54 protein-coding genes and 1 riboswitch are annotated in these 54777 nt (G+C 66.0%); of the genes, 23 read left to right on the top strand and 31 right to left on the bottom strand.

Annotation, left to right across the window (positions count from 1 at the left end):
- The first annotated feature begins 90 nt into the window (after nucleotides 1-90).
- The 3 genes from ACN0SE_RS15645 (at nucleotide 91) to ACN0SE_RS15635 (ending at nucleotide 2427) form a co-directional block, all read left to right on the top strand.
- Nucleotides 91-648 (top strand): L,D-transpeptidase, encoded by a 558-nt coding sequence (locus ACN0SE_RS15645; protein WP_417525468.1) that lies wholly within the window; start codon nucleotides 91-93, stop codon nucleotides 646-648.
- Between the two features lie 109 nt (nucleotides 649-757).
- On the top strand, nucleotides 758-1906 hold the full coding sequence (locus tag ACN0SE_RS15640) for a geranylgeranyl reductase family protein (protein WP_417525467.1): 1149 nt from the start codon (nucleotides 758-760) through the stop codon (nucleotides 1904-1906).
- Nucleotides 1907-2220: 314 nt separating this feature from the next.
- Entirely contained in the window at nucleotides 2221-2427 is a 207-nt protein-coding gene (locus tag ACN0SE_RS15635) for a cold-shock protein (RefSeq protein ID WP_048532637.1), read from the top strand.
- Between the two features lie 70 nt (nucleotides 2428-2497).
- On the opposite strand, the gene ACN0SE_RS15630 is transcribed toward ACN0SE_RS15635, so the two are convergent.
- Nucleotides 2498-3172 (bottom strand): arylesterase, encoded by a 675-nt coding sequence (locus ACN0SE_RS15630; protein WP_417525466.1) that lies wholly within the window; start codon nucleotides 3170-3172, stop codon nucleotides 2498-2500.
- A gap of 19 nt (nucleotides 3173-3191) precedes the next feature.
- On the opposite strand from ACN0SE_RS15630, the gene ACN0SE_RS15625 reads away from it, so the two are divergent.
- Nucleotides 3192-3884 carry an ABC transporter ATP-binding protein gene (locus tag ACN0SE_RS15625; RefSeq protein WP_417525465.1) on the top strand — a complete coding sequence of 231 codons (693 nt, stop codon included), beginning with the start codon at nucleotides 3192-3194 and terminating at the stop codon, nucleotides 3882-3884.
- Nucleotides 3881-6397 carry an ABC transporter permease gene (locus ACN0SE_RS15620; RefSeq protein ID WP_417525464.1) on the top strand — a complete coding sequence of 839 codons (2517 nt, stop codon included), beginning with the start codon at nucleotides 3881-3883 and terminating at the stop codon, nucleotides 6395-6397. Before ACN0SE_RS15625 ends, ACN0SE_RS15620 begins: the two co-directional genes overlap by 4 nt.
- Here ACN0SE_RS15620 and ACN0SE_RS15615 read toward each other — a convergent pair whose 3' ends face one another.
- Nucleotides 6398-6883, bottom strand: a complete 486-nt coding sequence (locus tag ACN0SE_RS15615) for a VOC family protein (RefSeq protein WP_417525463.1) — start codon at nucleotides 6881-6883, stop codon at nucleotides 6398-6400. It lies immediately after the preceding gene.
- A gap of 124 nt (nucleotides 6884-7007) precedes the next feature.
- Here ACN0SE_RS15615 and ACN0SE_RS15610 point away from each other — a divergent pair, with 124 nt between their 5' ends.
- A complete protein-coding gene (locus ACN0SE_RS15610; RefSeq protein ID WP_417525462.1) occupies nucleotides 7008-7901 on the top strand; it encodes an inositol monophosphatase family protein in 894 nt (297 codons plus the stop codon).
- Nucleotides 7902-8275: 374 nt separating this feature from the next.
- On the opposite strand, the gene gcvP is transcribed toward ACN0SE_RS15610, so the two are convergent.
- The 4 genes from gcvP to ACN0SE_RS15590 all read right to left on the bottom strand — a co-directional run bounded on the left by gcvP (nucleotide 8276) and on the right by ACN0SE_RS15590 (nucleotide 13470).
- Nucleotides 8276-11125 carry an aminomethyl-transferring glycine dehydrogenase gene (gene gcvP, locus ACN0SE_RS15605; RefSeq protein WP_417525461.1) on the bottom strand — a complete coding sequence of 950 codons (2850 nt, stop codon included), beginning with the start codon at nucleotides 11123-11125 and terminating at the stop codon, nucleotides 8276-8278.
- 83 nt (nucleotides 11126-11208) lie between these two features.
- On the bottom strand, nucleotides 11209-11571 hold the full coding sequence (gene gcvH, locus ACN0SE_RS15600) for a glycine cleavage system protein GcvH (RefSeq protein WP_417525460.1): 363 nt from the start codon (nucleotides 11569-11571) through the stop codon (nucleotides 11209-11211).
- Between the two features lie 18 nt (nucleotides 11572-11589).
- The gene (gene gcvT, locus ACN0SE_RS15595; protein ID WP_417525459.1) at nucleotides 11590-12726 is read right to left on the bottom strand and encodes a glycine cleavage system aminomethyltransferase GcvT; all 1137 of its coding nucleotides are present in this window, start codon (nucleotides 12724-12726) and stop codon (nucleotides 11590-11592) included.
- A gap of 163 nt (nucleotides 12727-12889) precedes the next feature.
- Nucleotides 12890-12976: riboswitch (glycine riboswitch) on the bottom strand.
- Between the two features lie 44 nt (nucleotides 12977-13020).
- Nucleotides 13021-13470, bottom strand: coding sequence for an RrF2 family transcriptional regulator (locus ACN0SE_RS15590; RefSeq protein ID WP_417525458.1), 450 nt, complete (start codon nucleotides 13468-13470; stop codon nucleotides 13021-13023).
- Nucleotides 13471-13562: 92 nt separating this feature from the next.
- Here ACN0SE_RS15590 and ACN0SE_RS15585 point away from each other — a divergent pair, with 92 nt between their 5' ends.
- The gene (locus ACN0SE_RS15585; RefSeq protein ID WP_417525457.1) at nucleotides 13563-14135 is read left to right on the top strand and encodes a gamma-glutamylcyclotransferase; all 573 of its coding nucleotides are present in this window, start codon (nucleotides 13563-13565) and stop codon (nucleotides 14133-14135) included.
- The gene (locus ACN0SE_RS15580; protein WP_417525456.1) at nucleotides 14132-15322 is read left to right on the top strand and encodes a DUF2254 domain-containing protein; all 1191 of its coding nucleotides are present in this window, start codon (nucleotides 14132-14134) and stop codon (nucleotides 15320-15322) included. Before ACN0SE_RS15585 ends, ACN0SE_RS15580 begins: the two co-directional genes overlap by 4 nt.
- A 6-nt stretch (nucleotides 15323-15328) precedes the next feature.
- Here ACN0SE_RS15580 and ACN0SE_RS15575 read toward each other — a convergent pair whose 3' ends face one another.
- The gene (locus ACN0SE_RS15575) at nucleotides 15329-15910 is read right to left on the bottom strand and encodes a thymidine kinase (RefSeq protein WP_417525455.1); all 582 of its coding nucleotides are present in this window, start codon (nucleotides 15908-15910) and stop codon (nucleotides 15329-15331) included.
- 261 nt (nucleotides 15911-16171) lie between these two features.
- On the opposite strand from ACN0SE_RS15575, the gene ACN0SE_RS15570 reads away from it, so the two are divergent.
- The gene (locus ACN0SE_RS15570; protein ID WP_417525454.1) at nucleotides 16172-16630 is read left to right on the top strand and encodes a hypothetical protein; all 459 of its coding nucleotides are present in this window, start codon (nucleotides 16172-16174) and stop codon (nucleotides 16628-16630) included.
- Here ACN0SE_RS15570 and rimO read toward each other — a convergent pair.
- The 7 genes from rimO to ACN0SE_RS15535 all read right to left on the bottom strand — a co-directional run bounded on the left by rimO (nucleotide 16627) and on the right by ACN0SE_RS15535 (nucleotide 24288).
- Complete coding sequence (gene rimO, locus ACN0SE_RS15565) at nucleotides 16627-18000, bottom strand: 30S ribosomal protein S12 methylthiotransferase RimO (RefSeq protein ID WP_417525453.1); 1374 nt, start codon at nucleotides 17998-18000, stop codon at nucleotides 16627-16629. The genes ACN0SE_RS15570 and rimO overlap by 4 nt on opposite strands.
- A gap of 41 nt (nucleotides 18001-18041) precedes the next feature.
- Nucleotides 18042-19568, bottom strand: a complete 1527-nt coding sequence (locus tag ACN0SE_RS15560) for an ATP-dependent DNA helicase (protein ID WP_417525452.1) — start codon at nucleotides 19566-19568, stop codon at nucleotides 18042-18044.
- 121 nt (nucleotides 19569-19689) lie between these two features.
- Complete coding sequence (locus ACN0SE_RS15555) at nucleotides 19690-20331, bottom strand: acyl-homoserine-lactone synthase (protein WP_417525451.1); 642 nt, start codon at nucleotides 20329-20331, stop codon at nucleotides 19690-19692.
- Between the two features lie 84 nt (nucleotides 20332-20415).
- Complete coding sequence (locus ACN0SE_RS15550) at nucleotides 20416-21096, bottom strand: helix-turn-helix transcriptional regulator (protein WP_417525517.1); 681 nt, start codon at nucleotides 21094-21096, stop codon at nucleotides 20416-20418.
- Nucleotides 21074-21289, bottom strand: a complete 216-nt coding sequence (locus ACN0SE_RS15545) for a hypothetical protein (protein WP_417525450.1) — start codon at nucleotides 21287-21289, stop codon at nucleotides 21074-21076. Before ACN0SE_RS15545 ends, ACN0SE_RS15550 begins: the two co-directional genes overlap by 23 nt.
- A 233-nt stretch (nucleotides 21290-21522) precedes the next feature.
- On the bottom strand, nucleotides 21523-22815 hold the full coding sequence (gene ccrA, locus ACN0SE_RS15540) for a crotonyl-CoA carboxylase/reductase (protein ID WP_417525449.1): 1293 nt from the start codon (nucleotides 22813-22815) through the stop codon (nucleotides 21523-21525).
- A 132-nt stretch (nucleotides 22816-22947) separates the two neighbouring features.
- Nucleotides 22948-24288 (bottom strand): 1-acyl-sn-glycerol-3-phosphate acyltransferase, encoded by a 1341-nt coding sequence (locus tag ACN0SE_RS15535; protein WP_417525448.1) that lies wholly within the window; start codon nucleotides 24286-24288, stop codon nucleotides 22948-22950.
- A 138-nt stretch (nucleotides 24289-24426) separates the two neighbouring features.
- Here ACN0SE_RS15535 and ACN0SE_RS15530 point away from each other — a divergent pair, with 138 nt between their 5' ends.
- Nucleotides 24427-26394 (top strand): methylmalonyl-CoA mutase family protein, encoded by a 1968-nt coding sequence (locus tag ACN0SE_RS15530; protein ID WP_417525447.1) that lies wholly within the window; start codon nucleotides 24427-24429, stop codon nucleotides 26392-26394.
- A gap of 12 nt (nucleotides 26395-26406) precedes the next feature.
- Here the strand turns inward: ACN0SE_RS15530 and ACN0SE_RS15525 are convergent, their stop codons facing one another.
- Nucleotides 26407-27861: a putative bifunctional diguanylate cyclase/phosphodiesterase gene (locus ACN0SE_RS15525; protein WP_417525446.1), complete on the bottom strand. Its 1455-nt coding sequence runs from the start codon at nucleotides 27859-27861 to the stop codon at nucleotides 26407-26409.
- Between the two features lie 149 nt (nucleotides 27862-28010).
- Between ACN0SE_RS15525 and deoD the strand changes: the two genes are divergently transcribed.
- Nucleotides 28011-28718: a purine-nucleoside phosphorylase gene (gene deoD / locus ACN0SE_RS15520; protein ID WP_417525445.1), complete on the top strand. Its 708-nt coding sequence runs from the start codon at nucleotides 28011-28013 to the stop codon at nucleotides 28716-28718.
- 477 nt (nucleotides 28719-29195) lie between these two features.
- Here the strand turns inward: deoD and ACN0SE_RS15515 are convergent, their stop codons facing one another.
- Entirely contained in the window at nucleotides 29196-29642 is a 447-nt protein-coding gene (locus ACN0SE_RS15515) for an SH3 domain-containing protein (protein ID WP_417525444.1), read from the bottom strand.
- Between the two features lie 182 nt (nucleotides 29643-29824).
- On the opposite strand from ACN0SE_RS15515, the gene ACN0SE_RS15510 reads away from it, so the two are divergent.
- The 4 genes from ACN0SE_RS15510 (at nucleotide 29825) to glyA (ending at nucleotide 33907) form a co-directional block, all read left to right on the top strand.
- Nucleotides 29825-30811: a 2-hydroxyacid dehydrogenase gene (locus tag ACN0SE_RS15510; RefSeq protein WP_417525443.1), complete on the top strand. Its 987-nt coding sequence runs from the start codon at nucleotides 29825-29827 to the stop codon at nucleotides 30809-30811.
- Nucleotides 30812-30919: 108 nt separating this feature from the next.
- Nucleotides 30920-31801 carry a DUF4339 domain-containing protein gene (locus ACN0SE_RS15505; RefSeq protein ID WP_417525442.1) on the top strand — a complete coding sequence of 294 codons (882 nt, stop codon included), beginning with the start codon at nucleotides 30920-30922 and terminating at the stop codon, nucleotides 31799-31801.
- A gap of 105 nt (nucleotides 31802-31906) precedes the next feature.
- Nucleotides 31907-32479, top strand: a complete 573-nt coding sequence (locus tag ACN0SE_RS15500; RefSeq protein WP_417525441.1) for a hypothetical protein — start codon at nucleotides 31907-31909, stop codon at nucleotides 32477-32479.
- A 90-nt stretch (nucleotides 32480-32569) separates the two neighbouring features.
- Nucleotides 32570-33907, top strand: a complete 1338-nt coding sequence (gene glyA, locus ACN0SE_RS15495; protein ID WP_417525440.1) for a serine hydroxymethyltransferase — start codon at nucleotides 32570-32572, stop codon at nucleotides 33905-33907.
- 98 nt (nucleotides 33908-34005) lie between these two features.
- On the opposite strand, the gene ACN0SE_RS15490 is transcribed toward glyA, so the two are convergent.
- The 14 genes from ACN0SE_RS15490 to ACN0SE_RS15425 all read right to left on the bottom strand — a co-directional run bounded on the left by ACN0SE_RS15490 (nucleotide 34006) and on the right by ACN0SE_RS15425 (nucleotide 44131).
- The gene (locus ACN0SE_RS15490) at nucleotides 34006-34854 is read right to left on the bottom strand and encodes an urea carboxylase-associated family protein (RefSeq protein WP_417525439.1); all 849 of its coding nucleotides are present in this window, start codon (nucleotides 34852-34854) and stop codon (nucleotides 34006-34008) included.
- Between the two features lie 98 nt (nucleotides 34855-34952).
- Nucleotides 34953-36152 carry a type III PLP-dependent enzyme gene (locus ACN0SE_RS15485; RefSeq protein ID WP_417525438.1) on the bottom strand — a complete coding sequence of 400 codons (1200 nt, stop codon included), beginning with the start codon at nucleotides 36150-36152 and terminating at the stop codon, nucleotides 34953-34955.
- 245 nt (nucleotides 36153-36397) lie between these two features.
- On the bottom strand, nucleotides 36398-36550 hold the full coding sequence (locus ACN0SE_RS15480) for a hypothetical protein (RefSeq protein ID WP_417525437.1): 153 nt from the start codon (nucleotides 36548-36550) through the stop codon (nucleotides 36398-36400).
- Between the two features lie 121 nt (nucleotides 36551-36671).
- Nucleotides 36672-36863, bottom strand: coding sequence for a hypothetical protein (locus ACN0SE_RS15475; protein WP_417525436.1), 192 nt, complete (start codon nucleotides 36861-36863; stop codon nucleotides 36672-36674).
- A 246-nt stretch (nucleotides 36864-37109) separates the two neighbouring features.
- Nucleotides 37110-37889: a succinate dehydrogenase iron-sulfur subunit gene (locus ACN0SE_RS15470; RefSeq protein ID WP_417525435.1), complete on the bottom strand. Its 780-nt coding sequence runs from the start codon at nucleotides 37887-37889 to the stop codon at nucleotides 37110-37112.
- A gap of 10 nt (nucleotides 37890-37899) precedes the next feature.
- Entirely contained in the window at nucleotides 37900-38220 is a 321-nt protein-coding gene (locus tag ACN0SE_RS15465) for a hypothetical protein (RefSeq protein WP_417525434.1), read from the bottom strand.
- Between the two features lie 13 nt (nucleotides 38221-38233).
- Nucleotides 38234-38542 carry a hypothetical protein gene (locus ACN0SE_RS15460; protein ID WP_417525433.1) on the bottom strand — a complete coding sequence of 103 codons (309 nt, stop codon included), beginning with the start codon at nucleotides 38540-38542 and terminating at the stop codon, nucleotides 38234-38236.
- Nucleotides 38542-40347 (bottom strand): succinate dehydrogenase flavoprotein subunit, encoded by a 1806-nt coding sequence (gene sdhA, locus ACN0SE_RS15455; RefSeq protein WP_417525432.1) that lies wholly within the window; start codon nucleotides 40345-40347, stop codon nucleotides 38542-38544. Before sdhA ends, ACN0SE_RS15460 begins: the two co-directional genes overlap by 1 nt.
- A 15-nt stretch (nucleotides 40348-40362) precedes the next feature.
- Complete coding sequence (gene sdhD, locus ACN0SE_RS15450; RefSeq protein WP_417525431.1) at nucleotides 40363-40734, bottom strand: succinate dehydrogenase, hydrophobic membrane anchor protein; 372 nt, start codon at nucleotides 40732-40734, stop codon at nucleotides 40363-40365.
- Nucleotides 40735-40747: 13 nt separating this feature from the next.
- On the bottom strand, nucleotides 40748-41137 hold the full coding sequence (gene sdhC, locus ACN0SE_RS15445) for a succinate dehydrogenase, cytochrome b556 subunit (RefSeq protein ID WP_417525430.1): 390 nt from the start codon (nucleotides 41135-41137) through the stop codon (nucleotides 40748-40750).
- Between the two features lie 337 nt (nucleotides 41138-41474).
- Nucleotides 41475-42512, bottom strand: coding sequence for a MaoC family dehydratase (locus ACN0SE_RS15440; protein ID WP_417525429.1), 1038 nt, complete (start codon nucleotides 42510-42512; stop codon nucleotides 41475-41477).
- Nucleotides 42512-42715, bottom strand: coding sequence for a DUF1737 domain-containing protein (locus ACN0SE_RS15435; protein WP_417525428.1), 204 nt, complete (start codon nucleotides 42713-42715; stop codon nucleotides 42512-42514). The genes ACN0SE_RS15440 and ACN0SE_RS15435 overlap by 1 nt, the downstream gene beginning before the upstream one ends.
- A 4-nt stretch (nucleotides 42716-42719) precedes the next feature.
- The gene (locus ACN0SE_RS15430) at nucleotides 42720-43268 is read right to left on the bottom strand and encodes an NnrU family protein (protein WP_417525427.1); all 549 of its coding nucleotides are present in this window, start codon (nucleotides 43266-43268) and stop codon (nucleotides 42720-42722) included.
- 5 nt (nucleotides 43269-43273) lie between these two features.
- Nucleotides 43274-44131, bottom strand: a complete 858-nt coding sequence (locus ACN0SE_RS15425; RefSeq protein ID WP_417525426.1) for an HpcH/HpaI aldolase/citrate lyase family protein — start codon at nucleotides 44129-44131, stop codon at nucleotides 43274-43276.
- 205 nt (nucleotides 44132-44336) lie between these two features.
- Between ACN0SE_RS15425 and ACN0SE_RS15420 the strand changes: the two genes are divergently transcribed.
- Nucleotides 44337-44657 carry a hypothetical protein gene (locus tag ACN0SE_RS15420; RefSeq protein ID WP_417525425.1) on the top strand — a complete coding sequence of 107 codons (321 nt, stop codon included), beginning with the start codon at nucleotides 44337-44339 and terminating at the stop codon, nucleotides 44655-44657.
- A 178-nt stretch (nucleotides 44658-44835) separates the two neighbouring features.
- On the opposite strand, the gene ACN0SE_RS15415 is transcribed toward ACN0SE_RS15420, so the two are convergent.
- Nucleotides 44836-45591, bottom strand: a complete 756-nt coding sequence (locus tag ACN0SE_RS15415) for a sulfite exporter TauE/SafE family protein (RefSeq protein ID WP_417525424.1) — start codon at nucleotides 45589-45591, stop codon at nucleotides 44836-44838.
- A 159-nt stretch (nucleotides 45592-45750) separates the two neighbouring features.
- On the opposite strand from ACN0SE_RS15415, the gene mdh reads away from it, so the two are divergent.
- From mdh to ACN0SE_RS15380, 7 genes are all read left to right on the top strand, one after another.
- Entirely contained in the window at nucleotides 45751-46713 is a 963-nt protein-coding gene (mdh, locus tag ACN0SE_RS15410; protein WP_417525423.1) for a malate dehydrogenase, read from the top strand.
- A gap of 338 nt (nucleotides 46714-47051) precedes the next feature.
- Nucleotides 47052-48245 carry an ADP-forming succinate--CoA ligase subunit beta gene (gene sucC / locus ACN0SE_RS15405; RefSeq protein ID WP_417525422.1) on the top strand — a complete coding sequence of 398 codons (1194 nt, stop codon included), beginning with the start codon at nucleotides 47052-47054 and terminating at the stop codon, nucleotides 48243-48245.
- Between the two features lie 85 nt (nucleotides 48246-48330).
- A complete protein-coding gene (gene sucD, locus ACN0SE_RS15400; RefSeq protein ID WP_417525421.1) occupies nucleotides 48331-49218 on the top strand; it encodes a succinate--CoA ligase subunit alpha in 888 nt (295 codons plus the stop codon).
- Between the two features lie 98 nt (nucleotides 49219-49316).
- Nucleotides 49317-52289 carry a 2-oxoglutarate dehydrogenase E1 component gene (locus tag ACN0SE_RS15395; protein WP_417525419.1) on the top strand — a complete coding sequence of 991 codons (2973 nt, stop codon included), beginning with the start codon at nucleotides 49317-49319 and terminating at the stop codon, nucleotides 52287-52289.
- 1 nt (nucleotide 52290) lies between these two features.
- Entirely contained in the window at nucleotides 52291-53835 is a 1545-nt protein-coding gene (gene odhB / locus ACN0SE_RS15390) for a 2-oxoglutarate dehydrogenase complex dihydrolipoyllysine-residue succinyltransferase (protein WP_417525418.1), read from the top strand.
- Between the two features lie 103 nt (nucleotides 53836-53938).
- Nucleotides 53939-54202 (top strand): hypothetical protein, encoded by a 264-nt coding sequence (locus ACN0SE_RS15385; protein WP_417525417.1) that lies wholly within the window; start codon nucleotides 53939-53941, stop codon nucleotides 54200-54202.
- Nucleotides 54203-54293: 91 nt separating this feature from the next.
- A complete protein-coding gene (locus ACN0SE_RS15380) occupies nucleotides 54294-54704 on the top strand; it encodes an MAPEG family protein (protein WP_417525416.1) in 411 nt (136 codons plus the stop codon).
- Nucleotides 54705-54777: the final 73 nt, after the last annotated feature.

The following is a 54777-nucleotide window of genomic DNA, read 5'->3' as shown; positions in this document are numbered from 1 at the left end:
GCCCACAACTTTCCGGGGTAACGGAAACCTGACTCCCGCTCACGGACCTCCTGCCATATGATTCCCCGGCTCATTGCTGGAGGGACCCCCATGATTTCGCGCCGTACGTTTGCAGGCTCTGTCGCCGCTGCCCTGGCCTTGCCGTCGCTGGCCCGGGCACAGTTTCAACTCGATCCGAAATTCGCCCCGCAATACGTCCGCGTGCGCGCCGACCTGGCCCCGGGCCAGATCATCGTGCTGCAGAAATCGCGTTTCCTCTACTTCATCGAAGAACCGGGCCGCGCCCTGCGCTACGGCATCAGCGTCGGTCGCACCGGGCTCGAGTTTTCCGGCACCGGGGTGATCCAGGCCAAGAAGGAATGGCCCACCTGGCGGCCCACCGACGCGATGATCGAGCGCGAGCCGCAGACCTATGGCCGCTTCAAGGGCAACGATTACGTCCAGCCGGGCGGTCCGGGCAATCCGCTGGGCGCGCGGGCGATGTATCTGTTCCAGAACGGCGTCAACACCTATGCGGCAATCCACGGCACCGACAACCTCGCCTCGATCGGCCAGGCGGCATCGAACGGCTGCTACCGGATGGCCAACGCCCATGTGATGGACCTCTATCCGCGGGTGCCGATCGGTACCACGGTCACCGTGATCTGAACCTTCCGCAAGGTCAATTTTGCCGGCGTGCATGGGGGCTTGGAGCCCCCCGCGCGCCGGTTTCCTTTTGCCTCTTGACCGCGCCGGGGCGAGCGGGGAAAGAGCCTGCATGTTGTTTGATCTGATTGTCATCGGCGCGGGCCCTGCCGGGGCGGCTGCTGCGCGCACCGCCGCGAAAGCCGGCCTTCGGACCGCTTTGGTCGACAAGGCCCGCTTTCCCAGAGACAAGCTTTGCGGCGCCGGGTTCACCGGCCGGGCGGCGCGCTACTACCGCGAGATCTTTGCCACCGAGCTGCCCGCCGAGTTCGACAGCAAGTCGGCGGTAACCCTTTATGGTTTCGGCGAAAAGCTGGGCGTGATCGAGGATATTCCGCCGGTCTACCTGACCATGAGGCTGTCGCTCGACGCCCATCTCTGCGCGCTGGCGCTCGACGCCGGGGCCGAGGATTTCACCGGCCAGCGCATCACCGAGCTGACCCCCGAGGCCGGCCGCGTGACCCTGGCCTCCGGCCTCACGCTTCAGGCGCCCATCGTCATCGGTGCCGATGGCGTCAACAGCGCCACCGCCCGGGCGCTCTTTGGCCGGCCTTTCGATCCCGCCCGCATCGGCTTCGCGCTCGAGGCCGAGGGCCCTCCCCTGCCGGCCGATGCGCCGCTGCGCATCGACATGGGGGCGGCGAACTGGGGTTACGGCTGGTCCTTCCCCAAATCCGGCACCCATACTGTGGGTGTCGGCGGCGTGCACAGCCGCAACCCCGATCTCAAGACGATCATGCGCGCCTACATGGCCGATCTCGGGGTGCCGCCGGGGACCCGGATCAAGGGCCAGTACCTGCCCTTCGGCCAGGCCCGCCGCCGCCCCGGGCGCGACAACGTGCTGCTGGCCGGCGATGCCGCCTGGCTGGTCGATCCGGTCACCGGCGAGGGCATTGCCTATGCGATGAAATCCGGCGAGATGGCGGCGCTGGCCGCGCGCGACGCGCTGGCGCGGCATGAACCCGACGCGGCGCTGCGGCTCTACCGCGCGCGGCTCCGCCCGATCCTGACGGCGATGCGCCATGCCAACCGGGTGCGGCTGCTGCTCTACTGGGGGCCGTTCAAGCAAGGCTTCGTCCGCGCGGTGCGCAAATCCGGCCACCTGCGGTATGACTACATGCGGCTTCTGGGCGGCGAGATCGAATATCCCGACCTGATGCGCGCGCTGGTGCGGCGGCTGCCGAGCTACCTGATCCGGGCCTTCGGTGGCTCCAAGGCGTGACACCCCTGCGCGCCCCGATTCTCGCGTGGGTCTCTCTCATTTGCCCTGTGGATCGGCGCACAGGTCGTCTGCGCTTCAAAGCGGGTGCGATAGCGCTAGCGTAACGCAAGGATAACGTGTCCCGCCTTTGCGCCGGCAACGCCTTGCCGAAAGCCCCGCAAATTCCCCTTGAAATGGCGTCGGCTTACCCGCATATCTTGCGTGCGAAGTTATCTATCGACCGCTGCTCCTTCTACGGCTCAGTCCTTCGATCTGCACTGACTAAGCCGACCTGCCGCAATCCCGCGGGCAGTAGTACTACTAGGAGTAAACACATGGCCACTGGCACTGTGAAATGGTTCAACACCACCAAAGGCTTTGGTTTCATCGCACCCGACGGCGGCAGCAAAGACGTGTTCGTGCACATCTCTGCTGTTGAGCGCTCCGGCCTGACCGGCCTCGCCGACAACCAGAAAGTCACCTTCGACATCAAGCCGGGCCGTGATGGCCGCGAAGCCGCCGAGAACATCGCGCTGGCGTAAGGCTTCTTGCCTCGAAGTGATTGAAAGGCCCCGCCATTCGGTGGGGCTTTTTGTATTTGCGGGGTGGCGTTTACGATGCGCCCTCAACCGCCGCGATCAACCGCTCCACATGCGGCCCGATCCCCTCGACGATCTGCGCCACGCCTTCCGCATTCGGGTGGATGCCGTCGCCCTGCATCAGGTCAGACACTTGCCCCGGATCGCCGCCCTCGGGCAGCAGGATGTCGAAGAAGGCCGGCGACTCAAGCGCACCATGCTCTGCCGCGAGTTCCGCATACATCCCGTCAAACGCCGCCTTGTAGTCCGGGCCGTAATTCCCCGGCGCGCGCATCGGCACCAGCAGCACCGGCAGGTCCTGCTCTGCCGCGACCTTGAGGATGCCGTCGAGGTTGGCCCGCGCCACGCCGGGATCGATGCCGCGCAGCACGTCGTTGCCGCCCAAAGCCACGATCATCGCGTCGACCTCGGGCGAGAGGCTCCAGGCCACCCGCGCGAGGCCACCCGCCGTGGTGTCGCCAGAGACGCCGCCGTTGATCAGGGTCACCGCGTGGCCCTGCTCTGTCAGCCACTCCTGCATCTGCGGCACGAAGCCCTCTTCGGCCATCAGCCCGTAGCCCTGGATCAGGCTGTCGCCCAGCGCCAGGATCTCCAACTCGTCCGCCGCCGCCGGCGCAGCCAGCGTCAAAACCGCCGCGACCGCCTTGCTCAGGCGGGCACAACCCCCATATGTCAAAAGCTGATACATTGCCCGAAAGGCCCTTTGCATGTCTGATCCCGTTCTCTTGCTTAAAGATGTGCACCTTGCGCTCGATGGCAATGCCGGCAGGGTCGAGATCCTGCATGGCATCTCGCTCGACGTGACGAAAGGCGAATCCATCGGGCTGATCGGGCCGTCGGGATCGGGCAAATCCTCGCTCCTGATGCTGATGGGCGGGCTCGAGCGGGCCACAGGCGGCAGCGTGACGGTGCTGGGACAGGATTTCGGCACGATGAACGAGGATGCGCTGGCGCGCTTTCGCCGCGATCACATGGGCGTGGTGTTCCAGAGCTTTCACCTGATCCCCACCATGACCGCGCTGGAAAATGTCGCCACACCGCTGGAGCTGGCCGGCCACCGCGATGCCTTTGACCGCGCCGCCGCCGAGCTCGAGGCGGTGGGGCTGGGCAGCCGCGCCGATCACTACCCGGCGCAGATGTCGGGGGGCGAGCAGCAGCGCGTGGCGCTGGCCCGCGCCTCGGCGCCCAGGCCGCATATCCTGCTGGCGGACGAGCCCACCGGCAATCTCGACGAAACCAACGGCGGCGCAATCATGGACCTGCTCTTCGACCTGCGCGACCGCCACGGCGCGACGCTGGTGCTGGTCACCCATGCCCCGGCGCTGGCCGCCCGCTGCGACCGCGTGGTGCGCCTGCGCGATGGCCGTCTCGACACCAGCCTGCGCGAGGCCGCGGAATGAGCCTTGCCACCGCGGCCCGACTGGCCCGACGCGAGCTGCGTGGCGGCCTGCGCGGCTTTCGCATCTTCCTTGCGTGCCTGGCACTGGGTGTCGCCGCGATTGCCGGCATCGGCATGGTGCGCACCTCGATCGAGCTCGGCCTGACCGAGAAAGGCGCCGAGCTGCTGGGCGGCGACGCCGAGGTCCGCCTGACCTACCGCTTTGCCGAGCCCGAGGAGCGCGCCTGGATGAGCGAGCGGGCGCTGGCAGTCTCGGAGATCACCGATTTCCGTTCGATGGTCGTGGTTACCCGCGACGGCGAGACCGAACGCGCGCTGACCCAGGTCAAATCCGTCGACGACGCCTATCCACTGGTGGGCCAGGTCACGCTCGACCCGGAGATGCCGCTCGACGAGGCACTTGCCGGCCAGGGCGCGGTGATGGCGCCGGTGCTGGCCGACCGGCTGGCCCTGACGCCCGGCGACACCTTCCAGCTGGGCACCGGCACCTTCACCCTGAGCGCCCTGCTCACGGTCGAGCCTGACGACGCCGGCGGCGGCTTTTCCCTCGGGCCGCGCACGCTGGTCCGCACCGAAGCACTTGCGACCTCGGGCCTGCTGCAGCCCGGCACGCTCTTCGAGACGCATTACCGCATGGCCCTGCCCACCGGCACCGATCTCGATGCCTTCAAGGCCGAGGCGCGCGAGCGCTTTACCGAGGTCGGCGGGCGATATCGCGATGCCCGCAATGGCGCGCCCGGCATCTCGCGCTTTGTCGACCGGCTGAGCAGCTTCCTGATCCTCGTGGGTCTCTCGGGGCTGGCGGTGGGCGGTGTCGGCGTCTCGGCGGCGGTGCGGGCCTACCTCGCCTCCAAGACCTCGGTGATCGCCACCCTGCGCACGCTGGGCGCCACGCGGCAGGTGATCTTCCTGACCTATTTCCTGCAGATCGGCGCGCTCAGCCTCTTGGGCATCGCCATCGGCCTCAGCCTCGGCGCTCTGGTGCCGCTGGCGCTGGGCCCGCTGTTGCAGAGCCTCTTGCCGGTGCCGGCGGTCTTTGCCGTGCACCCCGGGCCGCTGTTAGAAGCGGCGCTCTATGGCATCTTCACCGCGCTGATCTTTACCCTCTGGCCCTTGGCCCGCACCGAGGAAATCCGCCCCGCCACGCTCTTCCGCGACGCTCTGGGCGGCGCGCGGCTGCTGCCGCGCTGGCCGCATGTGGTGGTGACCCTGGCACTGCTGGCCGGGTTGATCGGTGCAGCGGCACTGTTTTCCGGCTCGTCGATGCTGACGCTCTGGACCGCCGGCGGCATCCTCGCGGCGCTGACCGTGCTGGCCTTGGCCGCCATGGCGATCCGCTGGGCCGCCCGCCGCAGCCAGCGCGCCGCGCGCCACCGCCCGGCGCTCCGCTGGGCGCTCTCGGCGATCTCGGGCGCGCAGGAAGGCGCGGCCTCGACCGTGCTGTCGCTGGGCCTCGGGCTGTCGGTGCTGGCGGCAGTGGGCCAGATCGAGGGCAACATGCGCGCCGCGATCCAGACCGACCTGCCCGACGTGGCGCCGTCGTTCTTCTTCGTCGACATCCAGAAAGACCAGATGCCCGGCTTCCGCGCCAGGCTCGACGAGGACCCGGCGGTGTCGAAGGTGCAGAGCGCGCCGATGCTGCGCGGCATCCTCACCCAGATCAACGGCCAGCCGGCGCGCGACGTCGCCGGCGATCATTGGGTGGTGCGCGGCGACCGGGGCATCACCTATTCCGCCGCCCTGCCCGAGGACACGACGCTGACCCAAGGCGAGTGGTGGCCCGAGGATTACACCGGCCCGCCGCTGATCAGCTTTGCCGCCGAGGAAGGCGCCGAGCTCGGGCTCAAGCTCGGTGACGAGCTGACCGTCAACATCCTCGCCCGTGACATCACCGCCACCATCGCCTCGTTCCGCGAGGTGGATTTCTCGACCGCCGGCATCGGCTTCGTCATGTCGATGAACGCCGCCGCGCTGGAAGGCGCGCCGCACAGCTTCATCTCGACCGTCTATGCCGAGGAAGAGGCCGAGGCGGCGATCCTGCGCGATCTGGCCTCGGCCTATCCCAACATCACCGCGATCCGGGTGCGCGACGCGGTCGACCGGGTGGCCGAGATCATGGGCGGCATCGCCTCGGCCACCGCCTGGGGCGCGGCAGCGACGCTCTTGACCGGCTTTCTGGTGCTGATCGGCGCGGCGGCGGCAGGCGAACAGGCGCGCACCTACGAGGCGGCGGTGCTCAAGACGCTGGGCGCCGCGCGGGCGCGCATCCTGCAGAGCTTTGCCCTGCGCTCGGCATTGCTGGGAGCGGCCGCCGGTCTGGTAGCGCTGGCGGCGGGGGTCATCGGCGGCTGGGCGGTGATGACCTACGTGATGGAGGTGGATTTCGCGGTGCAATGGCGCTCGGCCCTGCTGATCGTGCTGGGCGGCGTGCTGGCGACTCTGCTGGCGGGTCTGGGCTTTGCCTGGCGACCACTGGCGGCGCGCCCGGCGCGGGTGCTGCGTGCGCGGGAATAGTCAGCCGGCGTGATAGGCCGCCTCGAGCGCCGCGATGTCCAGCTTCACCATCGGCTGCATCGCCTGCATCAGCGCGCGGGTCTTTGCCCGGTCGCCCAGCGCCGTCAGTTCGGCAATCCGGCGCGGCGTGATCTGCCAGGTGATGCCCCAACGGTCCTTCAGCCAGCCGCACTGCACCCCCTGCCCGCCATCCGCGGTCAGGCTGTGCCACAGCCTGTCGGTCTCGGCCTGATCCTCCGTCGTGATCAGGATCGACACCATGTCGCTGTGGGATTGGTAGGGTCCGGCCTCGAGGATCACGAAAGGCGCCCCGGCAAGCGTGAAGGTGATCACCTTGACGCCGTCCGCCTCTCCGGTGGCCATGTGGTCGAAGGTCTGCGTGGTCAGGATCTCCGACCCGGGCAGAAGCGACGTATAGAACCGGGCGGCTTCCAACCCGTCCTTTTCGAACCAGAGGCAGGTCGCCACCTTGGCGGATGGGGTCATGGCCGTCGTCCTGTGCTGCCCCGGGAAACATACCCCGGATCGGGCGCTGCGCCAAAGCTTCTCTTGAACCCATGCCCCCTGACTGGCAAACCCCACAGAACTTCCGCCAGAATCGGAGACCACCATGTCAGACAACCTGCCGATGGCCGTGCATGCGCCGCTGACCCGCGCGCAGAAGACAGCGCTTCTCAATCTCGTCCGCCGCGCCGCCAAGGCCGAGATCCTGCCGCGGTTCCGCGCGCTCGACCCGTCGGAGATCTCCGAGAAGACATCCAAGCTCGACCTCGTCACCGCCGCCGACGAGGCTGCCGAGGCGATGATCACCCGCGGCTTGCAGATGGCCTTTCCCTCGGCGGTGATCGTCGGTGAAGAGGCGGCCTCGCGCGATCCGAAGATCCTCGATGCCCTGGGCGATGCCGAACTGGGCTTTCTGATCGATCCGGTCGACGGCACATGGAACTTTGCCCACGGGCTGTCGCTCTTTGGCACGATGGTCGCGGCGACGCGCTTCGGCAAGCCGGTCTACGGCATGATCTACGACCCGCTCAACGATGACGTGGTGGTGGCGGATGAAGACAGCCTGACCACCTGGACCGGCCCGCGCGGCCGGCGCCGCACGCTGACCACCGCCGAGCCGAAGACCCTGGCCGAGATGGTGGGCTACATTCACCTCAAGCTGATGCCCGCGGATGTGCAGCCGCAGGTCGCGGCGCTCTATCCGCGGATCGGCCGGCCGGATGCGCTGCGCTGCTCGGCGCATGAGTACCGGCTGCTGGCCGAGGGGCATTGCGATTTCGTGCTGTCGTGCAAGATGACGCCTTGGGATCACGCCGCCGGTGTGCTGCTGTGCCAGAAGGCCGGCGGTCACGTGGCGTTCCTCGACGGGCGGGAATATTCGGTGGCCGAGAAAGAAGGCTACCTGCTCTGCGCCGGCTCCGAGGCGGCCTGGAACACCGTGGCGGCAGAGCTTGGCTTCCTGCTGGGTCCGAAGCCCGAGAGCGAGAGCCTCGCGGAGTGAGCGGGTCTGCGGGAAATCCCGCCGGCGAAACCGCGTAGGGTGGGGTTCCACCCCACCGCCCCCCTTCGAATATCGTCCCGGCCCGGAACAAGGGCGAAGCCCGCCGGGCCAGCGGCTGCCCGCCCCATCGGGCTGCCGCTATGGCTGGGCTGGGCGCGTCGACCTGAACTTCTGCGGATTTGGCCGGGATAAAGCGCTGCCGAACTGCGGGGGCCGCGGCACCCCGCGGGCAGCCGCTGGCCCGGCACCGTATGGGCTATTGCAAGCTTTATGAAAAACGGCCGCCTGCTTCAGCGGGCGGCCGTTTTGTCTATCGAAGGCGCGTCGCCAGAGGCCACCGAAGCAGCGGTCCCCCGCTGCCCCGTCCCGATCACCTACTCGGCCGCCTCGGCATAGTCCTCCATCGGCGGGCAGGTGCAGACCAGGTGTCGGTCGCCGTAGACGTTGTCGACGCGGTTGACCGGCGGCCAGTACTTGTCCACCCGGAACGCCCCCGGAGGGAAGCAGCCCTGCTCGCGCGAATAGGGACGGTCCCACTCGCGCACCAGATCTTCCATCGTGTGCGGCGCGTTCTTCAGCGGGTTGTTCTCGCGGTCCATCCGGCCGTCCTCGATCTCTCGGATCTCCTCGCGGATCGCCAGCATGGCGTCGCAGAACCGGTCGAGCTCGGCCTTGGTCTCGCTTTCGGTCGGCTCGATCATCAGCGTGCCCGCCACCGGCCAGGACATGGTCGGCGCGTGGAAGCCGCAATCGGCCAGACGCTTGGCGATGTCATCCACCGTGACCCCGGCGCTCTCGGCAAAGGGGCGGGTGTCGACGATGCACTCATGCGCCACCCGGCCGCCCCGACCGCGGTAGAGGATGTCATAGGCCCCCTCCAGCCGCTTGGCGATGTAGTTGGCGTTGAGGATGGCGACCCGCGTCGCCTGAGTCAGACCTTCACCGCCCATCATCAGGATATAGGCCCAGGAGATCGGCAGGATCGACGGCGAGCCATAAGGCGCGGCAGAGACCGGCCCCTCTTCGCCCCCCACTTCCGGATGCCCCGGCAGATGCGGCACCAGGTGCGATTTCACACCGATCGGCCCCATGCCGGGACCGCCGCCGCCATGCGGAATGCAGAAGGTCTTGTGCAGGTTGAGGTGGCTGACGTCGCCGCCGAGGTCACCCGGCCGCGAGAGACCCACCATGGCGTTGAGGTTGGCGCCGTCGATATAGACCTGACCGCCATGCTCGTGGGTGATGGCGCAGACGTCCTTGACCGTCTCCTCGAAGACCCCGTGCGTCGACGGATAGGTGATCATGCAGCCGGCCAGCGCCTCGGCATGTTTCTCGGCCTTGGCGCGGAAATCCTCGAGGTCGATATCGCCGTTGGCGGCCGATTTCACCGGCACCACCTTCCAGCCGACCATCTGCGCCGAGGCCGGATTGGTGCCGTGCGCCGACATCGGGATCAGGCAGACATTGCGGTGCCCCTCGCCATTGGCACGGTGATAGGCGGCAATCGTCAGCAGACCGGCGTATTCCCCCTGCGCGCCGGAGTTCGGTTGCATCGAGAAATCGTCGTATCCGGTAATAGCGCAGAGCTTCTGACTCAGGTCGTCGACAAGATGCTTGTAGCCCTGCGCCTGATCGGCGGGCGCAAAGGGATGCAGCACCGAGAACTCGCGCCAGCTCACCGGCATCATCTCGGCCGCGGAGTTGAGCTTCATGGTGCAGGAGCCCAGCGGGATCATCGCCCGGTCAAGTGCCAGGTCACGGTCGGCCAGACGACGCATGTAGCGCATCATCTCGGTCTCGGCCCGGTTCATGTGAAAGATCGGGTGGGTCAGGTACTCGGAGGTGCGGACCATCTCCTCGGGCATCTTGTAGACCGGAGTATAATCGTCGTCCTTCCGGGTGATGCCGAAGGCGCGCCAGACCGCTTCGATGTTCGAGGGCCGGGTGCATTCGTCGAGCGTGATGCCGACGCGATACTCACCGACGCGGCGCAGGTTCACCCCTTCGTCGCGGGCCGATTTCAGCACGGCCGATTGCAGCGTACGCACGTCCACGGTGATCGTGTCGAAATAGGCCTGCGGATCGACGGTGAACCCTGCCTCCTCGAGCCCGCGTGCCAGGCGCACGGTCTTGCGGTGGATCCGCTGGGCGATGGCCTTGAGGCCCTCGGGCCCGTGGAACACCGCGTACATGCCGGCCATGACGGCCAGCAGCGCCTGGGCGGTGCAGACGTTCGAAGTGGCCTTCTCGCGGCGAATGTGCTGCTCGCGGGTCTGCAAAGACAGGCGATAGGCGCGGTTGCCGTGGCTGTCGACCGAGACGCCGACGATGCGGCCCGGCATGGCGCGCTTGTAGTCGTCGCGGCAGGCCATGTAGGCGGCATGCGGGCCGCCATAGCCCATCGGCACGCCAAAGCGCTGGGTGGACCCCACGGCAATGTCGGCACCCATTGCGCCCGGCTCCTTGAGCAGGGTCAGCGCCAGCGGGTCGGCGGCGACGATGCCGATCGCCTTGGCAGCATGCAGCGCTTCCATCTGCGGGGTGAAGTCCCGCACGTGGCCGTAAGTGCCGGGATACTGGAAGATCGCGCCGAACACCGCCTCGGGATCAAGCTTCTCGGGGTTGCCGACGATCACCTCGATGCCCAGCGGCGCGGCGCGGGTCTGCATCACGGCGATGTTCTGCGGATGGCAGTCGCGGTCGATGAAGAAGCCCTTGGCCTTCGACTTCGCCACGCGCTGCGCCATGGTCATCGCCTCGGCGCAGGCCGTGGCCTCGTCCAGAAGCGAGGCGTTGGCCACCTCCAGCCCGGTCAGGTCGCTGACCATGGTCTGGAAGTTCAGCAGTGCCTCGAGCCGGCCCTGGCTGATTTCCGGCTGATAGGGCGTATAGGCGGTGTACCAGGCCGGGTTTTCCAGGATGTTGCGCTGGATCGCCGGCGGCGTCACCGTGCCGTGATAGCCCTGGCCGATCATCGAGGTCAGGACCTTGTTCTTGGCGGCCACCTCGCGCATGTAACGCAGCAGCTCGCGCTCCGACTTGGGTTTGCCGAAATCCAGCGGCTCGGCCTGCCGGATCGCCTTGGGCACCGTCTCGTCGATCAGCGCCTCGAGGTCGGCAACGCCCAGAACCTCGCACATGTCGGCCATTTCGGACGGCGAAGGCCCGATGTGCCGCCGGTTGGCGAAGTCATAAGGCAGATAGTCGGTGGGTGTGAAAGTCATGCGCGCAGCTCCTGCGTCAACTGGCCAGGCAATCTTCCACCGGGGGCTGGCAGGCAAGACCCGCAGCCCCCGGCGGAAAGGGCTTATCCGATGAAGTCCTTGTAGGCGGCTTCATCCATGTAGTCGTCCATCTGGCTGAGGTCCTCGGCCTTGATCTTGAAGAACCAGGCGTCGCCTTCGGGATCGTCATTGACCTTGCCGGGCTCGCCGACGATGGCTTCGTTGACCTCGACGATCTCGCCGTCGATCGGGGCGAGGATGTCGCTGGCGGCCTTGACGCTCTCGATCACGACGATCTCGTCGTCCTTGTTCACCGAGGCGCCGACGTCGGGCAGTTCGACAAAGACCACGTCGCCCAGTTGCTCGGCGGCATGGGCGGTGATGCCCACGGTCACGACGCCCTCGTCATCGGCTTCCAGCCATTCATGTTCTTCGGTGTATTTCATGGTCGTCTCCTGTTGGACCTATCTCTTGAAACCTGGCGCGACGAAGGGCAGCTTGGCCACCCTGACCGGCAGCCGCTTGCCGCGTACCTCGCCATAAAGCAGCCTGCCCTCGGCTGCGAGGGCTGTCGAGACATAGCCCATCGCCACCGGGCCGCCGACCGTCGGGCCGAAACTGCCCGAGGTGACCCGGCCGACCGCCTCGCCACCGCTGTCCTCGGCAAATATCTCGACACCTTCGCGCATCGGCGCGCGGCCCTCGGGCTTCAGACCCACGCGTTTCTGCCCGCAGCCTTCGGCCAGGTCGCTGAAGATCTCGGCAGCACCGGGAAAGCCGCCTTCGCGGTCGCCACCGGGGCGGCGCACCTTCTGCATCGCCCAGGTCAGACCTGCGGAAACCGGCGTGGTGTCGCTGTCGATGTCGTGGCCATAGAGGCAAAGCCCGGCCTCGAGCCGCAGACTGTCGCGGGCGCCAAGCCCGATCGGCTCGACATCCTCATGCGCCAGCAGTGCGCGCGCCAGATCGACCGCCGCCGCCTCTGGCACCGAGATCTCGAAACCGTCCTCGCCGGTATAGCCCGAGCGCGACACCCAGCATTCGGCGCCGGCAATCGGCAGGGTCTCGACGTCCATGAATTTCATGTCTTTCACGCCCGGATGATGCTCGGCCAGCACCGCCTCGGAGGCCGGGCCCTGCAGCGCCAGAAGCGCGCGGCCGGTGATTTCCTTGACCGTGACCTCGGGCTCGAGCGCCGCGCGCATCCGCGCGATGTCGGCCTGCTTGCAGGCGGCATTGACCACGACAAACAGATGGTCGCCGCGGTTGGCGATCATCAGGTCGTCTTCTATGCCGCCGTGATCATTGGTGAAGAACCCGTAGCGCTGGCGCCCTTCGGCCAGACCCAACACATCGACCGGCACCAGACCTTCCAGAGCCGTCTTCGCCACCTCCGGGTCCTTGGCGCGCAGCACCACCTGGCCCATGTGGCTGACATCGAACAGCCCGGCCTTGGCGCGGGTGTGCTGGTGCTCCTTGAGCACCCCCAGCGGATATTGCACCGGCATCTCGTAGCCGGCAAAGGGCACCATCTTGGCGCCCAGGTCCACATGCAGATCGTATAGCGGCGTGCGCTTCAGCGCCTCGTCCTCGTCAGACACCTTCCATCTCCCGTTCCGGGCCGGAGTGTCCGTCTTTCGGATACAAACCGGCATCCCCAATCCCTGACCCGCAGGTCAGCTCGGCGATGCCCCATCTGTCCTTCTGCCTGAGATCGTTATCCCTTCGGCGCCCCGGACAAGGCCGGGATCTCTCCAGATTTTTGCGACTTCGACGGTCCTCGGGGCCTGAGAGTTTCCGGGGCGGTTGCTCCTTCGGCACCGGCATGGCCGGTTCTCCCGTCGAGTCGCGGCGACTTTATGCGATGGGCCAAGGCTTTGACAACGGCAAAACGTTCACGGATGCGCGCTGGCCTGCGGTGCAATCGCGTCCAGAAGCGCCGGATTGCCGCCGACCAGCATGTCGAGCGACAGCGCATCGAGCTGCGCATAAAACGCCTCGCAGGCCTCGGCCAGGGCATGGCGCAGACGGCAGGCCGCGATCAATGGGCAATTGCCATCACAATCATTCGTGCATTCGGTCGCCGGCACCGCGACTTCCACCGCGCGAAACACCTCGCCGATACAGATGTCATGCGGCACGCGGGCCAATTCCAATCCGCCATTCCGGCCGCGATGGGTTTTCAGAAATCCAAGCTGCCCTAATTGGTTAACTACCTGAGCCACATGGTTTTCCGACGCGCTGCAGCGGGTCGCAATTTCCGATTTGGTCACCAGTCGTCCGGAATTGTCGGCGCAATACATTAACACCCGTATGGCGATATTTGTACGCTTGGTGACACGCATAGATGAACCCCTGTCAATAACTATGTTAATACCATGCCACAGAAAGGAAATCGACTGTTTGACTTTCGTCACTGCTGACACAAAGTTACATCATGAATGATCCTTTTTTTTTCGGATACGGCTCGCTCGTCAACACCGCAACCCACGCTTTCGGTCAGGTGCGCCCTGCCCGCGCCCGTGGCTGGCGCCGGGCGTGGCGGCACAGCGATCTCAGGCCGGTCTCCTTCCTGACGGCAGTGCCGGATGATCTCTGCGTGATCGACGGGGTGATTGCCGCCGTGCCCGGCGGCGACTGGGCGGCGCTCGATGCCCGCGAACACGCCTATGATCGGCTCGCCGCCAGCGCCCAGATCGAGCATGACGCGCCGCAGGCGCTCGACATCGCGACCTATGCCATTCCCGCCGACCGGCACCGCGCGCCGAGCGCGGCCAACCCGATCCTGATGTCCTATCTCGAGTGCGTACTGCAGGGCTATCTGCATCGCTACGGCCCCGAGGGCGTCACCGGTTTCATCGCCACCACCGACGGCTGGGAGGCGCCGATCCTCGACGACCGGGCCGTGCCGCGCTATCCTCGTCATCAGGTCCTGACGCCCGACGAACGCGCGCTGTTCCGCGATCACCTTACCGATGCCGGAGCCCGTATTCTGATGAGTCTCTCATGATTTCCAAACTTCTGGTCATTGTTCAGCGGATCTGGCGCACGCTTCTGGTCAGGGTGGTGCTGATCTCGATCTTCTCGCTCCTGGCATTGGCGATCGCGCCGCTGCTGACCGGTTTCATCCCCGACAACATCAAGCTCAAGCTCGGCCGCGAGGCGATCCTGCCGGTGCTGACGATCCTGGCCTCGGGCATGCTGGCGGTGACGACCTTCTCGCTCAACGTCATGGTCTCGGCCTATCGCGCGGCCTCGTCGATGGCGACGCCGCGGGCCTACCGGCTGCTGCTGGACGACACGATCACCCAGTCGGTGCTGGCGACATTCGTGGGCGGGTTCGTCTATTCGCTGAGCGCGGTGATCCTGTTTCACGCCCGGGTCTATTCCGAGGATGCGGCGGTGGTGGTCTTCGGCTTCACCATGATTGTCTTTGCCCTGATCGTGCTGGCGATCCTGCGCTGGATCGAGCACCTGTCGCACCTGGGCTCGATGGACCACACCCTGCAGATCATCGAGGTCCGCGCCCGCGAGGCGATGCATGCCCGCGCCCGCAGGCCCTCGCTGGGCGCGCGGCGGATGCTGGAGGGCGATCTGGTGCCCGACGGCGCTGTCAGCATCCGGGCACAGAGCTCGGGCTACATCCGCTTCATCGACGTCGCCAAGCTCGACGAACTGGCCGAGGAGGCCGGCACCGATGTCCATGTCACTGCCGTGCCGGGCGAATTCGTGTTGCGCAACACCGTGATCGGCACCATCGGCAGCAGCGACGAGAGCCTCGCCGCGCCCGCCGCCCGCGCCTTCGACATCGGCGATGTCCGCACCTTCGAGCAGGACCCGACGCTGGGTCTGACCATCCTCGCCGAATCCGGCCAGCGGGCGCTGTCACCCGGGATCAACGATCCCGGCACCGCGATCGAGGTGCTGGGCCGGATCGAGCGTCTCTTGTGGGAGGAAACCCCCGACGAGCCGCAGCCCGAGGCCGAGTACACCCCGACCTTTCCGAGGGTCTCTTTGCCGGTGGTGCGGGCGCGGACGCTGCTCGATTGCGCGGTTTTGCCGATCTCGCGCGACGGTATCGACAATCCGGATGTCACGGCGCGGGTCTTCGACCTGCTGACCCGGCTGTCACGCCATCCCAACGCAGCCATGGCCCATGCCGCCAGCGACATGCACGACCAGCTGTCGCGGCACTAGCGGCGCTCAGGCCTCGCCGGTGGTGGCGCGCCAATGCTTGCGGCAGAGGCTGACATAGGTCTCGTTGCCGCCGATCTGCACCTGGGCGCCGGTGGTCATCACCTCGCCCTTCTCGTTCTGCCGCACCACCATGGTGGCCTTCTTGCCGCAATGGCAGATGGTGCGCACTTCGCGCATCTCGTCGGCCAGCGCCAGCAGCGTCGCCGATCCGGGGAACAGCAGCCCCTGGAAATCCACCCGCAGCCCGTAGCACATCACCGGCACCCGCAGGTCATCGACCACCCGCGCCAGCTGCCAGACCTGCCCGGGTTCGAGAAACTGCGCCTCGTCGATGAAGATGCAGGCCAGCGGCCCCTGCTCGAGCCGTGCCGCGAGATGGGCAAACAGGTCCTCGCCCGGCGCATAGGTCACCGCCTCGCTGCCGATCCCGATGCGCGAGCCGATGCGGCCGTTGCCGGCGCGGTCATCATGGCGCGCGGTCATCAGGTAGACCTCCATGCCGCGCTCGCGGTAATTGTGCGCAGCTTGCAGCAGCAGGGTCGATTTGCCTGCGTTCATCGTCGAGTAGTGAAAGTAGAGCTTGGCCATGGCGCGATCCTATGCCGCGCCGCGCGTGCGGAGGCAAGAGGCGGGCAGACGGGGCACGACGTGGCCAGCTGGCAATTCCGCCTCCCAAATCGGCGAACACGTCGCATCCCTGCACCCGAACCCGGCCTTGGGCCTCCGGATACTCGTGAAACCCCGTTTGGGGTGTTCCCTCAATGACAAAAGCTGCTAAACCTCTTAATGGGAAAAAAGCCGGGGATTTCCCCGACTTCGCGGTCGAAGGCGGCACAGCCAGGAGTGGGCATGAACAGCGTCGGAAGTTATCTCAAGAAGCACACCGAAGCGCTTGTAAAGGACGTGGGCATCGAGCCGGCCTGCGAGGTGACAGGCAAATCCAAGGCGACGCTGGGCCGCTATTACTCCGAGCACGAGGAACATTCCGACCGCTTCATGCCGATCGACGCGGTGGCCGCGCTCGAGGCGGCGGCCTCCTACCCGCATGTGACCGCCGCCCTGTCCGAGCTGCGCGGCATCACCCTGTCCTTCGACAGCCGCCGCAACAACGCCGAACGCTCGGGCAGCGTCAATGCCGACGTCGTGGCGCTGAGCCAGCGCTTTGCCATGTTGATGACGGAATACTCCCAGTCAATCGAAGACGGGGTGATCACCATCAACGAGGCCAAGCGCATGCTCAAGGAAACCCTGGCGCTGCAGCAGGTGCTGATCGACATGAAGCTGCACCTCGAGGACGGCTCGCACTAGGCGGTCAGCCGTCCCCAGAGATCGTATTCGCCGGCCTCGTCGACCTCGACCGTGACGATATCGCCGGGGCTCAGATCGCCCGCACCTTCATCGATGAAGAGATTGCCGTCGATCTCGGGCGCATCGGCCATGGTGCGGCAGGTGGCAATGCCGTCCTCGTCGATGTCATCGACGATCACCGGCAGGTGCTTGCCCACCTTGGCCGCCAAACGCGCCTCGGAGATCTCCTGCGCCTTTTCCATGAACCGGTCCCAGCGCTCCTGCTTGACCTCGGGGGCCACGTGATCCGGCAGATCGTTCGACCGCGCGCCGGCGACGTTTTCGTACTGAAAGCACCCCACCCGGTCGAGCTGCGCCTCGTCGAGCCAGTCGAGCAGATAGTCGAACTCCGCCTCGGTCTCGCCCGGATAGCCGACGATGAAGGTCGAGCGCAGGGTGATCTCGGGACAGGCCGCACGCCAGGCGGCAATCTCGTCCAGCGTCCTGGCCGAGGCCGCGGGCCGCGCCATGCGCTTGAGCACCTCGGGGTGGCCATGCTGGAACGGGATGTCGAGATACGGCAGGATGCCGTTCGACGGATCGGCCATCAGCGGGATCAGCTCGCGCACATGCGGATAGGGATAGACGTAGTGCATCCGCACCCAGGCGCCGAGGCTGCCCAGATCGCGCGCCAGCGGCAGGATCGGCGCCTTGACCTCGCGGTCCTTCCAGTCGGTGCCATAGGCCGAGGTGTCCTGGCTGATCACCAGCAGTTCCTTGACCCCGCTCTCGACCAGCTTCTCGGCCTCGCGCAGCACCGCTTTCGCCGGGCGCGACTGCAGCCGGCCGCGCATGTCGGGAATGATGCAGAACTTGCACTTGTGATTGCAGCCTTCCGAGATCTTCAGATAGCTGTAATGCCGCGGCGTCAGCGTCACGCCCGAGGCCGGCAGCAGATCGATGAAGGGATCGGGATCGGGCGGCACCGCGCCATGCACCGCATCGAGCACCTGCTCGTATTGATGCGGGCCGGTCACGGCCAGAACCTTGGGATGCACCCCGGTGATATACTCGGGCTCGGCCCCAAGACAGCCGGTGACGATCACCTTGCCGTTTTCCTGCAGCGCCTCGCCGATCGCCTCAAGGCTCTCGGCCTTGGCGCTGTCGAGAAAACCGCAGGTGTTGACGATCACCGCATCGGCCCCGGCATAATCTGGCGAGATGCCGTAACCCTCGGCGCGCAGCCGCGTCAGGATGCGCTCGCTGTCGACCAGCGCCTTGGGGCAGCCCAGCGAGACCATGCCGATGGTCGGCCCGCCACGGCGGGCCTCGGCCTCTGGCAGGGTCATATGGGCAAGGTCGGGGCGGAGGTTCGGGGGATTGGTTGTCATGCCCGCGCTATAAACGAGCGCGCGCGCCGTGGGAAGAGGCGCTACTCGTCCTGCATTTCCAGCGTCAACGCCTGCTGCGGCACCGGCAGATCGTCGATCCTCAGCGGATAAGTGGGCTTTGACAAGCGGTTGCGCACCACCCAGATCAGCCGCTCCTGCGCCCGGGTGATCGCCACATAGGCCAGACGTTTCCACAAGGGCTGCCCGGCCTCGACCCGCCCCATGCGCGCCGCGACATAAAGATCGGGGGCAAAGACCTGCACCGAATCCCACTGCGAGCCTTGCGCCTTGTGGATCGTCACCGCCGCGCCATGCAGGAACGTGGCGCCCATGCGGGCGGCGAAGGGAATGAAGGGCTCTTCCTCGTCGGGCATCTCGATCTTGACGATGGACGCTGCCGAGACCCTTGGGTCTTCCGCCCCCATCACATGCAGCCGGGAAAACCCGGGCCGCTTGCCCTCGCCCAGAAAGATCACCTGGGCGCCCTTGATCAGCCCGCGCGCCTCGAGATCGAGCCGCTTCTTGCGGTGCTTCAGCGGCAGCTCGATACCGTCGCAGATCAGCGGCTCGCCCTCGAGCAGCCGATCGTCAGGCGCGTCATGCACCTTGCGAAAGGCGTTGATCAGCCGGATGCGCGTGGCATTGCGCCAGACCAGCACCGGCGAGCGCGCCATCAGGTCAACCTCGACCCGCTGGCCCCAGACAACCCGTTCGTCACTCTTGGATTTCTCCTCGACCATGCGCTCGAAGTCGTGGAACTCGAGCGCCGGATCGGCCAGCGCATGGGCCAGGTCGAGGATCGGGTTGTCGGCCTCCTGCCGGTGGATGCGGCGCAGCGCCAGCACCTTTTCCTCTGGCAGCTTCTCGAACACCATGGCGCCCGACTGGTTAACCGGCGCCAGCTGCGCCGGATCGCCGAACATGCAGAGCGTCGGGAAAATCTCGCGCAGATCGTCGTACTGCCGGTCATCCAGCATCGAGGCCTCGTCGACAAACCCGATGTCCAGAGGCTCTTCCCGGCGTTTCCAGCCGGTGATGAAATCCGACCCGCGCAGCCCGGCGGCGGCCAGCGCGCCGGGAATGGAATTGTTCGACTGGTAGAACCCATGCGCCCGGTCGAGCGCGGCATCGGTCAGCCCCTCGATCTCGGGCCGCTCGCCCTGCCCGGCCAGCCATTCTGCAATCCGCTCGTATTCGGGGTCATAGACCGGGGTATAGAGAATGCGATGGATGGTCGTCGCCGGCACGCCGCGCATCCGCAACACGCTCGCCGCCTTGTTGGTGGGCGCCAGGATCGCCAGCGTGCGCCGGTCCTTCTTGCGCTTGCCCTCCCAGTCGCCGGAAACGATGTCGACCCCGGCCTCCTTCAACGCCTTGTAAAGCTCGGCCAGCAGCAGCGTCTTGCCCGACCCCGCCTTGCCGATCACCGCCAGCACGCCCGAGCGCCCCTCGCGCGGCGGCGCCACGTGGCCGGCTTCGAGGTCGACGCCAACTTCGCGCAGGGCGGCGCTGACGCGGTCAAAGGCTTCGGCCTGATCTTCGGAAAATGTCAGCGCTGGCAGTGTCATGCGCGGACACTACAAGCCCCGCCAAACAAGCACCAGAGCGATCCCCTGCTTCTTCTGTTCTCAAATACCCTCGGGGGGCGGCCGCAGGCCGGGGGGCAGAGCCCCCAGGCGCCGCCCGCCCTCAGGCGCTGGCCGCCAAAGGCTGGTCCGTCCCGCAGCCCCCGAAGCCCAGATCGAACCAGGCCGCCGACTGCGCCGCCGGAATGCCGGCGCTCTGTGCCACCTGCGCCCGCGCCGTCTCGGAAAAGCCCCAGAGCCCGACGCTGATCCTGGCGCGCCCCTCGCCCTCGCTGCCCAGCACCTCTGGCGAGGCACCGATCCGGCGGTAGATCCGCACCATGCGCGCATCGAAGACGCCGACGAAATGGCGCACCGCAAAGTTGAGCATGATCTCGCCCCCCGCCAGCATCAGCGCCGCCGCGACATGACCGCCAGCGCCGCGCGACAGGCAGAAACGGGTGCATTCCCAGATCAAAGGGCTCTCGATCCGGCCGCCGCCGGTCAGATGTCCGAAGTGATCGTTGACCATGGTCCGCCCTGTGGTCGGCAGAAACCGCATCGAGCCGCCATGGCTGCCGTCACGGTCCTGCCAGATCACGTAGAGCGGGTTTTCCCGGTCGTATTCGTCGCGCTCCTCGCCGCTGGCATCGACGGCCACGTCCCAGCCCAGCCGGTGGCGGAACTGGTCGGCGCGGTCGCGGAACATGGCGCGGGCCAGTTGCGGGTCCTGGGCCAGTTGGTCGGCATAAAGGTAACGGATCATCTCGGGCTCTCCTCTCGTGTCGAAGAGGAGGCTGCAGCCCGAGCCGTTAAGCCCGCCGGAGCAGACCGATGCCCGGGTTAACGATCAGACAACGATCAAACCGCGACTCAGCGCGCGCGCCACCGCGTGGGTGGTGTTCAGCGCCCCGAGCTTGAAGCGCGCGGATTCGATATAGACCCGCAGCGTATGTTCCGAGATCTCCAGCGCATTGGCCGCCTGTGCCCGGCTGTAGCCGATGGCGAGCATGGTCATCGCATCCACCTCGCGCGGGCTCAGCGCCTGGCCCTGTTCCGGCAGCCGCCCCGGCTCGAACTCCAGCGCTTTCTGGTTGAAGTAATGCGCCACCAGGATCAGATCGCGGCGCGAGACTTCGCAGAATTCCGCCCAGGCGGCGTCGTCGCAATTGTGGCTGACGGTGAACAGGGCGAACTGGCCGTTCGGACCACGGATCGGGATCGAATAGCCCTGGTTGCCGACGCCATGGTCTATTGCCTCCTTCTGGAAGGCCCGCGCCGCCTTGGACGACCAGTCGAGCTGTTTCCAGTCGACCGGGTGAAAGCGCTGGAAACAGCCCAGCACCACCGGATCGATCCGCAGATAGCCCTGTTCGAGATACCGCTCGACCCAGGCCGGGTCATAGGTACCGCAGCCATATTGTTCGCCATTGCTGCTGACCCAATGGTAAACCAGATGATCGACGCCGAATGCGTCGCGCAATTCCGTAATGAATGTCTGTAATTCCTCAAGCGCGTCGGATTGCTCCAATGTTGCGAGCACCGTCTCCAGCTTCGGTTGTACTGCCTCGAATCCCAATGCCACTCCCCTCCGTGGACGACGCCTGTTCGGCCATCGCAACGATCCGCGCATCGTCGAGCTGTTCGGCCAGGGCCGGCAGCCCGTTGGTCAGGGCAAAGGTTTTGAGGTCGGCAAGTACGTCGAGTATCCAGTCGTGTTGCATTGTTAACTCTCATTTCGATTGGTTAACGAAGGATTAACACAACTCTACCATGTGAGAGGTTTCCAATAAATTCACGCATTCCAACTCCCCAGAAATGGCGAGACTGAAAATCCGAAGCATTTGAAATGAAGTGTTTAGAAAGATGAACGGCGGGGCAGTCCCCGGACAGGCTGCGGCCCGCACCACCCCCTCACGGGGTGGCGCGGGCCGCAAATGTTCACGTTCTGGTTGGCTCAGCCCTTGCGGCCGGCTTCCAGCGCGTCCTCGAAGGTGCGCAGCCCGGTGCGGGGCGACTGCACCAGCACCGACATGTTGCCGGGCTTGTGCTCGTTGCGCATCATCTTCATGTGCGCTGCCGGCAGGTCGGCCCAGTCAAAGACCTCTGACATGCAGGGATCAAGCCGCCGCTCCAGCATCAGCTTGTTGGCCGCCGCCGCCTGTTTTAGGTGGGCAAAGTGCGAACCCTGCAGACGCTTCTGGTGCATCCACATGTAGCGCACGTCGAAGGTCAGGTTGAACCCGGTGGTGCCGGCGCAGATCACGACCATGCCGCCCTTTTTCACCACGAAGGTCGAGACCGGAAAGGTCGCCTCGCCCGGGTGTTCGAAGACCATGTCCACGTTCACGCCCTTGCCAGTGATGTCCCAGATCGCCTTGCCGAACTTGCGCGCCTCGGCGAACCACTCGGCATATTCCGGCGTATTCACCTTGGGCAGCTGGCCCCAGCAGTTGAAGTCCTTGCGGTTGAGCACGCCCTTGGCGCCAAGGCTCATGACAAAGTCGCGCTTGCTCTCGTCCGAGATCACGCCGATGGCGTTGGCGCCGGCGGTGTTGATCAGCTGGATCGCATAGGAGCCGAGGCCGCCCGACGCACCCCAGACCAGAACGTTCTGGCCGGGCTTCAGATCATGCGGCTCATGGCCGAAGAGCATCCGGTAGGCGGTGGCGAGCGTCAGCGTGTAACAGGCCGCCTCTTCCCAGGTCAGGTGCTTGGGCCGCGGCATCAGCTGCTGCGCCTGAACGTTGGTGAACTGCGCGAAAGAGCCGTCGGGCGTCTCGTAGCCCCAGATCCGCTGGCTCGGCGAATACATCGGATCGCCGCCGTTGCATTCCTCGTCGTCGCCATCATCCTGGTTGCAGTGGATCACCACCTCGTCGCCGACCTTCCAGCGCTTGACCTTGTCACCCACCGCCCAGACGATGCCCGAGGCATCGGATCCGGCAATGTGATACGGGGCCTTGTGGCCGTCGAACGGGCTGATCGGCTGGCCGAGCGACGCCCAGACGCCATTGTAGTTCACGCCCGCCGCCATCACGAGGACAAGCACCTCGTTGCTGTCGAGCACCGGCACGTCGACCACTTCCAGCTGCATCGCCGTATCCGGCTCGCCGTGGCGTTCCTTGCGGATCGCCCAGGCGTACATCTGCTTGGGCACGTAGCCCAGCGGGGGCATCTCGCCCAATTCATACAGGTCCTTTTCAGGCGCCTCATAGGCGGCGATGCCGCCGTGCGTGTCCAGTGCCATATGGGCCTCCTTAACAAAATCGTGCCGCAACGCAGAATCGCGGGCTGTTTGTATGAAATATCCACGCACGCGCAACATTGCAACACGGAATGTAGTCGTTTTGTAATTTTATAACCGAGCCGATGCAGAAAGTCACTGTGCGGCCGCAGCATGCTCCTGATCGAGATGGGCGATGGAATTGGCGTAGAAGGTCACCGCATCGGCCTGATCGGGCAGAATCTCGTAGCCGCCCGGAACCTCGCGGATCAGCCGGCGCGACAGCAACGCCTTGAGACCGAGGGGCACGAGGTCCTCTGCCGCGTCAGGCGCGATCTGCCGCGCGGCCCGGGTGATCTCGGCCTCGCTGCGCATGGCACCGTCGCGAAGCACCTGTGCCACCAGCGGCACCGCCAGCACCGGCATCACCTGGGCGATCCGGCCCATCAGCAGGGTGGCCAGCGCCTCGGGCTTGCGGCCGCGCTCGCGCACGAAGTCCCGCATGGTCACCGGCGGGCCAAAGCTCACCGCGGCGCAGCCGAAGCGGCGGAACCGCCCGGTGATCCGCAGCCAGACGTGGCGGCCGAGAAAGGCCAGCGCCTCGCCCAGACGGCCGCGGAACCGCCGCTCGCCGGATTTCCCGGCGGCGATCAGCACCCGGTCCTCGAGCACCCGGTCATAGTTCAGCGCCACCGGCACAAACACCACGTCGCGCCCTTCGGCGTCCCAGCCGTCGACGATGTACTTCAAAAGCCCCACCCGGGGCGTCGCCAATTCGCCGGTCAGGCTCAGACCGCCCTCGGGGAACATCGCCTGGTTGATGCCGCCGGCGGTGGCCATCGCGACATAGCGCGCCAGCACCCGGCGATAGAGGTCGTCGCGGGATTTGCGCCGGATGAAATAGGCCCCCATCGAGCGGATCAGCCCCGACAGCGGCCAGACCCGGGCCCATTCGCCCACCGCATAGGCCAGTGCCGAGCTTTCCGCCGCGAGGTAGGTGACCAGCACGTAATCCATGTTCGAGCGGTGGTTGATCACATAGACCACCGTCGCCTCGGGGTCGATCTCGGCGATGGCGCCGGCGTCCTTGCGGATCAGCTTCACCTCATACAGCGAACGTGACAGCCAGCGCGCGGCGCGGATAGCAAAGCCGAAATACGCGGTGGCGGAAAACGACGGCACGATCTCGCGGGCATAGTCGCGCGCCTTCTCGAAGGCCACATCCTCGCGCACGCCCTCGGTGCGGGCGTAATCGACGATCGCTTCGGTCACCTGCGGGTCATAGACCAGCCGCTGGATCATGTCGGTGCGCCGCGCCAGCTTGAACGGATGGATCGGCCGTTCAAGCCGCGCATTGATGCGCGCCACCACCCGTTCCATCCTGCGGCGCAGAAACCAGCGCACCGAGGGAAACAGGAAATGCGAGGCAAAGGTGATCGCTGCGAAGGCAAGGATCAACAAAAACAGCCATATCGGGATTTCAATACTGCCTGACATCCGCAGACATTTGCATTTTGCTGCATTTGCGTAAACATAAGTCGCACGCCGCAACGCAGCGAATTGACAGCGCCACTTTCTTTCGCTTATCTCACTCCCGACGAAACATTGTTGCGCAAACGAATCGAGAGGCCCGAGATGACCGAGACCAAGAAGGACAAGCCCTGGCTGATCCGCACCTATGCTGGCCATTCCACCGCAGCCGCTTCGAACGCGCTCTACCGCAACAACCTTGCCAAGGGGCAGACCGGCCTTTCGGTGGCCTTCGACCTGCCGACGCAGACCGGGTACGACAGCGACCACGTGCTGGCGCGCGGCGAGGTCGGCAAGGTCGGCGTGCCGGTCTGTCACCTGGGCGACATGCGCGCTCTCTTCGATCAGATCCCGCTTGAAGAGATGAACACCTCGATGACGATCAACGCGACGGCGCCCTGGCTGCTGGCGCTCTACATCGCGGTGGCCGAGGAACAAGGCGCCGATGTCTCGAAGCTGCAGGGCACGGTGCAGAACGACCTGATCAAGGAATACCTGTCGCGCGGCACCTATATCTGCCCGCCGAAGCCCAGCCTCAAGATGATCGCGGACGTGGCCGAGTATTGCTACACCAACATTCCCAAGTGGAACCCGATGAACGTCTGTTCCTACCACTTGCAAGAGGCCGGCGCGACGCCCGAGCAGGAGCTGGCCTTTGCGCTTGCCACGGCGACGGCGGTGCTGGACGAGCTGAAGCCGCGTATCCCCGAGGCGGATTTCCCGACGGTCGTGGGCCGCATCTCGTTCTTCGTCAACGCCGGCATCCGGTTTGTCACCGAGATGTGCAAGATGCGCGCCTTCGTCGACCTCTGGGACGAGATCTGCGCCGAGCGTTACGGCATCACCGACCCCAAGATGCGTCGTTTCCGCTATGGCGTTCAGGTGAACTCGCTGGGCCTGACCGAGCAGCAGCCCGAAAACAACGTCTACCGCATCCTGATCGAGATGCTGGCGGTGACGCTGTCGAAAAAGGCCCGGGCCCGCGCGGTGCAGCTGCCCGCCTGGAACGAGGCGCTGGGCCTGCCCCGCCCCTGGGACCAGCAATGGTCGATGCGGATGCAGCAGATCCTCGCCTACGAGACCGACCTGCTGGAATTCGACGATCTTTTTGACGGCAACCCGGCGGTCGATGCCAAGGTCGAGGCGCTCAAGGATGGTGCGCGCCACGAGCTGGCCAATCTCGACAGCATGGGCGGCGCGGTGTCTTCGATCGAATACATGAAATCCCGGCTGGTCGATGCCAATGCCGACCGGCTTGGCCGGATCGAGAGTAACGAGACCACGGTTGTCGGCGTCAACCGCTGGACCGAGACCGAGCCTTCGCCGCTGATGACCGCCGATGGCGGCATCATGGTGGTGGACCCGGCGGTGGAGCAGGAACAGATCGACCGGCTGACCGAATGGCGCAGCGCGCGGGATGCCGCGGCAGTCGAGGCAGCGCTCGCCGACCTGCGCGCCGCCGCGCGCGACGGGGCCAATATCGTGCCGCCGTCGATTGCCGCCGCCAAGGCCGGTGTCACCACCGGCGAATGGGCCGCCGAGATGCGCCAGGCCTATGGCGAATATCGCGGGCCGACCGGCGTCTCGCCGTCGCAGTCGAACCGGACCGAGAACCTCGACGATCTGCGCTCGGCTGTGGATGCGGTCAGTGACCGTCTGGGCCGTCGGCTCAAGTTCCTGGTTGGCAAGCCCGGTCTCGACGGCCACTCCAACGGCGCCGAACAGATCGCCTATCGCGCCCGCGATTGCGGCATGGACATCAAGTACGAAGGCATCCGCCTGACCCCCGAAGAGATCGTCACCGCCGCGCAGGAGGATCAGGCGCATGTGGTGGGCCTGTCGATCCTGTCGGGCAGTCACATCCCGCTGGTCGAGGACCTGATGGACCGGATGCGCGCCGCAGGCCTTGGCCATGTGCCGGTGATCGTCGGTGGCATCATCCCCGACGAGGATGCCCGCCGGCTGCTGACCATGGGTGTGGCGCGGGTCTATACGCCCAAGGATTTCGAGCTGAACACCATCATGGCCGATATCGTCACCCTCGCCGATCCGCAGTCGGTGGCGGCAGAATAAGCCGCCGCCCGCTCAGGCGGTCTTGCGCAGGCAGAGCCCCGGCGCCAGCGGCTGGTTGATCCGGGCCTGCCAGTAATCCACCGTCTCGGGGCGGCCCAGCAGGTAGCCCTGAGCGGTGTGAATGCCGATCTCCTGCAGCACCTGCAGTTCCTGCTCGGTCTCCACCCCCTCGGCGATCAGCGCAAAGCCCATGTCGCGCGACAGCGCGTGCAGCGCCCGCAGGATGCCGCGGTCGCCCTGCCCCATGCCGAGACCGCGCAGGAAGCGGCGGTCGATCTTGACGATGTCGACCTCGAAGTCCTGCAACCGCTCGAGGTTGGAGAAACCGGTGCCGAAATCGTCCAGCGCGATGCGGATGCCATGGGCGCGGAATTGCTGCAGCACCTCCCTGGCGCGCGCGGGATTGCGGATCGCCGCGCTCTCGACCAGTTCCAGCACCACCTGCGACGGGTTCAGCCCGCGGGTCAGCGCGCTGGCAAAGGCCATGTTGTCCTCGACCGGCCGCTCCAGCATCTGCGCCGAAATGTTGAAGGCGCAATAGAGCTGGTCGTTGACCGGGCAGAAGCTCTGCGCCACCTCGACAAGGGCGCTGTCTGGCGGTGACAGGTTGCGGTGCTGGCTGCGGGTCATCATGTCGATGAACTTGGCCGGCAGCACCACGTCGCCATCGCTGCGCACCCAGCGGATCAGTGCCTCGACGCCGACGGCACGGCCGGCGCGGGTGTCGTAGATCGGCTGGACGTAATAGGTGATCTCCTCGCGGCGCAGCGCCTCGGCCAGATCCTCGGCCCGCGGCCCGGTGCGCCGGGCGATCATCGACCGCAGCGTCTCGCCCTCGGTCACCCGCACGCAATTGCCGCCGGCCTGCTTGGCGGCGTATAGCGCCTCGTCGGCGTAATAGAGCGCACCCATCATGTCCTGCTTGGGGTCGATCCGCGCCACGCCGGCGCTGGCGGTGCGGCGCACAGTGACGCCGCTGACATCGACCGAGGTGTCGCGCACCACCTGCACGAAGGTCCGCGCCCGCTCGGCCGCAGCATCGAGCGGCACGCCCTGCAGGTAGATGCAGAACTCGTCGCCGCCGTGGCGGAACAGCGTCTCCTGCTCGCGGCATTCGTTGCGCAGCGCCTGGGCGATGCGCCGCAGGAAACCGTCGCCGGCGCGGTGGCCGAAGCCGTCATTGACGCTCTTGAACTCGTCGAGATCGACAAAAATCATCGCGTTGCTACCGTCCTGCCGGGTGCGGGCGAACAATTCGCGCAGGTAGCGCCGTGACCGCGCCGAGGTGAGATCGTCATACTCCACCATCCGCATCAGCCTGGCATTCTCGGCCACCAGATCCACCTGGCGCTGGCGCAGGCCGGCGATCTCCTCGGCGCGCCGCTGCCATTGTCGGAGCGCAACGCCGAGGCCCGTGAGGGCCGCTGTCCCGGCCAGAAGACCGATGATGATCGTCAGGGTCGACATGAGGCCATGCCTTCCTTTTTGCTCCCACATTCAACCTTAAGGATATGTCGCGCGCCTTCAATCGCTAATCGCGCCATTGCCGGCCACTTGTGATCCGAAAGCCCCGATGTCACTCTTGCGCCAAACGAAATCTGACGGCGGAGAGTGCCATGACCATCCACATCGGGGCCAAGCCCGGCGACATCGCTGAAACCGTGCTGATGCCGGGCGATCCCTACCGGGCGCGCTGGGCGGCCGAGACCTTTCTCGAGGATGCGGTCTGCATCAACGAGGTGCGCGGCATGCTGGGCTATACCGGCACCTGGAAGGGCCAGCGCGTCACCATCCAGGGCTCCGGCATGGGGATGGCCTCGCTGTCGATCTATGCCAACGAGCTGATCCGCGACTATGGCGCCAAGACGCTGATCCGCATCGGGTCGTGCGGGGCCATGCAGGAAGCCGTCAAGGTCCGCGACATCATCATCGCGATGACCTCGACCACCTTGTCGACGCCGTCGCGTGGGATCCTGCGCGAGCTGAACTTTGCGCCTTGTGCGGACTATGGCCTGTTGCGGGCGGCGGCCGAAGCGGCCGAGGCGCGGGGAACGCCGACCCATGTGGGCGGGATCTATTCGTCCGACGTGTTCTACGACGAGCGCCCCGACCTCAACGAGCAGATGACCCGCCACGGCATTCTCGGTGTCGAGATGGAGGCGGCCGAGCTCTATATCCTCGCGTTGCGGCACAAGGTGCGGGCCTTGGCGGTGCTGACGGTGTCGGACCACCTGCTGACCGGCGAGGCGCTGCCGTCCGAGCAGCGGGAGAAAAGTTTCGGCGACATGGTGGAGATTGCGCTGGAGGCGGCGTTCAAGGGGTGAACTGAGGTCTGGTCTCACGGCGTCATTGACGGGGGGCGGTGCGTCGATGCCGCGTCGGTCTGCGGCTTTAATCCCGCGCCTCGCCCCGTCAGACCCACCGCACAAGCCGTGTCATTGTCGGGCCGCGGCACGGCGATCCAACCTGAGGTCTGTGTGATTTATCCCGGCCACTGGCGCGCTTTGAAAGAGCGATGCGCTCAGGCCAACCAATCGCCGTGCCGGGGGGCGGCCCGGCGATGGCGCGGCGGCCTTCGGCCTTGATTCCGCGCCCCGTCTGTCAGACCCACCGTGCAGGCTGTGTCATCGTCGGGCCGCGGTGCGGCGATCCAACCTGAGGTCTGTTCGGTTTATCCCGGCCACTGGCGCGCTTTGAAAGAGCGGTGCGCGCACGTCAACCAATCGCCGTGCCGTGGGGGCGGACCGGCGATGGCGCGGCGGCCTTCAGCCTTGTTCCGCGCCAAGGGCTTCACCCCAAAGTCACTCCCGGATTTCATCGGGCGCCACGCCCCAGAGCGCGCGCTTCTCGGCCCAGCCCTTGTAGCCGCCGGAGCTTACCTCGCACCATTCCAGGTCGCAATCGCCCAGCCGCGCGATCACCCCGCGCTCGAGCCGCGCCTTGACCGGGGTGCGCCCGTCGGGGCGCACGTGCAACGCCAGCAGATCGCCGTCGACGATCACCGTGCGCGAGCCCGAGAGCAGCGCGTAATGCACCCAGCCGCCGGCGCCCTCGCGGTCGCGCACCCGGCGCCAGTGGCCGTATTCCGCCGTCACCTCGAGCGGCATGTCGCGCCGCTTGAACACCCAGTCGATGCGATGCGACAGCGACGGCCCGCGGCGCACGTTGCCCTCGCTCGCCTTGAGCGAGACGAACCGCGGCAAGGGCAGGTTCGTCACCGGACCGCGCGTCTCCTGCGCGGTGGCCATCCCCATCCAGATACTCAGAATTATTGCGCCAATAGCGCCTGTTCGCGTGACCCGCGACACCATGTCAGTCACCTTGCACTGCCTGCCAATCGTTTATTCGCCGCGGGGTTCTTGTGCCTCCGCGTGCTCTGCGGCAGTGTGCCCCCAAGACGACCCCGATGAAAAGAAGGAGCCGGGAACACATGCCATCAAAACGCCTGAGTGTTGTCGTTACGCGACGCTTGCCCGAGGTGGTAGAAACCCGGCTGACGGAACTCTTCGACGTGCGCCTGCGTGACGACGACACGCCGATGTCGCGCCAGGAACTGGCCGCCGCCATGCAGGAGGCCGACGTCCTCGTCCCGACCCTGTCGGACACCATCGACGCCGGGCTGATTTCGGGCGCCGGCGAGCGGCTCAAGCTGATCGCCAACTACGGCGCCGGGGTCGATCACATCGACGTCGCCACCGCCCGCAGCCGCGGGGTGCTGGTGTCGAACACCCCGGGCGTCTCGGCCGAGGACACCGCCGACATGGCGATGTCGCTGATCCTTGCCGTCACCCGCCGCCTGCCCGAGGGGCTGGCGATGATGCAGACCGGCGACTGGGCCGGTTGGTCGCCCTCGGCCATGCTGGGTGGCCGCGTCGGCGGGCGCCGGCTGGGCATCCTCGGCATGGGGCACATCGGACAGGCAGTGGCGCGGCGCGCCATGGCCTTTGGCATGCAGGTACACTACCACAACCGCCGCCGGCTGCGCCCCGAGGTCGAAGAGCGCTTCGAGGCCACCTATTGGGACAGTCTCGACCAGATGGTGGCGCGAATGGACGTGATCTCGGTCAACTGCCCGCACACGCCCTCGACCTTCCACCTGATGAACGCCCGGCGGCTCAAGCTGATGAAACCCACCGCGGTGATCGTCAACACCTCGCGCGGCGAGGTGATCGACGAGAATGCCATGACCCGGATGCTCCAGGCGGGCGAGATCGCCGGCGCAGGCCTCGACGTCTATGAACATGGCGCCACGGTCAATCCCGACCTGCGCAACATGCCCAACGTGGCGCTGCTGCCGCACATGGGCTCGGCCACGCTCGAAGGCCGGATCGAGATGGGCGAGAAGGTGCTGTTGAACATCAAGACCTTTGCCGACGGCCATCGCCCGCCCGACCAGGTGGTGCCCTCGATGCTCTGACCGGGCGCCTGCCTGCTCTCTGACAATCCCCGTGTACAAGCGCCGCGCTCTTTGGGCGGCGGGCTGCATCTGCTATGCTGCCGCCATTGTACCAAGGGAGATTTGACGATGCCTATTCCGATGCGCGGCCTCGCGGCCGCCCTGTTCCTGGCCTCTGCCACCCTGACAGCGCCGCCCCCGGCCGAGGCGCAGGTGGCCTTCAGCGCCCCCGGGCTCTTCGACAGGCTGGGCGCCGGCGCCAGCCCTGCCGAGGGCGAGGCCCCGACCCCGCCGATCACCGTCAGCCCCGCGCCGCCCGCCGGAGGCGACACGCCGGAACCGCCAGGAGGCGACACCCCCGGCGGCGTCACCCCGCCACCGCCACCGCCCGACAATGGCGGCGGGGCCACGCCACCGCCACCGCCGCCCCCCGATCCGGTGCTGGCGGTCTATATCGCGGTCAGCGGCGCCACCACCGGGCCCTTCGATGCCGCCCAGCTCAAGGAAAAGGTCGCCAGCGGCGCGCTGACCGGCGACACCTATGTCTGGATGGAGGGCATGGGCGAGTGGAAACGCGCCAGCGAGGTGCCGCAGCTGCGCGAGATCCTCGCCGCCGCTCCGGCAAAGCCCGAAACCCCGGACTTCGACATCATGGGCTACCTGCCCGGCACCTGGCGCTCTGACCCCGAGCAGATGCAGATCACCGGCGTCGACCGCGCCAGCATCACCGGCACCACCGAGTACCGCCGCGACAAGACCTACGAGGGCTTCGGCCAGGTCGAGATGATGGCGCAGGGCTACACCCAGCTTCTGAACTTCACACTTGAAGGCACATGGGAAGTGCAGAACGTCAGCGCCCAGGGCTTCGTGCTGGTTCTGAAAGGCCAGGCGACCTATTACCTCGACACCGGGCCCTTCGTCGAAAGCGTCAGCGGCGCCTTTCAGCTGCGCATCGCCGACCGCAACACCCTGGTCAATGACAAGGGCACGCGGATGGTGCGGCTGAACTAGCCGGGGCTTGTACGCAACAATCGGCCATCCGGCAGGTCCGGATGGCTCGACAGCAGCGCTCTGGGCGGTAGAACCTGCGGCAACACCGACAGACGCAGGACCTTCATGCCCGCCCTCACCCGCCGCTTTTTCCTCATGGCCCTGCCCGCCACCGGGCTGTCGGCCTGTGCCGTGCCCGGCACCTATGGCCCGACACTGGCCTCCCCCGACGACGAAGAGGCGCTGACCCAGGCGCTGCGCATCCTCGGGCCGCATGTCGACCCGGAAGAGGCCTACCGCGCCGCGCGGGTGGCCTATGCCGAGACCTGGCGGCTGGCGCAGCTATACGAGATCGAGGATCCGCCGCTGGTGCACAATTCCAAGGTCAACCTCGGGATCAAGTCGCGGGGACTGTGTTATCACTGGGCCGACGATCTGGAGCGGCGGCTGAAGCAGGAGCAGTTCCAGACCCTCCAGCTGCACCGCGCCGTGGCGAACTGGGACAACCTGCTGCTCGAACATTCCACTGTCATCATCTCGGCCGCCGGCCAGTCGCTTTATGACGGCATCGTGCTCGATCCCTGGCGCCGGGGCGGCACCCTGTTCTGGGCGCCCACCCGCGACGATTTCCGCTACACCTGGACGCCACGCAAAGAGGTGTTCCGCATCCGCCGCGAGCGCCGCGCCGCGCAGGGCTGACCCCGCTCGCGGCCCTTCGCAGCGACTATCGATTTGCACCCGCCCGCGCGACAGGGTTGAGTGGCCGGGCAATCATGCCATGAGGCCCAGATGTCAGACCCCAAAGCCAAGCTCGCGGCCCGCCCCTGGTTGCCCGAGCAGAGCGCCACGCTGATCGATCGGATCGCCGCCCGCACCGCCGGCGGCGAGAGCGCCCGCATCGCCAGCCGCATCTCCACCCTTGCGGCGATGAACCGACGCATCCACGAGCGCGAATGTTTCAACCTCAACCCCGCCACCAACGTGATGAACCCCGCCGCCGAGGCGCTGCTGTCCAGCGGCATCGGCACGCGGCCCTCGCTGGGCTATCCCGGTGACAAATACGAGATGGGGCTCGAGGCGATCGAGGAAATCGAGGTGATTGCCGCCGAACTGGCCTGCGAGATCTTCGACGCCAGCCATGCCGAGATCCGCGTGCCCTCTGGCGCCATGGCCAATCTCTTTGCCTTCATGGCGCTCTGCCAGCCTGGCGATTCCGTGATCGTGCCGCCGGCCGAGATCGGCGGGCATGTCACCCACCACGAGGACGGCGCCGCCGGGCTGTTCGGTCTGACGGTCTACGAAGCGCCGGTGAATGCCGAGGATTACACCGTCGATCTCGCCGGTCTGGCCGAGCTGGCGCAGGCGGTCGAGCCGGGGCTGATCACCATCGGCGGCAGCCTCAACCTGCTGCCCCACCCGGTCAAGGAGATCCGCGCCATCGCCGACCGCTGCGGCGCCAAGCTGCTGTTCGACGCCGCCCATCAATGCGGCATCATCGCCGGCGGTGCCTGGCCCAACCCGCTCGACGAGGGCGCGCATCTTATGACGATGAGCACCTACAAGTCGCTGGGCGGCCCGCCCGGCGGGCTCATCGTCACCCGCGAGGCCGAGATCGCCAGGCGGCTGGAACAGATCGCCTTTCCCGGCCTCACCGCCAACTTCGACGCCGCCAAATCCGCCGCGCTCGCCGTCTCTCTGCTCGACTGGCGCGACCATGGCGCGGCCTATGCCACGCAGATGATCGACATGGCCCGCGCGCTGGCCCGGGCGCTGGCCGCCGAGGGCCTGCCGGTGTTTCGCACCTCCGACGGGCCGACCCGCTCGCACCAGTTCGCGCTCCAGGCCGAGAGCTTCGGCGGCGGTCAGGCGGCCTCTCGCACCCTGCGCAAGGCCGGCTTCCTCGCCTGCGGCATCGGCCTGCCCGGCGAACCGGTCGAGGGTGACATGAACGGTCTGCGGATCGGCACGCCCGAGCTGGTGCGCTGGGGCATGACCGAGGAGCACGCGCCGGAGCTCGCCCGGCTGATTGCCAAGGCGCTCACCGCCGATGCGCCGGAGACCCTCGCCGCCGATGTCGCCGCCTGGCGGGCGACCTTCGACCGGCTGCACTTCATCCACGAAGGCTGACAGGGGGCGGATGCCCGCCCTCCCTCTCCGGCGCACCTGGACTCTTGACAACCCTGTCGCGCACCGCAGTCCCGGCCCCCGAGCCGGGACCTCACCGCTCACCCGACCCCATGCGTCCCGTCATAGCCATTGGCCTGCGCCGGCTGCCATCCCTCGAGCGCCGCGGCCTCGGGCGCAAGGACCTCGATCAGCAACGGATAACAGGCCGCCACATCCGAGGTGTGCTCTGCCGAACAATCCCCGCCGGGACAGGCGCTCAGCGCCCCCAGCAGGTCGATCTCGGCAAAAAGCTCGAAGTAGTCCCCCGGCCGCACCGGGCTGGCCTTCATGAAATACTGCCCGGTATCGCGGGTAAAGCCAGTGCACATGAAGACATTGAGCACGTCATGCACATGCAGCTCGGCCTCACTCAACGGCAGGCCCGTGGTCTCGGCCAGCGCCCGCGTCAGGTTGGAATGACAGCAATGATGATACTGCGCGCCTGACAACAGGTTGCCGGTGTAGGGATCGCAGCGCGTGCCGATCACGTCATGCACCGAGCCGCCATAGGCGTCGATCCCGTACCAGTCGAGCGTATCCCCGATCACCGTCGCCATCGCCCGCAGATGCGGCAGCGAAGACCAGAGCCTGTCGCCCGTCGTAACATGCGTGCCATGCAGCGCCCGGGTCTTGCCGGAAAAGAACCGCTCGCCCAGGTCCTGCGCGTTCCAGAGGTTGAGGTCACCGACCTGCGGCCCCTCGACACTGGTGATCCGCACCACCTGCCCGGCTTTGGCTTCGAAGCACCTGGCCTCTCGCGGCGGCACCAGCACTTCCGAGACCTTGCGTGCGTCGGCGGCAGCCGCCTGTTTCAGCCCCAGCTGCGCGTCAGGCAAGGTCTCTGGCGGATAGCAGATCACCGGGGCAATTGCGCGGCGGGCATCGGCGTCGGGTGGCGCTTGGGTCATGGTCAGTCTCCTTGCCGCAATCTGACCGGTCCGATGCGCAAATGACAAGGGGCGCGCCTCTCGGCACGCCCCTCAAGACTGACCTTGGGCCAATGCCCTCAGATCGCCACCACGTCCAGCGGCGGGAAGCCGTTGAAACCGATCGACGCATAGGTCGAGGTATAGGCGCCGCAGGCACGGATCATCACCTTGTCGCCGGCGCGCAGGCCCAGCGGCAGTTGAACCGGCTGCTTTTCGTACAGCACGTCGGCGCTATCGCAGGACGGACCGGCCAGGATGCAGGCACCGGTGGTTTCGTGGTCACGCTCGGTGACGAACTGGTAGCGGATCGCCTCGCCCTCGGTCTCGGCAAGACCCGAGAAGCGGCCGATGTCGAGATAGACCCAGCGGTGCAGGTCGTCCTCGGATTTGCGCGACACCAGCAGCACCTCGGCGGCAATCATGCCGGCCTCGGCCACCAGGCCCCGGCCCGGCTCTGCCATGATTTCCGGCACGTCGCCGAACCGCTCCTGCACGAGGCGCATGACCTCGGCGGCATAAAGCGCCGGCGCGTCGATCTCGCGGCCGTAGAAGGCCGGGAAGCCGCCGCCGATGTTCAGCAGGGTCAGCTCGTGGCCTTCGGCGCGGGCGGCATGCCAGACGGCGGCCACCTGGTCGAGGATCGGCGCCCACATGGCGGCGCGGCGGGTCTGCGATCCGACGTGGAACGACAGGCCGACCGGGTCCAGACCATAGTCCTTCGCCATGGCGATCAGCGACAGCGCCTTGTCACGGCCGGAACCGAACTTGCGGGTCAGCGGCCATTCGGCTTCGGTCGCATCGACGATGATGCGCAGGTAGACGCGGGCGCCGGGGGCGTTGGCGGCGATCTTCTCGATCTCTTCCTCGGCGTCGACGGCAAAGAGGTCGATCCCCTTCTCATGCGCCCAGGCAATGTCGGAGGCGCGTTTGATGGTGTTGCCGAAGGACAGCTGCGACGGCGCCGCACCGGCATCAAGGCACATCTGCAGTTCGACGCGGCTGGCAGCGTCGAAGTTCGAGCCCAGAGAGTGCAGCTTGCGCAGGATTTCCGGCGCCGGGTTGGCTTTGACGGCATAATGAATGCGCGCGCGGCCCAGGCCCTGTGCGAGGGCGGCAAACTGGCGGCCCACGGCCTCGGTGTCGATCACCAGGGTCGGACGGGCGAAATCGGTCGCGCGGATATAGGCCTCGACGCGCGAAACGGCGGGCTCATCGGTGTTTGCAGTGGTGACAAAGGAAGTGTCGCGAGCGGTGAGCCCGGTTACATATGCGTTCATGGTCATCTCCAGTCAGACCCGGCCATTCCGGGACAACCCGGCGCAGACCGCTCAGTTCCAAGGGAGACGTTACCGTCGCTACGTAACCGCGTGGGTGCTTGCCCACCTCGCCAGAGGCGCGTGCGTTGGCGTCTTGAAGCCGCATATGGAGCGGAAGTCGGATTCGATCAAGCCGAAATCGGCAGGCGTGAGCGATTTTTTTCGCGCCCCGTCAGCTGTTACCGACAGGGCACGATTTGACGGTCTCACGCCGCCAAGGGCGCGGTATAGGCCGGGGCATCCCGGGCCGGCAGCGGCTCATGGCTGTAATAGGCCCAGGCCTCGTCCAGAACGGCCAGCGCGGCTTCGGCTTCAGCCTCGGGTGTTTCGGGGATATCGTGATGCTCGGGGGTCTGCATGGGAGTGCCTTTCGTTACCTGCGAAACCTCCTCCCTGCCCGGTGACCTAGGCCGCCCGCCCCACGGTGACATCCCCCATCTGTGCAAAAGCGCCTTGCAGCTGACGCAAGGCTCCGCAACGTCACCCGGAATTGCGCAAACAGACCTTGGGCGGCACACCCGGCGCGCCGGTCACCTCGGCCCCGCAATAGGCGCAGCGCCACAGGCTCTCCTCTGTCCCGCGCCGTTCCCGCCAGCGGCAGTGTCGCAATGCCGGCTTCGAGAACACCAGCAGCAAGACAAAGGCCAGGATCAGCCCCAGAACCACGATCATTGCAAACCCGCCTCTCCCAGATCCATGCGGGAAAACCTGGCCCCGGACACCCCGCGATCCAGCCAGGGTCCCAAGGCACCCCATCTCCGCTTCTTCTCTTTGAAAATACCGCTGGGGGGTCCGGGGGGCAAAGCCCCCCGATATCCCGCCCCTCGACATGGCACGCCGGCCTCAGGCATCGCCAATAAAAAACGGGGGGCGAAGCCCCCCGCCTGTCGACGCGCGCAGGCGCGGCGAAATCCGAAATCAGACCGCGCGTTCGACCATCATCTTCTTGATCTGCGAGATCGCCAGCGCCGGGTTCAACCCCTTGGGGCAAGTCTTGGTGCAGTTCATGATGGTGTGGCAGCGATAGAGCTTGAAGGGATCCTCGAGATCGTCAAGCCGCTCGCCGGTGGCCTCGTCGCGGCTGTCGATGATCCAGCGATAGGCATGCAGCAGCGCCGCCGGCCCGAGGTAGCGGTCGCCGTTCCACCAATAGGACGGGCAGGAGGTCGAGCAGGACGCGCACATCACGCATTCATAGAGCCCGTCGAGCTTCTTGCGGTCCTCGATCGACTGGCGCCATTCCTTGGCCGGCCGGTTGGTCTTGGTCTCGAGCCAGGGCATGATCGAGGCATGCTGGGCGTAGAAATGCGTGAGATCCGGGATCAGGTCCTTGACCACCGGCATGTGCGGCAGCGGATAGATCCGGACATCGCCGGTGATCTCGTCGAGCCCGTAGATGCAGGCCAGGGTGTTGATGCCGTCGATGTTCATCGCGCAGGAGCCGCAGATCCCCTCCCGGCAGGACCGGCGGAAGGTCAGCGTCGGATCGATCTCGTTCTTGATCTTGATCAGCGCGTCCAGGACCATCGGCCCGCATTTGTCCATGTCGAGGAAATAGGTGTCGACCGTCGGATTGCCGCCCGCCTCGGGGCTCCAGCGATAGATCTGGAACTTGCGCACGTTGGTCGCGCCCTCGGGCTTGGGCCAGGTCTTGCCCGTCTTGATGCGGGAATTCTTCGGGAGGGTCAGTTGTACCATGTCGTTGCTCCTATCGCAGCAAGGCGCCGACGCCGTTGGTCAGCAGGCATTGGAGGGTCTCGGGTTTGCGCGCAATCCCGGTGATGATTTCCCAGGTCGAGGCGGTGGGGCCGGTCACGCTGTCAGTGGCCAGCACCAAGATCTGCTGGCTGCTGGCATTGTCGATGATGCAGTTGGTGAAGGGCTCGACCGGCACGCCGGGCAGACGCTCGGCGGCGGTGCGGGCGACCACCGATTTCGCCGCGCCGCGCGCCAGCTGGTCCTGTGAGGCCGGCGAACAGGCGCCGAACAGCAGCGCCAGGGCGGCGAGGGAGAGGAACTTGGGACCCATCTTGGCGCTCACCTCAGTGGCCCGGACAGATCAGCGTGCCGCGCTGCATCACGCCCATGCCCATGACACAGCCGGGCAGCACCACGGAGACCTGCCGCACCGCCACGCCCGAAACCCGCACCCGGGTGCGGGCGGCGGGTGCATAGCTGTCGGCAACCGGCACATAGCCCTTGCGGCCATAGTCCTCGGCGTGGCTCGTGCTGCCAAGCTCCTCGACATAGCCCTTGCCGCCCAGCACCTCGACATAGGCCTCCTGGGCCACGGCGGGCGCGGCCAGCAGGGCTGCGAGCAGGGCTGCGGAACATGCTTGGATCGGTTTCATCAGAACGTCCTTTCCTTTGGCGCGATCCGCTTGAGCGAAATGCCACCCTCGTCTTCCGAGGTAAGCGGATCCTTGACCACAGGACGGTAGCTCAGATCGACCTTGTTTCCATCCACCACGGCAATGGTGTGCACCCGCCAGTTGTCGTCGTCGCGCTTGGGGAAGTCCTCGTGCGCATGCGCGCCGCGGCTTTCCTTGCGCGCCTCGGCGCCGACGATGGTGGCCAGCGCGTTGGGCATCAGGTTGGTCAGCTCCAGCGTCTCCATCAGGTCCGAGTTCCAGACCAGCGAGCGGTCGGTGACCTGAAGGTCATCCAGCTTGGCCGCGATCTTGGTCATCTTCTCGACGCCCTGAGACAGGGTCTCGGCGGTGCGGAAGACCGCGGCATCGTCCTGCATGCATTTCTGCATCTCGAGGCGCAGCTCCGCGGTGGGCGTGCCGCCCTTGGCATTGCGCAGCCCGTCGAAGCGGTCGAGCGCCTTGTCGATCTCGGCCTTGGGCGCGGTGGGCACCGCGCTTTCGGGGTTCACCACCTTGCCGGCGCGGATCGCCGCGGCGCGGCCAAAGACCACGAGGTCGATGAGCGAGTTGGACCCCAGACGGTTGGCGCCATGCACCGAGGCGCAGCCGGCCTCGCCCACGGCCATCAGGCCGGGCACGATGCGGTTGGGGTCGTCCTCGGTCGGGTTCAGCACCTCGCCCCAATAGTTCGTGGGGATGCCGCCCATGTTGTAGTGCACCGTCGGCAGCACCGGGATCGGTTCCTTGGTGACGTCGACCCCGGCAAAGATCTTGGCCGACTCCGAGATGCCCGGCAGGCGTTCGGCCAGAGCCTCGGGCGGCAGGTGCGACAGGTTGAGGTGGATGTGATCCCCCTCGTCGCCGACACCGCGGCCTTCGCGGATTTCCATGGTCATCGAGCGGCTGACGTAGTCGCGCGGCGCGAGATCCTTGTACTGCGGTGCATAACGCTCCATGAAGCGCTCGCCCTCGGAGTTGGTGAGGTAACCGCCCTCGCCGCGCGCGCCCTCGGTGATCAGGCAGCCCGAGCCGTAGATGCCGGTGGGGTGGAACTGCACGAACTCCATGTCCTGCAGCGGCAGGCCCGCGCGCGCCACCATGCCGCCACCGTCGCCGGTGCAGGTATGGGCGGAGGTCGCCGAGAAATAGGCGCGGCCGTAACCGCCGGTCGCCAGCACCACGGTCTTGGCGTTGAAGACATGCATGGTGCCGTCGTCGAGCTTCCAGCAAAGCACGCCTTGGCAGGCGCCGTCTTCGCTCATCAGCAGGTCGATGGCGAAATATTCGACGTAGAACTCGGCCTTTTGCTTCAGCGACTGGCCGTAGAGCGTGTGGAGGATGGCGTGGCCGGTCCGGTCAGCGGCGGCGCAGGTGCGCTGCACGGCGGGACCTTCACCGAACTCGGTGGTGTGGCCGCCGAACGGGCGTTGGTAGATCTTGCCTTCTTCGGTGCGCGAGAACGGCACGCCGTAGTGCTCAAGCTCGTAGACCGCCTTGGGCGCTTCCCGCGCGAGGTATTCCATCGCGTCGGTGTCGCCCAGCCAGTCAGAGCCCTTCACCGTGTCGTACATGTGCCACTGCCAGTGGTCCGGGCCCATGTTCGACAGCGAAGCGGCGATGCCACCCTGCGCCGCCACGGTGTGCGAACGGGTCGGGAAGACCTTGGTCACGCAGGCGGTGCGCAACCCCTGTTCGGCCATGCCCAGCGTGGCGCGAAGCCCGGCGCCGCCGGCGCCGACAACCACGACGTCATAATCATGCGTCTCGTAGGAATATTCAGCCATCAGAAGCTCCGGTATTCAAAGGGCCAGCTTGGCGAGGGCGAAGACGCCGGTCGCCGCAGCGGCATAAGACAGAAGGATGACGCCGAGGATCAGCACCTTGCCGGTGAGACCGTGGACATAATCCTCGATCATGATCTGCGCGCCGTCCTTGAAGTGCATGAAGCCGACGACGATTGTCAGCGCGGCGATGATCGCGGGCCAGGGCCGGGCGTAATGGGCCACCACCTCTTCATAAGGCGCGCCGAGGATGGCGCCAAAGTTGAACACGAAGAGCGGGATCAGGATCAGCAGCGCGACGGAAGAGATCTTCATCCGCCAGTGATGCATCGTGCCGGACTTGGCAGAACCCCAGCCCACGGCGCGTTTGTAATCGGTCAGGAATGACATGTCGGCGCCTTTCTCAGATGAACAGGACGGTGATCAGGGTGAGCAGGACCGAGCCGCCGATCACGCCCCAGCCAAGCATGTCGGCGGTGCGGATATCCAGCGCCACCGCCTGGTCCCAGATGATGTGCCGCACGCCGGCCAGCGTGTGGTACCACAGCGCCCAGAGCGACAGGAACATGATCACATCGCCGATGAAGCTGGTGACGATCCAGTCGACCGTGGCGAAATACTCCGGCCCCGAGGCCGCGGCGAGCAGCCACCAGACCACCAGCAGCGCGCCCAGCAACAGGGCGTTGCCGGTGATCCGGGTGAGGATCGAGGTCACTGAGTTGAGCTGAAACCTGTAATACTTGCCCAGCATGAAGGGCGAAAGCGGTCGGTTGCCGCGATTTACATCGGCCATGGCGCGTCCTTTCGGTTCTCTTGGCTACCGTGATAAGGATTTTTCGCGCGCTGTCACCGGGCGCACCGGCATTAAACCGCGGTTTTTTGGCGCAATGCAGGGATTTTTCCGACTTTGTGATCACAGGGTCGGATGCAGTGATCACAAAAATGCCGCTTTGCAGAAACAGCCGCGATTCGCCACCGACCCCACCGTCGCAATCCCGCCAAGAACTGTCGGAAATTGTTAGCGATCACGCCCGCGGGGTTTTGTGATCACGAAACGGGATGGTCGCCGGAGGGTGTTCCGGCGCCTGTCCCGAGGGCCGAGAGAGCGCGGTCACGCGCCCTCCGACGCCTCACATCGGCATCAACGCCCAGTAGTCCAGATCAAGCAGCACATGTGGCAGATACCGGCCATCCTCGCCCTTCAGCGTAAAGGCTTCGCCGCCCGAGGTCGCCACCAGCCGCAGCCGGATCGCGCCGACGCCCGGCGCCGCGGTTTCGGCCTTGTCCAGCACCTCTGACCAGGCCTTGACCGTCAGCCCGGCATAGCAGGGGTTGGCATGCGCCCCGCCGTTCAGCCCGACGATCATCTGCGCATTGGCCAGCCCGTTGAAGCTGAGCGCGCGCGCCAACGAGATGACATGCCCGCCATAGATCAGCCGCTGCCCGTCGGGCCGGAAGGTGGCATCGAAATGCACCTTGGCGGTGTTCTGCCAAAGCCGGGTGGCCAGCATGTGCTCGGCCTCTTCGATGGTGACGCCGTCGACGTGGTCGATGGTCTCGCCGACCGCGTAATCCCCCCAGCGATGCGCCTCGCCTGCCAGATCGAAATCGTAGCGGGTGAAGTCGAGGCCCTCGGGGATCACCAGATCCTCGGCCGGGATCACCTTTTGCAGCTCGGGGATCACCGTCTCTGGCGCCGGCGCATCGAGGTCGTTCTTGCGCACCATGACCCAGCGCACGTAGTCCATCACCACGTCATCACGCTGGTTCAGCCCGCGGGTGCGGACATAGACCACCCCGGATTTGCCGTTGGAGTTCTGCTTGAGACCGATCACCTCGCTCTCGGACCGCAGGGTATCGCCGGGATAGACCGGCAGATGCCAGCGCCCCTCGGCATAGCCGAGGTTGGCCACGGCATTGAGCGAGATGTCCGGCACCGTCTTGCCGAAGACCACGTGAAAGGCCGCGAGGTCGTCGATCGGCGCCGCCGGCAGGCCGGAGGCCCTGGCAAATTCGTCAGAGGAATAAAGCGCATGCCGCGCCGGGTAGAGCGCGTGGTAAAGCGCCCGTTCACCGCCGGAAACGGTGCGCGGCACGGCGTGACGGATCATCTCGCCCAGCCGGTAATCCTCGAAGAAGCGGCCCGGGTTGGTCTTGGCTGCCCCCATCACTGCGCCCCCAGCTTCATGTCCGGCGAATATTGCCCCTCGACCTCCTTGGTCACGGCCTGTCCGCAGCGCATGACGCCATTGGCATGGTCGAAGGCATAGGTCGGATCGCCGTAGAGCGACCAACCCTTGTCGAGTGCGGCCGTGACCTTGTGGCAGAACTCCGACGTGTCGTCGGCGGAAAGAAAACGATAGAGTTTCATGCAGTTACCCCGCGAATGGTGACGGGCCGATCAGCCCGTGGATATAGCCGATCATGCCCAGAAGCACGATCGAGGCCACAAAGAACATGGCGTCCTTGCCGTAGGAGCCCGGCGCCGGCGCCACCCAGTTGGGTTCCGCCCGGTTGATCACCTTGATCTCGGCAAAGGCCCAGACCAGCAGACCGCCAAACAGCACGATCGAGGCGACATCGCCGTTGACCAGCAGATGCGCCAGCGCCCAGAGGCCGAAGCCCATCAGCATCGGGTGACGCATGCCCGAGAGCAGCCGGCCTTTTTTCGGCGCCGGCGACATCATGAAGATCGCCACCAGAACCATCAGGTTGTTGAGATGCCGCGCCCAGGCCGGCGGCGACCAGACGTCGACGTAGGGGGCGGCGCGGTAGCCCAGCACCATCAGCACCACCGAGAGCACCAGCACCAGCGCCACGACCCCCTTGCCCTTGTCGCCCATGGCGGCGCGGCGTTCCGGCGCCAGGCGCTTGAAGAAATGTGCCAATGCCCAGAGGGCGAGGCCGAGGATCAGGACGAACATGAGGGTTACTCCGATGCGAGGGCTGCGATTGCCTCTGCTTTTGCCAGTATCTCGCGCGCCGTGGCAACATGCAGGTTCTCGACGATGCGCCCGTCGACGACGGCGACCCCCTGCCCCTGGCGCTCGGCCTCCTCAAAAGCGGCAATCTGCCGGCGGGCCAGGTCGGTCTCTTCCTCCGAGGGGGCAAAGGCCGCGTTGGCGATCTCGACCTGCGCCGGGTGGATCAGCGTCTTGCCGTCCATGCCCATGTCGCGGCCCTGCCGGCATTCGGCGCGCAGCCCCTCGTCATCCTTGAAGGCATTGTAGACCCCGTCGACGATCACCACCCCATGCGCCTTGGCGGCCAGCAGGCAGAGCCCGAGCGAGGTCATCAGCGGCAGCCGGTCGGCACGGAAGCGGCATTGCAGGTCCTTGGCCAGGTCATTGGTGCCCATGACAAAGCCCGCGAGCCTTGGATGGGCGGCAATCGCCGCGGCATTGAGCATACCGAGCGGCGTCTCCATCATTGCCCAGATCGGCAGGTCGCCGGTGATCTCGGCCAGGGCATCCAGATCGGCGGGGCCGTTGACCTTGGGCAGCAGCACCGCGTCGGGCTGCATCGCCACCACCGCCTCGGCATCGGCGCGGCCCCAGTCGGTGTCGAGCCCGTTGATCCGCACGATCTTCATCCGCCGGCCATAGCCATCCTCGGCCAGCGCCGTGGCCAGGGTCTGGCGCGCATTGGCCTTTTCCTCGACCGAGACCGCATCCTCGAGATCGAAGATGATCGCATCGACCGCCATGCTCCGCGCCTTGTCGAGCGCCCGGGTCTTGGAACCGGGGATGTAGAGAACGGAACGGTAGGGGCGCGCGCGCATGTCCATCGAGAGGATCCTCCTTGCAACATTGTTGCGCGGATTACGGTCAGGCTTTTGCAAAAAGTTCAAGAGGGGAAGCGCCGCAGCGCAGCAAAAAAACGCGTCTCCGGGCACCGTTCGGTGGGTTTACCGCGGTCTTAACCAATTTTCGGCAGGCTGAGGTCAGGATCGGCAGGCCCCTCCGGCGCTGCCCCCAACCAGAGGGACCGACATGAAACATGCTTTCGAACTCAGCCTCGGCCTCGGCGCCTGTCTGCTGGCGCTGGCCGCCCAGGGCGCCGCGGCGCAGGGCAACCCCAATTGCGCGCCGCGCGCCGCGGTGATCGCCCGACTGGCCGAGACCTATGGCGAAAGCCGCCAGTCGATGGGTCTAGGCGGCAACAACGCGGTGATGGAGCTGTTCGCCTCGCAAGAGACTGGCAGCTGGACCATCACCGTGACCACCGCCAACGGCATCACCTGCCTGATGGCCGCCGGTCAGGCCTTCGAGACCCTTTCGGACCCCCTGCCCGCCAAGGGCAACGACGCCTGACCGAAGACGCCCGATCCCCCTGCTTCTTCTGTTCACAAATACCCTTGGGGGGAGGCCGCAGGCCCGGGGGGCAAAGCCCCCCCACCTAAAAAAACTGCGGGCAAGGCGCCGCCCCACTCATACTCCCCCGGCGGGCGCAGCCCGCCCCCCGTCGACGCGCGCAGGCGCGGCGAAACCCTCAGGTCAAAGCGTCGAAGATCAGCTTCGACCCGGTGCAGGTCAAAAGCACATAGGTCAGCGCAAAGAACGCCCGCTCGGGGATCATGTGATGCGCCTTCACCCCCAGCCACGCACCGAGCAGCGCGGCGGGCGCCAGCAGCAGGTCGGCCTGAAGGGTCTGCAGGCTGAAGATGCCGAGAAAGCTGTAGGGCACGAACTTGAACAGGTTGATCGCCCAGAAGACGATGACCGTGGTCGCCTGATAGCGCGTCTTGTCGAGCTTGCGGCCCAGAAGAAAGACCGCCGCCGGCGGCCCGCCGGCATGGCTGATGAAGCTGGTGAAACCGGCGGTCATCCCCGCCAGATAGCCGCCGCGCACCGGCAGCGGCCGGCCGCCCAGGGTGATCCAGCCGCGCGCCAGGCTGATCTGCCAGGCGACGAACCCCAGCGAAATCGCCCCGATCAACAGCCGGATCGCATCGTCTTCGGCCGCGCGATAGAGCAGCGCGCCCAGGGTCACGCCGGGCAGCGCGCCCAGCATCAACGCCCGTGCCTCGGGCCAGGACCAGCGGCGCCAATAGGGCTTCAGGCTGGCCACGTCGATCAGCATCAGAAGCGGCAGCATGATGCCCAGCGCCAGCCCCGGCGGCAGAACAAGTGCCAGAATCGAGGCACTTGCAAATGAGGCGCCAGAGCCGAAACCGGCCTTGGACACCCCGGCAAAGGCCACCGCCGGCAGGGCGACCGCGAAAAATCCGGGGGTGAATTCCAGCATGTCCGCCTCGCCTAACGTCCCTTGTTCGCGGGTCTTTAGCGCTATCGAGCCGCCACTTCCAGCCGATCCGCAAAACCGCGCCGCAGCGCAGCGCTCTTGCACAGCGCCGCATTCCGGCTTACGCAAACGGCCAAATTCAACACCGACCGGAGAAATTTCATGGCCAGACCCAAGATCGCTTTGATCGGCGCGGGACAGATCGGCGGCACCCTCGCCCATCTGGTCGCGCTCAAGGAACTGGGCGATGTCGTCCTGTTCGACATTGCCGAAGGTACGCCCGAAGGCAAGGCGCTCGACATCGCCGAGTCCGGCCCCTCCGAAGGCTTTGACGCCAAGCTCAAGGGCACCCAGGATTACGCCGACATCGCCGGCGCCGACGTCTGCATCGTCACCGCCGGTGTTCCGCGCAAGCCGGGCATGAGCCGCGACGACCTGCTGGGCATCAACCTCAAGGTGATGAAATCCGTCGGTGAAGGCATCCGCGACAACGCGCCCGACGCCTTCGTGATCTGCATCACAAACCCGCTCGACGCGATGGTCTGGGCGCTGCAGCAATTCTCCGGCCTGCCGGCCGAGAAGGTCTGCGGCATGGCCGGCGTGCTCGATTCGGCGCGCTTCCGCCACTTCCTCGCTTCGGAATTCGACGTCTCGATGAAGGACGTCACCGCCTTCGTTCTGGGCGGCCACGGCGACACCATGGTGCCCTCGGTGCGCTATTCCACCGTTGCCGGCATCCCGCTCCCCGATCTGGTGGAAATGGGCTGGACCACGCAGGAGAAACTGGACGCCATCGTTCAGCGCACCCGTGACGGCGGCGCCGAAATCGTCGGCCTGCTGAAGACCGGTTCGGCCTTCTACGCGCCGGCCACCTCGGCGATCGAGATGGCGGAAGCCTACCTCAAGGACCAGAAGCGCGTTCTGCCCTGCGCCGCCTATTGCGACGGCGAGTTCGGCCTGAACGGCATGTATGTGGGCGTGCCCACGGTGATCGGCGCCGGCGGCGTCGAGCGCATCGTCAACATCAAGCTCAACAAGCAGGAGCAGGAGATGTTCGACGCCTCGGTCAAGGCCGTCAAAGGCCTGGTCGAAGCCTGCAAGGGCATCGACAGCTCGCTGGCCTGATCCAGCGGCCCGCAAGACTTTCAGGGGCGTCCTTTCCGGGGCGCCCTTTTTGCTGTGTCACCGGGGCCGCGCGACCTGTTGCGCGCCAAAGCCGACACCTGCCGCTCGGTTTCCCCAAGGTCCGCAAGGGACAAGCAGGCAGACTCCCAGGTGATTCGCAGCCAGCTCATACCAGCATCAACGGCCACTGACGGTTTGTGATCACACGCTGAAATCGTGTGATCACAAATGTCGGATTTTCTGCGCTAACAGTGCCCATGCGACAGTTTTACGTTTAGAAACCTGTTTTCAATATGCAATGGCACAATGCAATTGCAGCAAGACGGGACAGTTGATCCATGAACATTCATGAGTATCAGGCGAAGGCACTGCTTCGCTCCTACGGTGCGCCGGTTTCGGACGGGCGTGTCGTACTCAAGGCGGAAGAGGCCAAGACCAAGGCTGGCGAGATGGACGGCCCGCTCTGGGTGGTCAAGGCCCAGATCCACGCCGGTGGCCGCGGCAAGGGCTCCTTCAAGGAAGCCTCCGCTGGCGAAAAAGGCGGCGTGCGGCTGGCCAAGTCGGTCGAGGAAGCCGCCGAGGAAGCCAAGAAGATGCTCGGCCGCACGCTGGTCACACACCAGACCGGCCCCGAGGGCAAGCAGGTCAACCGCATCTACATCGAAGACGGCTCCGGTATCGAGAAAGAGCTTTACCTCGCGCTGCTGGTCGACCGTCAGACTTCGCGCGTGTCCTTTGTCTGCTCGACCGAAGGCGGCATGGACATCGAGGAAGTGGCGGCAGAGACGCCCGAGAAAATCCTGTCGTTCTCGGTCGATCCCGCCACCGGTTATCAGCCGTTCCACGGCCGCCGCATCGCCTTCATGCTGGGCCTCGAAGGCAAGCAGGTGAAGCAATGCGTCCAGCTGATGGGCACGCTCTACCAGCTGTTCATCGACAAGGACATGGAGATGCTCGAGATAAACCCGCTGATCGTCTCGGACGGCGGTGATCTGAAATGCCTCGACGCCAAGATGGGCTTTGACGGCAACGCGATCTACCGCCATCCCGACATCGCCGAACTGCGCGACACCTCTGAAGAGGACAGCAAGGAACTCGAGGCGTCGAAGTACGACCTCAACTACATCGCGCTCGACGGCGAAATCGGCTGCATGGTCAACGGCGCGGGCCTTGCCATGGCGACGATGGACATCATCAAGCTCTACGGGGCCGAGCCTGCCAACTTTCTCGACGTCGGTGGCGGCGCCACCAAGGAGAAGGTGACCGAGGCGTTCAAGATCATCACCTCCGATCCCAACGTCAAAGGCATCCTGGTCAACATCTTCGGCGGCATCATGCGCTGCGACGTCATTGCCGAGGGCGTGATCGCCGCGGTGAAAGAGGTTGGCCTGAAGGTGCCGCTGGTGGTGCGTCTGGAAGGCACCAACGTCGAGAAGGGCAAGGAGATCATCAACAACAGCGATGTTGACGTGATTGCCGCCGACGACTTGAAGGATGGCGCCCAGAAGATCGTGAAAGCGGTCAAAGGGTAATCGTAGGGTGGGTTTGTAACCCACCTTCGCGGATCTCGGTGGGTCGCAGACCCACCCTACGACAACGACAAGGAGACTCCTTCAAATGGCAGTCCTCGTAGACGAAAACACCAAGGTGATCTGTCAGGGCCTCACCGGCTCGCAGGGCACCTTCCACACCGAACAGGCCATCGCATACGGCACCAAGATGGTCGGCGGCGTCACCCCCGGCAAGGGCGGTCAGACCCACCTCGACCTGCCGGTCTTCAACTCGGTGCACGAAGCCAAGGCCAAGACCGAAGCCAATGCCTCGGTCATCTACGTCCCGCCGCCCTTCGCCGCCGACTCGATCCTCGAGGCGATCGACGCCGAGATGGAGCTGATCGTCTGCATCACCGAAGGCATCCCTGTGCTCGACATGATGAAGGTCAAGCGCGCGCTGGAAACCTCGAAGTCGCGGCTGATCGGCCCGAACTGCCCCGGTGTCATCACGCCCGACGCCTGCAAGATCGGCATCATGCCCGGCCACATCCACCGTCGCGGCTCTGTCGGCGTGGTCTCGCGCTCGGGCACGCTGACCTACGAGGCGGTCAAGCAGACCTCCGACCTCGGTCTCGGCCAGTCCTCGGCCGTAGGCATCGGCGGCGACCCGATCAAGGGCACCGAGCACATCGACGTGCTGGAGATGTTCCTTGCCGATGACGAGACCCAGTCGATCATCATGATCGGCGAGATCGGCGGCTCTGCCGAAGAGGAAGCGGCACAATTCCTCGCAGACGAAAAGAAGAAGGGCCGCTGGAAGCCCACCGCCGGTTTCATCGCCGGTCGCACGGCGCCTCCGGGCCGTCGCATGGGCCACGCGGGCGCCATCGTCGCCGGTGGCAAGGGCGGTGCCGACGACAAGATCGAGGCAATGCGTTCGGCCGGAATCGTCGTGGCCGACAGCCCGGCAACCCTGGGCGAAGCGGTCAAGGAAGCCATCGACAAGGGCTGACCCCCTGTCAGAGGCCGAAAACAATCCTATGGTATGGCGGGGTCACCCCCGCCCTACCGATGAAAGACAACCGGTTCACGTCCGCCAAAGGTGCAAAGATGACCGACCAAAGCCCCAACGACATCTTCAAGGCCTCGAGCTTCATGCAAGGCCACAACGCGGCCTATCTGGAACAGATGTACGCGCGCTATGCCAGCGATCCGACCGCGGTCGACGAGTCCTGGCAGGAATTCTTCCGGCAGCTCGGCGACGATGACCTGGACGTCAAGAAAGAGGCGCAGGGCCCCTCCTGGGCGCGCGCCGACTGGCCGCCGCAGCCCGGTGACGACGTCACCGCCGCGCTGACCGGCGAATGGCCGATGACCCCGCCGGCCGAAGCCAAGGCCGCCGGCAAGAAAATCTCCGACAAGGCCCGTGCGCAGGGCGTCGAACTGACCGACGACCAGATCCAGCGCGCCGTGCTCGACAGCATCCGGGCGCTGATGCTGATCCGGGCCTACCGTATTCGCGGCCACCTGGCCGCCGATCTCGATCCGCTGGGCCTGCGCCAGGACAGCCCGCACCCCGAGCTCGACCCCAAGACCTACGGCTTCACCGCCGCCGACATGGACCGGCCGATCTTCATCGACAACGTTCTGGGGCTGCAGATCGCCTCGATGCGGCAGATCGTCGAGATCGTGAAGCGGACCTATTGCGGCACTTTCGCGCTGCAGTACATGCATATCTCCGACCCCGAGCAATCGGCCTGGCTCAAGGAACGGATCGAAGGCTATGGCAAGGAAGTGCGCTTCTCGCGCGAGGGTCGCAAGGCGATCCTCAACAAGATGGTCGAGGCCGAGGGCTTCGAGAAATTCCTGCACGTCAAGTACATGGGCACCAAGCGCTTCGGCCTTGATGGCGGCGAGAGCCTGATCCCGGCGATGGAGCAGATCATCAAGCGCGGTGGCGCGCTGGGTGTCGAGGAAATCGTCATCGGCATGCCCCACCGCGGCCGGCTGAGCGTTCTGGCGAACGTGATGAACAAACCCTACAAGGCGATCTTCAACGAATTTCAGGGCGGCAGCTTCAAGCCCGAGGACGTGGACGGATCGGGCGACGTGAAATACCACCTCGGTGCTTCGTCGGACCGCGAGTTCGACGGCAACAAGGTGCACCTGTCGCTGACCGCCAACCCCTCGCACCTCGAGGCGGTGAACCCGGTGGTTCTGGGCAAGGCCCGCGCCAAGCAGGACCAGCGCAACGACACCGAGCATTCCACCGTGATCCCGGTGCTGCTGCACGGCGACGCGGCCTTTGCCGGCCAGGGCGTGGTGGCGGAATGTTTCGCGCTCTCGGGCCTGCGCGGTCACAAGACCGGCGGCACCATCCACATCGTGGTGAACAACCAGATCGGCTTTACCACCGCGCCGCACTTCTCGCGTTCGTCGCCCTATCCCACCGACAACGCGCTGGTGGTCGAGGCGCCGATCTTCCACGTCAACGGTGACGACCCCGAGGCCGTGGTGCATGCCGCCAAGGTGGCGACCGAGTTCCGCCAGAAGTTCCACAAGGACGTGGTGATCGACATCTTCTGCTACCGCCGCTTCGGTCACAACGAAGGCGACGAGCCGATGTTCACCAACCCGATCATGTACAAGAAGATCAAGGGTCACAAGACGACCCTGTCGCTGTACACCGAGCGGCTGGTCAAGGACGGCTTGATCCCCGAGGGCGAGATCGAGGACATGAAGGCCGCCTTTCAGGCCAAGCTCAACGAAGAGTTCGAGGCCGGCAAGGACTACAAGCCCAACAAAGCCGACTGGCTCGACGGCAAGTGGTCGCATCTCGACCGGCAGTCGGAAGAGGACTACCAGCGCGGCGAAACCGCGATCAAGCCGGAGACCCTGCAGGAAGTGGGCACAGCGCTGACCCGCCTGCCCGACGGCTTCCCGGTGCACCGCACCGTCGGGCGGATCCTCGACGCCAAGAAAGAGATGTTCGACAGCGGCAAGGGCTTCGACTGGGCGACCGCCGAGGCGCTGGCCTTTGGCTCTCTCCTGACCGAAGGCTACCCGGTGCGTCTGTCGGGGCAGGATTCCACCCGCGGCACCTTCTCGCAGCGGCACTCCGGCATCATCAACCAGGACACCGAAGAGCGCTACTACCCGCTCAACCACATCCGCGAGGGCCAGGCCCGCTTTGACGTGATTGACAGCGCTCTGTCGGAATACGCGGTGAGCGGCTTCGAATACGGCTATTCGCTGGCCGAGCCCAACGCGCTCGTGGCCTGGGAAGCGCAGTTCGGCGACTTTGCCAATGGCGCGCAGATCATGTTCGACCAGTTCGTCAGCTCCGGCGAATCCAAGTGGCTGCGGATGTCGGGCCTCGTCTGCCTGCTGCCGCATGGCTACGAAGGTCAGGGCCCCGAGCACTCGTCTGCCCGGCTCGAACGCTTCCTGCAGATGTGTGGCCAGGACAACTGGATCGTGGCGAACTGCACCACGCCGGCGAACTACTTCCACATCCTGCGTCGTCAGCTGCACCGGACCTTCCGCAAGCCGCTGATCCTGATGACGCCGAAATCGCTGCTGCGTCACAAGCTGGCGATCTCCGAGGCCGAGGATTTCATCACCGGGTCGTCCTTCCACCGCGTTCTCTGGGACGATGCGCAGAAGGGCAACTCCGACACCGAACTGGTGGCCGACGACAAGATCAAGCGCGTGGTCATGTGCTCGGGCAAGGTCTACTACGACCTGCTCGAGGAACGCGACAAGCGCGGCATCGACGACATCTACCTGATGCGTTTCGAGCAGTTCTATCCCTTCCCGGCGATTTCCGCGGTCAAGGAGCTGGAACGGTTCAAGGATGCCCAGATGATCTGGTGCCAGGAAGAGCCCAAGAACCAGGGCGCCTGGACCTTCATGGAGCCCAACCTCGAATGGGTTCTGAACCGGATCAACGCCACCCACAGCCGCCCGGTCTATGTTGGCCGCGCCGCCAGCGCATCGCCTGCCACCGGCCTTGCCTCGCAACACAAAGCTCAACAACAGGCGCTGGTCGACCAGGCGCTGACGATTGAAGGAAACGACTGATATGCCGACCGAAGTACGCGTGCCCACGCTGGGCGAATCCGTGACCGAGGCCACCGTTGCAACCTGGTTCAAGAAACCCGGCGACAGCGTTGCGGTGGACGAGATGCTCTGCGAGCTGGAAACCGACAAGGTGACGGTCGAGGTCCCCTCGCCCGCCGCCGGTGTCCTGGCCGACATCGTGGCGCAGGAAGGCGAGACCGTCGGCGTCGACGCGCTGCTGGCCAATATCGCCGAAAGCGGCGAGGCCGGTGCGGAAGAGCCGCAGGAACGTCCCTCCTCTGCCAAGAGCGACGACAAGCCGGCAGCTGCATCCGGTGGCGGCGACAGCGTCGACGTCATGGTGCCGACGCTGGGCGAAAGCGTGACCGAGGCGACCGTCTCGACCTGGTTCAAGAAGGTCGGCGACCCGGTGGCCCAGGACGAGATGCTCTGCGAGCTCGAGACCGACAAGGTCAGCGTCGAAGTGCCCTCGCCCGCGACCGGCGTTCTGGCCGAGATCGTCGCGAAGGAAGGCGACACCGTCGAGGCCTCGGCCAAGCTGGCGGTGATCTCCTCCGAGGCCGGCGCAGGTGCCGCCTCTGGCGGTGACGTCGAGCACCCGGGCGGCGGCAGCCAGTACACCACGCCCCCCGCCGGCCGCGCCCAGGAAGACATCGAAGATGCCCCCTCGGCCAAGAAGATCATGGCTGAAAAAGGCATCTCGCGCGATCAGGTCGAGGGTTCCGGCCGCGACGGTCGGGTGATGAAGGAAGACGTGGCCAAGGCCGTGGCCGCCGCCACCGGCCCCAAGGCCTCTGCCCCCGCTGCCCCTGCCGCGCCGCGTGCGCCTGTGGCCGCCGAGGACGCCTCTCGCGAGGAGCGGGTCAAGATGACCCGCCTGCGCCAGACCATCGCCCGCCGTCTCAAGGACGCGCAGAACACCGCCGCGATCCTGACCACCTACAACGAGGTCGACATGACCGAGGTCATGGCGCTGCGCAACGAGTACAAGGACCTGTTCCTGAAGAAGCATGACGTCAAGCTCGGCTTCATGTCCTTCTTTACCAAGGCCTGCTGCCACGCCCTGCGCGAGGTCCCCGAGGTCAACGCCGAGATCGACGGCACCGACATCGTCTACAAGAACTTCGTGCACATGGGCATCGCCGCCGGCACGCCGCAGGGCCTCGTCGTCCCGGTGATCCGCGACGCCGACCAGATGTCCTTTGCCGAAATCGAAAAGGCGATCGCCGAAAAGGGCAAGCGCGCCCGTGACGGCAAGCTGTCGATGGCGGAAATGCAGGGCGGCACCTTCACCATCTCCAACGGCGGCGTCTACGGCTCGCTGATGTCCTCGCCGATCCTCAACCCGCCGCAGTCGGGCATCCTCGGCATGCACAAGATCCAGGACCGGCCGATGGTGGTGAACGGCGAGATCAAGATCCGCCCGATGATGTACCTGGCGCTGAGCTACGATCACCGCATCGTCGACGGCAAGGGCGCCGTGACCTTCCTCGTGCGCGTCAAGGAAGCGTTGGAAGACCCGCGGCGCCTGCTGATGGACCTGTAACCTGGCGCCGGGCTTCGGCCCGGCCGCTGACGGACCTGCAACCGGGTGAGGCGCGTTCCTCACCCAACGCCCCGCCCCGGGGGCCGGACACGAGGAGTCACAGATGCAAGTGCTTTGCCGTTACGACCTGGACGATTTCGCCGGCTGGAAGACGCAGTTCGATGCCGACACCGAGGCCCAGCGCAACGCCGGCCTTTCGCTGCTGCAGATCTGGCAGGAGCACGGCAATCCGACGCGGGTGTTCTGCCTCTTCGAAGCCAATGACCTCGACAAGGCGCGCGACTTCATCGACAGCCCGCGCGCCAGGGCCCGGGCCGAGAAGGCCGGGGTGCGCGACGCGGCCTGCCATATCCTCGAGACGGTATGACCTCCGCGCACGCCGCCCCGGACCTGCTCCGGGGCCTCTCGCCCGCCCCCAGCCAGGAGGTCCCGGGTCACGCCCGGGACGCGCAGCACCCGTGACCCCCGAGCTCACCGCCCTCGCCCTCGCCGCACTTCTGCAGATCGGCCAGATCGCCCTCATGGCGGTCCCGGCCAACCGCGAACTGGGCTTCGGCAAGACCCTGGGCCCGCGCGACCGCGCCCGGCTGGGCGGCGCGCTCGAGGATCAGGTCAGCCTGCGCACCGCGCGGCTCTACCGCGCGATGAACAACCACTTCGAGAGCCTCATCCTCTTCGCCATCGCCACGCTCACCGTCACCTTCGCCGACAAGGCCAGCGGCGTCACCGCCCTGGCCTCTGGCCTCTACCTGCTGGCCCGGCTGCTCTACATCCCGGCCTATGCCTTCGGCTGGGTGCCCTGGCGCTCCGTCTTCTGGGCGCTGGGCCTGCTCTCCATCCTGATCCTGCTCCTGGCGGCCCTGCTATGAGCACGACCCGCTTCTTCTTCTGTTCGAAAATACCCTCGGGGGAGTCGCCAGAGGCGACGGGGCAGAGCCCCCC

This window comes from Marinovum sp., assembly GCF_048263515.1.
GTDB lineage: Bacteria > Pseudomonadota > Alphaproteobacteria > Rhodobacterales > Rhodobacteraceae > Marinovum.
Note: the sequence above shows the minus strand (reverse complement) of the source record. Positions and strands in the feature narration are given on the sequence as shown.

Coding starts and splice junctions, on each gene's coding strand:
- ACN0SE_RS15645 (WP_417525468.1), top strand. CDS start 91: ATGATTTCGCGCCGTACGTTTGCAGGCTCTGTCGCCGCTGCCCTGGCC.
- ACN0SE_RS15640 (WP_417525467.1), top strand. CDS start 758: ATGTTGTTTGATCTGATTGTCATCGGCGCGGGCCCTGCCGGGGCGGCT.
- ACN0SE_RS15635 (WP_048532637.1), top strand. CDS start 2,221: ATGGCCACTGGCACTGTGAAATGGTTCAACACCACCAAAGGCTTTGGT.
- ACN0SE_RS15630 (WP_417525466.1), bottom strand. CDS start 3,172: ATGTATCAGCTTTTGACATATGGGGGTTGTGCCCGCCTGAGCAAGGCG.
- ACN0SE_RS15625 (WP_417525465.1), top strand. CDS start 3,192: ATGTCTGATCCCGTTCTCTTGCTTAAAGATGTGCACCTTGCGCTCGAT.
- ACN0SE_RS15620 (WP_417525464.1), top strand. CDS start 3,881: ATGAGCCTTGCCACCGCGGCCCGACTGGCCCGACGCGAGCTGCGTGGC.
- ACN0SE_RS15615 (WP_417525463.1), bottom strand. CDS start 6,883: ATGACCCCATCCGCCAAGGTGGCGACCTGCCTCTGGTTCGAAAAGGAC.
- ACN0SE_RS15610 (WP_417525462.1), top strand. CDS start 7,008: ATGTCAGACAACCTGCCGATGGCCGTGCATGCGCCGCTGACCCGCGCG.
- gcvP (WP_417525461.1), bottom strand. CDS start 11,125: ATGACTTTCACACCCACCGACTATCTGCCTTATGACTTCGCCAACCGG.
- gcvH (WP_417525460.1), bottom strand. CDS start 11,571: ATGAAATACACCGAAGAACATGAATGGCTGGAAGCCGATGACGAGGGC.
- ACN0SE_RS15590 (WP_417525458.1), bottom strand. CDS start 13,470: ATGCGTGTCACCAAGCGTACAAATATCGCCATACGGGTGTTAATGTAT.
- ACN0SE_RS15585 (WP_417525457.1), top strand. CDS start 13,563: ATGAATGATCCTTTTTTTTTCGGATACGGCTCGCTCGTCAACACCGCA.
- ACN0SE_RS15580 (WP_417525456.1), top strand. CDS start 14,132: ATGATTTCCAAACTTCTGGTCATTGTTCAGCGGATCTGGCGCACGCTT.
- ACN0SE_RS15575 (WP_417525455.1), bottom strand. CDS start 15,910: ATGGCCAAGCTCTACTTTCACTACTCGACGATGAACGCAGGCAAATCG.
- ACN0SE_RS15570 (WP_417525454.1), top strand. CDS start 16,172: ATGAACAGCGTCGGAAGTTATCTCAAGAAGCACACCGAAGCGCTTGTA.
- rimO (WP_417525453.1), bottom strand. CDS start 18,000: ATGACAACCAATCCCCCGAACCTCCGCCCCGACCTTGCCCATATGACC.
- ACN0SE_RS15560 (WP_417525452.1), bottom strand. CDS start 19,568: ATGACACTGCCAGCGCTGACATTTTCCGAAGATCAGGCCGAAGCCTTT.
- ACN0SE_RS15555 (WP_417525451.1), bottom strand. CDS start 20,331: ATGATCCGTTACCTTTATGCCGACCAACTGGCCCAGGACCCGCAACTG.
- ACN0SE_RS15545 (WP_417525450.1), bottom strand. CDS start 21,289: ATGCAACACGACTGGATACTCGACGTACTTGCCGACCTCAAAACCTTT.
- ccrA (WP_417525449.1), bottom strand. CDS start 22,815: ATGGCACTGGACACGCACGGCGGCATCGCCGCCTATGAGGCGCCTGAA.
- ACN0SE_RS15535 (WP_417525448.1), bottom strand. CDS start 24,288: ATGTCAGGCAGTATTGAAATCCCGATATGGCTGTTTTTGTTGATCCTT.
- ACN0SE_RS15530 (WP_417525447.1), top strand. CDS start 24,427: ATGACCGAGACCAAGAAGGACAAGCCCTGGCTGATCCGCACCTATGCT.
- ACN0SE_RS15525 (WP_417525446.1), bottom strand. CDS start 27,861: ATGTCGACCCTGACGATCATCATCGGTCTTCTGGCCGGGACAGCGGCC.
- deoD (WP_417525445.1), top strand. CDS start 28,011: ATGACCATCCACATCGGGGCCAAGCCCGGCGACATCGCTGAAACCGTG.
- ACN0SE_RS15515 (WP_417525444.1), bottom strand. CDS start 29,642: ATGGCCACCGCGCAGGAGACGCGCGGTCCGGTGACGAACCTGCCCTTG.
- ACN0SE_RS15510 (WP_417525443.1), top strand. CDS start 29,825: ATGCCATCAAAACGCCTGAGTGTTGTCGTTACGCGACGCTTGCCCGAG.
- ACN0SE_RS15505 (WP_417525442.1), top strand. CDS start 30,920: ATGCCTATTCCGATGCGCGGCCTCGCGGCCGCCCTGTTCCTGGCCTCT.
- ACN0SE_RS15500 (WP_417525441.1), top strand. CDS start 31,907: ATGCCCGCCCTCACCCGCCGCTTTTTCCTCATGGCCCTGCCCGCCACC.
- glyA (WP_417525440.1), top strand. CDS start 32,570: ATGTCAGACCCCAAAGCCAAGCTCGCGGCCCGCCCCTGGTTGCCCGAG.
- ACN0SE_RS15490 (WP_417525439.1), bottom strand. CDS start 34,854: ATGACCCAAGCGCCACCCGACGCCGATGCCCGCCGCGCAATTGCCCCG.
- ACN0SE_RS15485 (WP_417525438.1), bottom strand. CDS start 36,152: ATGAACGCATATGTAACCGGGCTCACCGCTCGCGACACTTCCTTTGTC.
- ACN0SE_RS15480 (WP_417525437.1), bottom strand. CDS start 36,550: ATGCAGACCCCCGAGCATCACGATATCCCCGAAACACCCGAGGCTGAA.
- ACN0SE_RS15475 (WP_417525436.1), bottom strand. CDS start 36,863: ATGATCGTGGTTCTGGGGCTGATCCTGGCCTTTGTCTTGCTGCTGGTG.
- ACN0SE_RS15470 (WP_417525435.1), bottom strand. CDS start 37,889: ATGGTACAACTGACCCTCCCGAAGAATTCCCGCATCAAGACGGGCAAG.
- ACN0SE_RS15465 (WP_417525434.1), bottom strand. CDS start 38,220: ATGGGTCCCAAGTTCCTCTCCCTCGCCGCCCTGGCGCTGCTGTTCGGC.
- ACN0SE_RS15460 (WP_417525433.1), bottom strand. CDS start 38,542: ATGAAACCGATCCAAGCATGTTCCGCAGCCCTGCTCGCAGCCCTGCTG.
- sdhA (WP_417525432.1), bottom strand. CDS start 40,347: ATGGCTGAATATTCCTACGAGACGCATGATTATGACGTCGTGGTTGTC.
- sdhD (WP_417525431.1), bottom strand. CDS start 40,734: ATGTCATTCCTGACCGATTACAAACGCGCCGTGGGCTGGGGTTCTGCC.
- sdhC (WP_417525430.1), bottom strand. CDS start 41,137: ATGGCCGATGTAAATCGCGGCAACCGACCGCTTTCGCCCTTCATGCTG.
- ACN0SE_RS15440 (WP_417525429.1), bottom strand. CDS start 42,512: ATGGGGGCAGCCAAGACCAACCCGGGCCGCTTCTTCGAGGATTACCGG.
- ACN0SE_RS15435 (WP_417525428.1), bottom strand. CDS start 42,715: ATGAAACTCTATCGTTTTCTTTCCGCCGACGACACGTCGGAGTTCTGC.
- ACN0SE_RS15430 (WP_417525427.1), bottom strand. CDS start 43,268: ATGTTCGTCCTGATCCTCGGCCTCGCCCTCTGGGCATTGGCACATTTC.
- ACN0SE_RS15425 (WP_417525426.1), bottom strand. CDS start 44,131: ATGGACATGCGCGCGCGCCCCTACCGTTCCGTTCTCTACATCCCCGGT.
- ACN0SE_RS15420 (WP_417525425.1), top strand. CDS start 44,337: ATGAAACATGCTTTCGAACTCAGCCTCGGCCTCGGCGCCTGTCTGCTG.
- ACN0SE_RS15415 (WP_417525424.1), bottom strand. CDS start 45,591: ATGCTGGAATTCACCCCCGGATTTTTCGCGGTCGCCCTGCCGGCGGTG.
- mdh (WP_417525423.1), top strand. CDS start 45,751: ATGGCCAGACCCAAGATCGCTTTGATCGGCGCGGGACAGATCGGCGGC.
- sucC (WP_417525422.1), top strand. CDS start 47,052: ATGAACATTCATGAGTATCAGGCGAAGGCACTGCTTCGCTCCTACGGT.
- sucD (WP_417525421.1), top strand. CDS start 48,331: ATGGCAGTCCTCGTAGACGAAAACACCAAGGTGATCTGTCAGGGCCTC.
- ACN0SE_RS15395 (WP_417525419.1), top strand. CDS start 49,317: ATGACCGACCAAAGCCCCAACGACATCTTCAAGGCCTCGAGCTTCATG.
- odhB (WP_417525418.1), top strand. CDS start 52,291: ATGCCGACCGAAGTACGCGTGCCCACGCTGGGCGAATCCGTGACCGAG.
- ACN0SE_RS15385 (WP_417525417.1), top strand. CDS start 53,939: ATGCAAGTGCTTTGCCGTTACGACCTGGACGATTTCGCCGGCTGGAAG.